The sequence below is a fragment of the Pseudomonas sp. p99-361 genome, assembly GCF_003935475.1.
Lineage (GTDB): Bacteria > Pseudomonadota > Gammaproteobacteria > Pseudomonadales > Pseudomonadaceae > Aquipseudomonas > Aquipseudomonas juntendi.
The window spans coordinates 1-41,227 of the sequence record NZ_RHQO01000046.1 but is presented as its reverse complement, the minus strand read 5'-3'; the positions used below and the strand labels follow the sequence as shown (position 1 = coordinate 41,227).

The following is a 41,227-nucleotide window of genomic DNA, read 5'->3' as shown; positions in this document are numbered from 1 at the left end:
GGGCGGCGCTCGATCTCACAGGCGCTGAAGATGCTCCGGCTACCCTTGCCAGGAACCATAGAATCTCCCACAGGGATATCACAGGCCTCGAAGGCTGTGCTTTACCTGTAGGAGCGGCTTCAGCCGCGAAGAGGCCGGCACAGGCCACCACCTCTGTTTGCCCCCATACCTTCCAACGACAAACCTGCCGCTAAATGGCATCTCCCTGTCGCTCCCAGTCAGTGCACCCGGCCCCATCCGGCCCACAATTCCCCTCATCCAGAAACACATGCCGCCCAAGGATGGCGGCGCGTTCAACCACCGCTGCATAAATAAAAATCAAGCGAGGTAAGAGCATGTCTGGCAATCGTGGAGTGGTATATCTCGGCGCCGGCAAGGTCGAGGTGCAGAAGATCGACTACCCGAAAATGCAGGACCCACGCGGCAAGAAAATCGAGCATGGCGTGATCCTGAAGGTGGTCTCCACCAACATCTGCGGCTCCGACCAACACATGGTCCGCGGCCGCACCACTGCCCAGGTCGGCCTGGTTCTGGGCCATGAAATCACCGGTGAAATCGTCGAGAAAGGCAGCGACGTCGAGCGCATGCAGATCGGCGACCTGGTTTCGGTACCGTTTAACGTTGCCTGCGGCCGTTGCCGCTCGTGCAAAGAGATGCACACCGGTGTGTGCCTGACCGTCAACCCGGCCCGCGCCGGCGGTGCCTACGGCTACGTCGACATGGGCGACTGGACCGGCGGCCAGGCCGAATACGTGCTGGTGCCCTATGCCGACTTCAACCTGCTGAAACTGCCCGAACGCGACAAGGCCATGGAGAAGATCCGTGACCTGACTTGCCTGTCCGACATCCTGCCAACCGGCTACCACGGCGCCGTCACTGCCGGCGTAGGCCCAGGCAGCACCGTATATGTCGCTGGCGCCGGCCCGGTCGGCCTGGCCGCCGCTGCCTCGGCGCGCCTGCTGGGCGCCGCTTGCGTCATCGTCGGCGACCTCAACCCGGCCCGCCTGGCTCACGCCAAGTCGCAGGGTTTTGAGGTGGTCGACCTGTCCAAGGACACCCCGCTGCACGAGCAGATCGTCGATATCCTCGGCGAGCCGGAAGTGGACTGCGCCGTTGACGCCGTTGGCTTCGAGGCCCGCGGCCATGGCCATGAAGGTGCCAAGCACGAAGCCCCGGCCACCGTGCTGAACTCGCTGATGCAGGTTACCCGCGTAGCCGGCAACATCGGTATCCCGGGCCTGTACGTGACCGAAGACCCGGGCGCGGTGGACGCTGCCGCCAAGATCGGCGCGCTGAGCATCCGCTTCGGCCTGGGCTGGGCCAAGTCGCACAGCTTCCACACCGGCCAGACCCCGACCATGAAGTACAACCGCCAGTTGATGCAGGCGATCATGTGGGACCGCATCAACATTGCTGAAGTGGTGGGCGTGCAGGTGATCAACCTGGACCAGGCGCCGGAAGGGTACGGCGAGTTTGATGCCGGGGTGCCGAAGAAGTTTGTGATCGACCCGCACAAGATGTGGGGCGCGGCGTGATACCGTGATGTAGTGAAGAGCCCCTCACCACGAGGGGCTTTTTCATGGGTGATTGGCTGAGCCTTGCACGGCAAGCACCGAGCCCATCTGATCGGTTGCCAGCGGCCCGCCGGCTTTGGTGTCGTCTGTACTCAGCTCTGCCAGCGGTTGTTCCGCATTACGTAAGATTGCGCGATGGTGAGCGCCTTCTTTCACTGTGACGAGCTTGTTGTCTTGGTAGAAGAAGAGCATCATGCTCGGTTCTTTGTTCATGATTGAAGTCCCTGCTGCAGTGGATGAATGGGAGCTGCTTGGCGCCTATTCTGGGCCGTTGCAGGGATTTTGATACTGGCAAAAATAACGGTTTGATAAGGTGGCACGGTTGTTGGGGCGGACTTGCCCGCGGAGAGGCCAGCCCAGGCAACGCCAAAGTGACAGGGCGTACTCCGCGGCCTGGATGAGTGTGTCTTCTAGGGAATGGTAAGTGTGGGGTGGATCGGGGACGATCTTAAGCATGATGGAACACCTTAAATGGAGGCCATCACCATCTGCTGTCAAACAATTGGTGGCAGCGGTACATGGGTTGACAGACCGGTAGGTAAACCAAAACCTGGCGCACACAAAGTGCCCCATGCGCAGCTACCATGACAGCGAAGCCACGTGATTCATACCAAGGCGGCCTGTCAAAGCCGGTCGCTGATTTCGCAGTGACCGCCCAATACTAGAGCCCAGCCCAGATCATCCCGTTCCAGCCCTGGGAAGCCACTACTCAGTTGAATAAGGCCTCCTGACGGCGGAAGCTTGATCGGATAAGCTCTCAAACAACTGTCCAACCCACTCCGGCTCTGCGGTTCCATTCTTCCTAGCCTGCTGCCGTGCGTCGAGAGCCGCGCGTAAGCCCTCCTTTAACTGAGACCTCTGTTTTAGCTCAAAAAGTTTGTCTGCGTAGCTGAAAAGTTTTTCTTGATACTTTCTATTGAGCTTATCGCGACTTTCTTGGGCACGTACTAACTTTGCTGTGTATTTGTTGAGGCTCTTTACGTATTTATCGGGCTTGTGTATCATGTTCGAGGTGTCTTTGAGTTGTCTATAAGTATAAGGCTTGTGTCGGTATTCATTTTTAATATCGTCTACTTTTCTCTGTCCCTTATTAGGCTTATTTTCCAAATTTTTAATTTTTGAATTGTAGTATTTGGATTCTGACTCAGTATTCCTGAACATGGGCAAGAGACGCCTAAATATTCTGTATGCTATATGGCCCGAATTATCTGTATGATTTGTGGGGTCGCCAAAGCAGTAGCTATAAGCGTTCAAACCACCACTGCCAAAGGGACTAAAAGAGTCTGGGCTACAAAACCGCTGTAGTTGCGGACTGAACAGCCGATAGCTACCTAATAGGTAGCATAAGATCCGCGGGTCACGCCATTGACCGTTGAAGGCCAATAGCACGGCGTCTTCCGAGGTTTCCAGATGGCCGTAAGGTGAGTACGTCATGACCCTGTCGAGCAGGCCCAAGACAGAATTGGCGCGATCGCTCGTCAATATTTTTGTCGCCTGCGCTCTTTCGAGTTGCGCCAAAACTGTATCTTGCACGCGAACAATATGACGGCACCCGTGCGGAGATACTGTAGTGTTTAAATGACCATTTTGATAGAAGTGTAGAGAATTTTCATTTGACAATTTTTTAAAGCGTAGGCCGGTCGCTTCGCAAGCTGGTTCGGTTCTTCCGTTTGTTTTGTTCGGCATAACATTCACCCAACAGTTGTCGGAGTGCTTGATGCTGCGCGAAGCATTGCATAACCACAACTGGTAGTTTTGCTAGTTGTTAGACGGTGGGAACAAGCCCAATGAGCGCCAGTCAGATCTCTCGTTTTCCAGGCCATTCTGGCCAACGAGGCCCCTCTCGGAAAATCAGCAACAGCAAGGCCAGGTACAGGCGCCCCAGGCGCAGGCCGATTTGCTCAACACCCTGGGCAGCCAGTTGAACATCACCCCCGAGCAGGCCGTGGGCGGGGCGGGGGCGATGTTGGGTTTGGCACGCAACAGCCTGAGCAGCGAGGACTATGGCCAGCTGACCAAGGCGGTACCGGGCCTGGACCTGTTGTCGGGCGCCAATGCCCTGGGCGGGCTAAGTGGCTTGGGGGATTTGCTGGGCAGCAACAAGGGTAGCCAGTCGGCCTTGGACAAGGCATTGGGTAACGACGTGCAGAACCGTAGCGACCTGGACAATGCCTTCAAGGCCCTGGGCATGGATACCGGGATGATCGGGCAGTTCGCGCCGTTGTTGCTGCAGTACCTTGGGCAGCAAGGGATTGCTGGTTCGCTGCTGCAGAACCTGGGGAGTTTGTGGACCACGCCAGCGCCGTTGGCTCAGCCTTCGGTCTGATGGTTCTTTAGCGCCAGGGCTGGCATCACAGCCGTTGAAGGCTGGCGCTGTACTTGGGAGCGGCCTTGTGTCTTGAGAGAGGATTAGAATCTGGAGTGAGAGCGGTGATGACAAGCTGAATGCCGCAGGTGCCTAGAGCACGAGTAGGAGCAGAAGCTGTCATTCACCGTTCCACTACAATCGGGGGTAATCTTAAGCATGATAGATGACCTTAAATTATGCCACCACCCGCTTGCTGCCAAACAAGAAGGTGGCAGCTGGCATGGTTGACAGACCGGTAGGGCAAACAATGGCCGGCGCTAGCAGGAGTAAAAACTCATAAATGAAGGGCACTATTTTTAATGGTTAGGAGTGTCTTTTCGTACTGAGTTGTTTTGTTGAGTTAGTTCTGGTGGTTCGATTTCAATTCTGTTGTTATTTAAAAGGCGCTCGAATATTCTCTGGTTTTTGGCGGTGGTGTACCTGGTTTTTCCGTCTATAACAATCTGATGCTTCATTACATTCCTTTCTGCTTCTAGCTGTGATTGTAGCAATTGTGCACGGCCTAATTTTTCACGATCGCTCGGCGAGGCAGGGACCTCTGATTTCCATGCGTAGTTTGGGCGAGTCCGCGCCTCATATTTGGATAGGTTGCTATTATTTTGATCTATTAAATCATTATAATGCGATTTCCAGGCCCTTCTTTCGTTGCTTGAGAAGGAGTATTTCTTGGCGTCTTCCTCTGTGGTGATGGTACCCGCGGCTCGCTTATATAAATGCTCGTAGCCATACTTTTGCCTGACCCACTTTAATAGGCTGAAGCTTCGGCCGGATGGGTCCACCTTATTTATCGGGTCGCCAGCGCAATAAACGTATGAATTGTTTCCGCCTCTGTCAAAAGGGCTGAGTGCATCCGGGCTAGTAAATCGGCTCAAGCCAGTTTTTACTAGGCGATGGCCGTTGCCAAGCATATATCCATCGATTGCTGGGTCTAACCATTGCCCATTGAATGCGATTAACCCTAGCGTTTCTCTAAGTTCCAGATGGCCGTAGGGTGAATATGTCAGCACTTCAGGCGGCATGCCTATAACTGAATTGGCTTGGTCGATCTGCAGCAAGCGTACCCCTTGGGGCTGGCCTAGCTGAGCGATTGGTGTGCCTTGGCCCCATAGTGTATGACGATTGCCCCGCGTGGAATGGTGGGTCGCCATATGTTCATTCTGATAGAAATGCCTGGACCTCGGTTCTTTGTTGGTATCTACATTGTTCGTCATTGCTTGCGACCCCAGAGAAATCTGATGACCTATTGACTCTGCTCCCTCTTGCAGGTGACAGCAACTAGCAATTTTGACAGGTAATCAAAGATCGGAGCTGCCCTTCAATTTGCCCCTGATCTCTAGTACCTTGGGGCGCCAGAGCTATATAGGGTAGACGTCACGGATCTTCTGCATCTATCGTGATAGCCGGCCGGAACGAACCTCCAAACAACCAGTCAAATCCCTCGTTTCCCAGGCCATCCCGGCCAACGAGGTCCCTCCCGATGAAAGCATTCACCCTGGCAACCCTGATGACCCTGGCCGCAAGCCCGGTGTTCGCCTTCAACCTCAGCGACGCCGCCAACGCCGTATCCGCCATGCAAAACCAGCAACAGCAAGGCCAGGTACAGGCGCCCCAGGCGCAGGCCGATTTGCTCAACACCCTGGGCAGCCAGTTGAACATCACCCCCGAGCAGGCCGTGGGCGGGGCGGGGGCGATGTTGGGTTTGGCACGCAACAGCCTGAGCAGCGAGGACTATGGCCAGCTGACCAAGGCGGTACCGGGCCTGGACCTGTTGTCGGGCGCCAATGCCCTGGGCGGGCTAAGTGGCTTGGGGGATTTGCTGGGCAGCAACAAGGGTAGCCAGTCGGCCTTGGACAAGGCATTGGGTAACGACGTGCAGAACCGTAGCGACCTGGACAATGCCTTCAAGGCCCTGGGCATGGATACCGGGATGATCGGGCAGTTCGCGCCGTTGTTGCTGCAGTACCTTGGGCAGCAGGGTATAGCCGGTTCGTTATTGCAGAACTTGGGGGCCTTGTGGGCGACTCCGGCGCCCGCAGCCACGCCGTCTGTATAAGCTTCGTACTACCAGCGGATCTCTTGCAGGCGTTTTTGAATTCGTTCTTTTTCATTCTGCACTTGTTTAACGGTGTTATTGAGCGAACTAAGTCGGCGTAGATATGCATAGATGAGGTTGTGGTTTTTATAGTTCAGCCGGGTGGTAGTAGCCCAAAGATGCTGGATGTCACTGGTCACTATTTCGTAGAGGCTGTGCAGGCGCTCCAGTCTGCTGGTAAGCATTGTCCGCTCGTGGTATCGCCCGTGGCGTTCATTCCTAAAGATGGTGTCAGTGGCAAAACTGACGTTTTTTTTCTTCTGACTGGTTTTGACCGCATTGGCTACGCGTTGCTGAGGGGGCTGGTTGGCGTTACTGACCTTCTGGTACCGGGTCTGTGAAACGGCCTTAAGCTGTGCTTTGCCTTTCCGCAGTAGCGCTGCACTCGGCGACTGCCCAGTGTCGTCCAGGTAGTTTATGGGATCATTAACGCAATACGCATAGGCATTGAGCCCCCCCTCGGAAAATGGGCTGCGGTCATCGGGCGCCTGAAAGCGCTGGAGTGCCGGGCTGTAGCAGCGGTATCCCTGGCCTAATACATACGTGCGGGAGCGCGCCTCATACTGCTCTCCATTGAAGCCAAGCATGGATGCCGGCCTTGCTTGATTTTGATAATGACCGTAGGGGCAATAGGCACGTAGAGCTACTGACACAGGCTTGGCCTCGCAAGACGGTAAGCTTGAGTCTTTAGTTTCCCGACGTCAGGTACAACTAGCAGAATTACTAGTACACGCAGTGAGCACCGACCCGGTCTGGACGGGCGGTGCGGCCCTTCGCGACTCAGGCCGCACCTACAAAACGCAAGGTTGCATTGCGGCAGGTCAGGCGGCTTCGCTGAAGTCCACCAGGCGCACCGGGCGGCGGAAGCCCGCGGTCAGTACCGCCAGGTAAGCCAGGCCCAAGGCAAACCAGCACAGCCCGATCACCAACGTCAGTGCCGACAGGCTGGTCCACAGCCACAGGGTCAGCGCCAGGCCCACCAGCGGCACCAGACCGTAGCACAGCAGCCCCTTGAAGTTGCGCTGCGCCCCGTCATCCATCAGGTGGGTCTTCACCACCGCCAGGTTCACCGCCGAAAACGCCACCAGTGCCCCAAAGCTGATCAGCGAGGCCAGGGTAGCCAGGTCGATCACCAACGCCAGCAGCGAAAACGCCGACACCAGCAAAATGGCGAACACCGGGGTGCCGAACCGTGGCGACAGGTAACCGAAGCTGCGCCGCGGCAACACGTTGTCACGGCCCATGGTGAACAGGATGCGCGACACTGCCGCCTGCGAGGCCAGCGCCGAGCCCAGGCTGCCGGCAACAAAAGCTGCGGTGAAGAAGTTGGCCAGGAACTGCCCACCCGCCTTGAACATCACCTCGTTGGCCGCCGCATCGGCATTGGCGAAGGTGGTGCCCGGCATGACCAGCTGGCTGACATAGGCCAGTACGGTGAACAGTACACCAGCGAACAGGGTGGTGAGGATGATCGCCCGTGGCACGTCGCGGCGGGCATCGCGGCATTCTTCAGCCAGGGTCGAAACGGCATCGAAGCCGAGGAACGACAGGCACAACACCGCCGCACCGGCCATCAGCGCGCCAAAGCCTGGTTGTGAGCCGTCACCCAGCAGCGGCGACAGCAGGTCGAGCGGCTGGCCGGCCAGCGTTTGGCATGACAGCGCCACGAATACCACGATGAAGACGATCTGCGCGCCGACGATCAGGTTGCTGGTTTTGGCCACCGAATGGATGCCGACCACGTTGAGCACGGTAACCAGGGCGATCGAGGCCAGCGCAATGGACCACGCCGGGATGGTCGGGAAGGCGATATTGAGGAACAAGCCGATCAACAGGTAGTTGATCATCGGCAGGAACAGATAGTCGAGCAGCAACGACCAGCCCGCGAGGAAGCCGATGTTGGGGCCGAAAGCCATGTTGGTGTAGGAGTACGCCGAGCCTGCCACTGGGAAACGCTTGACCATGAAGCTGTAGGACGCGGCGGTGAACAGCATGGCCACCAGGGTAACCATGTAGGCGCTGGCGGTGCGGCCGCCGGTCAGCTCTGTCACGATGCCATAGGTGGTGAAGATGGTCAGCGGGACCATGTACACCAGGCCGAAGAACACCAGGGCCGGAAGGCCGAGAACACGGCGAAGCTGAGCGGAGTTGAAGCTGGGTGGGTTGGCCATCGATCGATCCAGAGCGTTTTTTTAGTTGTGCTTTGGTCGATTTTTATCCACCTGGGTGGGGGATGACAAAAAAGTAATCCTTATGTTGATTATTAGCCTGGGTTTTAATCGGATTGTTGGGCTGCCTGAGCGGGCCGCGGGTGGCAGCGCAAGCCCGAAGGTAGCACCACCCTGCGTAGGAGCGGGTTCGCCCGCGAAGAGGCCCCATCAGGCGGTAAAGACCTCAGCCCATCTCCCCCCGCAGTTGCTCGATCCGCTGGTCCTTGTCCAACCACAACTGGTTCACCCAGGCCTGCACGGTCTGGCGGAATTCAGGATCGTTCTCGTAATCCCCCGCCCACAATCCAGGGTCCAGCTCACGCACCTGAATGTCGATAATCACCCGGCTAATGCTGCCATTGAGCAAATCCCAGAACCCAGGCGCCTTGTTGCCTGGGTACACGATGGTCACGTCCAGCAGCGCATCGAGCTGATCACCCAGCGCCGCCAGCACGAACGCCACGCCACCGGCCTTGGGCTTGAGCAGGTAACGGTATGGCGACTGTTGCGCCTGGCGCTTGGCGTCGCTGAAGCGCGTGCCTTCGAGGTAGTTGACCACGGTCACCGGCTGGCGCTTGAACAGCTCGCAGGCGGCCTTGGTGATCTCCAGGTCCTTGCCCTTCAGCTCGGGGTGCTTGGCCAGAAAGGCCTTGCTGTAGCGCTTCATGAACGGGTAATCCAGCCCCCACCAGGCCAGCCCCAGCAGCGGTACCCAGATCAGCTCTTTTTTCAGGAAGAACTTGAAGAACGGCGTGCGCCGGTTGAGGCTTTCGATCAGGGCCGGAATGTCCACCCAGGACTGGTGGTTGCTCACCGCCAGATAGGAAGTGTCCTTGCGCAGGTTCTCGACGCCGCGGATGTCCCACTGGGTGGGGATGCACAGGGCAAAGATGGCCTTGTCGATTTCCGACCAGGTTTCGGCCACCCACATCACCGCCCACGAGGCATAGTCACGGCCACGGCCCGGCAACACCAGTTTGAGCAGGGCGAAGACCAGCAGCGGGCAGATCAGCACCAAGGTGTTGAGCAGCAGCAGGCTGGTCGTAAGAATGCCGGTAAGCAGGCGACGCATAAGGAAACTCTTGTTGTATGAAGTTGGCAGGGCGCAATGATAAGCAGCGCCGGGGCCTACGCCAAATGTCCAATGCCCGGCGGCAGGAACAAATGTTTCACAACATGTTGGATAACCTTGTGACAACGAACCTATCCTGCCAGTGCAGTCTAAGCACTGATCTCTTTGAAGGAAGCCTGCCTGTGAAACCTTTGCTTGCCCTGTTGTCGTTGTTGTCACTGCCGGTAATGGCCGCCGACCCTACCCTCTACGGCCGCTACGAGAACATCGCCCTGCCCGAGCTGGGCGAAACGTTGAAAGCCAAGATGGATACCGGCGCCTTTACCGCCTCGCTGTCGGCCAAGGATATCGAGTTGTTCACCCGCGATGGCGATGAGTGGGTGCGCTTTCGCCTGGCGACCAAGGACGCCGATGGCAAAGTTTACGAGCACAAGGTCTCGCGTATCAGCAAGATCAAAGGGCGGGCCGATGAGGAAGACGAAGGGGATACGCCGGAAGTTTCCAAGCGCCCGGTGGTCGACCTGCAGTTGTGCCTGGGTGACGTGAAACGCACTGTTGAAGTGAACCTGGTGGACCGCAGCAACTTCAACTACCCGCTGTTGATTGGCTCCAAGGCGCTGCGCGAGTTCAAGGCGGCGGTCAACCCGGCGAAGAAATTTACTGCTGGCAAGCCAGACTGCTGATACGTAGCTTGAGGAAGGGCAAACAGCTCGGGCGCTGATTGGGTCAGGATTGGGCAGTTGTTTCCTGTGGCACCCCGGTGAGGCCTTCGCGGGCATGCCCGCTCCTATAGGTACTGCACAGCTCTCGAATACTGTGATGTCACTCTGGGAGCGGGCGTGCCCGCGAAGAGGCCCTTCAGGCCTGCGGAGAAGTGGCGACCATCGACGGCCGCTTGCTCACCTCGGCATACCACGCGGCCAGCCCGGGCTGGTGCTCGCGCCAGCCGAACTCGGGCTGACGTAGGTCCAGATACCCCAGCGCACAGGCCACGCCAATCGCCACCAGGTCGAACCCGGACATCAGCTCAGGCAAATGCTCCTGCTCCAGGTTGGCCAGGCTACGGCGAATCTTGTCGCCCTGCGCCTGCAGCCAACCGTCCCAGCGCTTGTCTTCAGGCCGCAGGAAGCTTTCATAACGGCACGATACCGCTGCATCCAGGATCGCATCGGCCTGCGACACCAGCGTCAGGCGCCGCCAGCGTGCTGAGCCTTCGCGTGGCAGCAGCGGCAAGCCGACGTGCTGCTGGTCCAGGTACTCGCAGATCACCCGGCTGTCGTGCAGCACGGTGCCGTCCTCCAGGCGCAGCGCCGGGATCTTGCCGATCGGGTTGCCCTGGTTCAGCTGCGGGTCGCCGCTCACCGGGCTGATGTTGACCGGCTGCAGCTGCACCCGCTGCAACTGGCCGGTTTCGTGCAGCACAACCATCACCTTGCGCACGAACGGCGACAAGGGCGAGTGGAACAGCGTCATCGTGCTCATGCTTCAGTTACCTTGCAGGCTGGGTGGCAGGCACACGCCGGTGCCGCCGATGCCGCAGTAGCCGTCCGGGTTCTTGGCCAGGTACTGCTGGTGGTAGGCCTCGGCGAAGTACACCGTCGGTGCCTGGTCGATTTCGGTGGTGATTTCGCCGAACCCGGCCTTGTTCAGCTCGGCCTGGAAGGCGTCACGGCTGGCCTTGGCCTGTTCCAGCTGTTCCGGGCTGGTGCAGTAGATGGCCGAGCGGTATTGGGTGCCGACATCGTTACCCTGGCGCATGCCCTGGGTCGGGTTGTGCAGCTCCCAGAACATCGCCAGCAGTTCGCGGTAGCTGACCTTGTCCTTGTCGAACACCACCAGCACCACTTCGGTGTGGCCGGTCAGGCCCGAGCAGACCTCTTCGTAGGTTGGGTTCGGGGTAAAGCCGCCGGCGTAGCCCACCACGGTGCTGACCACCCCTTCGCGCTGCCAGAAACGGCGCTCGGCACCCCAGAAGCAGCCCAGGCCGAAGATGGCGAAGTCGATGCTGCCTTCGAAGAACGGGCCGAGCAATGGGGTGTCCTTGAAGACGTAGTGAAACTCGGGCAGGCTCATTGGCGTTTCGCGGCCAGGCAGGGCCTGTTCCGCGGTAGGCATGACGTTTTTGTTCACCAGGATTTCCGAACGCAGGACCATAGCCGTTCCTCTGTGTTTAATCAGTTGGATAGGTGTTGGGGCTTTCGCGGGCATGCCCGTTCCCACAGGATCTGAACGTTGTGGGGAGCCTGTGGGAGCGGGCGTGCCCGCGAAGGGGCCCGAATGGCTTCTATAGTGCCCGAGGTTTACGCCGCTGTCAGGCCACCGGTCCACGCGGATAGCGCTTCAACCGCTCGGCCAGCTCGCGGCCCGGGATCGGCCGGTCGAACAGGTAGCCCTGGCCCACATCACACCGGTGCCTGCGCAAGAATGCCAGCTGCTCCGGGGTTTCGATGCCCTCGGCCACCACCTTCAGCTTCAGGTTGTGGGCCATGGCGATCACTGCCGAGGTGATTTCCATGTCGTCCTGGTTGTCGGGGATTTCGTTGATGAAGCTACGGTCGATCTTGAGGATGTCGATCGGAAACTTCTTGAGGTAGCTCAGCGACGAGTAGCCGGTGCCAAAGTCGTCCATGGCCAGGGTCAGCCCCAGGGCCTTGAGTTCCTCCAGCTGGCGGTGGGTGTCTTCGCTGGCTTCCAGCAGCAAGCCTTCGGTCAGCTCCAGCTCCAGCAGGTGCGGCGGCAGGGCTTCTTCCTTGAGGATGCTGCTGATCGACGCCACCAGGTCCGGGTCGGAAAACTGCTTGGGCGACAGGTTGATGGCCACATGCAGGTTACCCATGCCAGCGGCGCGCAATTCCTGGCTCATGTGGCAGGACTGGCGCACGACCCACTTGCCAATGGGGATGATCAGGCCGGTTTCCTCGGCCACGCTGATGAACTGGTCCGGGCGGATCATGCCGCGCTCGGGGTGGTTCCAGCGCAGCAGCGCCTCCAGGCCCAGCAGGCGCCCGCTGCGCAGGCACAGCTTGGGCTGGTAGAACACCTCCAGCTCGTTCTGGGTCAGTGCGCGCCGCAGGTTGTTCTCGACGAACAGCTTGTAGCTGGCCTCGGCATTGAGCACTTCGGTGAACACCTGCACCTGGTGCTTGCCGTTGGCCTTGGCCTTGTGCAGCGCCAGGCCGGCGTTTTTCATCAGGCTGGCCGGGTCGCTGCCGTGCAAGGGTGCATAGGCCAGGCCGACCGAGGCGGTAACGTTGATCAACTGGTTGTCGACGAACATCGGCTTGTCGAGGGTGCGCAGCAACTGCAACGCCACGCCCTGGCCATCTTCCAGGATGGTGTTGTCCAGCAGCACGGCGAACTCGTTGCTGGCAAAGCGTGCCAGGATACCGCCGCTGTGCAGGCTGTTGCGCAGGCGCCGGGCCAGGCTGATGAGCAGCTTGTCGCCGGTCTGATGGCCAAGGCTGTCGTTGATGCGCTTGAAGTTGTCGATGTCTACCAGCAGCAGGCACATCGAGTGTTCGCCGTCGCGGGCAAAGCGCTCATCCAGGCTGCGAATGAACGCCGGGCGGTTGCCCAGGTTAGTCAGGTTGTCGGTGTACGCCAGGCGTTCGATGCGCTGCTGCGCCAGTTTGGTCTGAGTGATGTCTTCATAGATGCCGATGTAGTGGGTCAGCTCACGATTGTCGCCGTACACCTTGGAAATCGACAGCTGCCCCCAGTAGGGCTCGAGGTTCTTGCGCCGGCTCTTGAATTCGCCTTGCCAGCTGTTGCCCATGGCCAGGCTCGACGGTGAGTCGAACAACAACTCATTGAGGTTTTCCAGCGCCGGCAGCTCGCCGAGGTGGCGGCCTTGTACTTCGTCGGTGCTGTACTGGGTAATGGCGGTAAAGCTTGGGTTGACGTACTCCACCCGGCCATCGCGGTTGACCAGCAGGAACGCGCTGGCGCTTTGTTCGACCGCACGCTGGAACAGGTGCAGGGCGTTGGCTGCAGCGCGGCGGTTGTGGTTGGTGATGACCTGGGCGAACTGGTCGGCCAGTTCGCCAGCGAAGGCGATTTCATCCGACTGCCAGGCCCGCGGCTGACCGGTCTGTTCCAGGCACAGCACACCCACCACCTGGCCGTCGACACGAATGCTGGCGTCGAGCATGGCCTTGTTTTCCGGGCACAGACTTCGTGCCAGCTCACGGGTGCGCGGATCATGGCCGGCGTTATGGGCATCGATGGCGCGGCTGGCGTGCAGCGCGTCGAGGTAGTCCGGGAAACGGCTGGCGTCGATGGCTTCGGGGCGGCGGTGTTCCTGGGTGTCGCGTTTCCACGCGGTGATCGGTTCCAGGCGCTGGTCTTCCAGGTGCCAGATGCTGGCGCTGTCGACGTTGTAGATTTCGCAAGCGCTCTGGGTGATTAGCTGGGCGGCTTCCAGCAGCGAGTTTTCGGCACTGTAACGTTGGCGGGCCAAACGCAGGATCAGGTCCTGCTGGCCGCGCACGCGTTCCAGGTGCTCAAGTTGCTCCTGCTGGGCGCGCTGGTTCAGTTGCAGGGCCAACTGCAGGCGGTTGTTGCGCGACTCCAGGTCGTTGGCATCCTGCTCGGCGGCGTCGTGCGGCTGCTCGTCGAGCACGCTCAGGTAGCCACGCAGCAGCAGGCGGTTGTGCTGCTTGTAGGCTTCACCCGCCTCCAGCAGGCGCAGTGCGGTATTGGGCGTATGCAGGGTATAGCGCACCCGGTAGTAACCGCGCTGGGCCAGTTGCTGCTGGATCTCGTCGTGCAGGCGGTAGCGTGCCTCGGGTTCCATCAGGCTGGCGTAGGGCGCCTCGAACTGTGCGCACAAGGTGCCGGCATGCAGGCCGAACTGCCGCTCGCAGGCTGGGTCCAGGTAAAGCATGGCCCAGCTGGCTTCGTTAAGCCTTTCGAAACGCAGCATGCCCAGCCGCGAGGGCACGGGTAACTGCGTGACGACCTCGGCCGCCACACGGCTGGCGGCATCGGGTTGGCTTTTCATCGAAGACTCGCTTGAAGAGGGAATGCTGCGTAGGGCCGCTGCGGGTCTGGCAAGGTTGCATCATGTGCCGAGGGCTGGCAAGCAGCCATGTGTGATGCCGTGTAGGGGTTATCGGCGGTCTGGACGGAATCTGTAGTTTGGCGTACTTATTCAGCGGGCAAAAAAAGCCCCGCCAATCGACGGGGTTGAGGTACGAGCGTGGCAGCTCGAAAAAGGAACTGCCCCTGCATGCAGGGGCAGTGGGCCGCCTTACAGCAGCATGGTGCGGATGTCGCCCAGCACGTCGCCCAGGCGCTTGGTGAAGCGCGCGGCGGCAGCGCCGTTGATCACACGGTGATCGTAGGACAGCGACAGTGGCAGCATCAGCTTGGGCTGGAAGGCCTTGCCATCCCAGACCGGCTGCATGGTGGCCTTGGACACGCCAAGGATCGCCACTTCCGGCGCGTTGACGATCGGCGTGAAGCCGGTGCCGCCAATGTGGCCGAGGCTGGAGATGGTGAAGCAGGCACCCTGCATCTCGTCCGCCGAGAGCTTCTTGGTACGGGCTTTTTCAGCCAGTGCCGCAGCTTCGGCAGCCAGTTGCAGCAGGCTCTTCTGGTCGACGTTCTTGATCACAGGGACCAGCAGGCCGTCCGGGGTGTCCACGGCGAAGCCGATGTGCACGTACTTCTTGCGGATGATGGCCTTGCCGCTTGGCGCCAGCGAGCTGTTGAAGTCTGGCAGTTCCTTGAGCAGGAATGCGCAGGCCTTGAGCAGCAGTGGCAGCACGGTCAGCTTCACGCCAGCCTTTTCGGCCACGGCCTTCTGCGCCACGCGGAAGGCTTCCAGCTCGGTAATGTCGGCGGAGTCGAACTGGGTCACGTGCGGCACGTTCAGCCAGCTGCGGTGCAGGTTGGCGGCACCGACCTGCATCAGGCGGGTCAGGGCCACTTCTTCCACTTCACCGAACTTGCTGAAGTCCACGGCAGGGATCGGCGGGATGCCGGCGCCACCGGTCGCGCCGGCTGCTGCCGGGGCGCTCGATGCCTTTTGCATCATCGCTTTGACGTAGACCTGCACGTCTTCCTTCAGGATGCGGCCGTGCGGGCCGGTAGCCGCGACTGCGCCCAGGTCGACACCGAATTCACGGGCCAGTTGGCGCACCGCCGGGCCTGCGTGGACCTTGGCGTTGCTACCGGCAGCCGGCGCGGTGGTAGCCGGCGCAGGGGCTGCCGCCGGGGCGGCAGCAGGTGCGGCAGCCGGGGCAGCCTCAGCCTTGGCCGGGGCAGCGGCGGCAGGTGCTGGGGCAGCAGCAGGTGCTGCGCCAGCGACCTTCAGCTTGAAGATCAGGTCGCCAGTGCCGACTTCGTCTTCCAGCTTGCACAGGACTTCTTCGACCACGCCGGCAGCCGGCGACGGGATTTCCATGGAGGCCTTGTCGGACTCCAGGGTAATCAGCGACTGGTCGGCTTCGACGGTGTCGCCGACCTTGACCAGTACTTCGATGATCTTGGCTTTGCCCGACGAACCGATGTCTGGCACGTGGATGTCCTGCACGGCGGCGGCAGCCGGTGCAGCCGCTGCCGCTGGGGCGGCTTCAGCGGCCGGGGCCGGGGCCGGGGCTGCAGCCTCGGCCGGTGCACCGGCTGGCGCCTCAGGGGCCGCAGCAGCGGCGCCCTCGGCTTCCAGCACCAGCAGTTCGTCGCCTTCTTTCAGGCGGTCGCCCAGCTTGACCTTCAGCTCCTTGATGACACCGGCCTTGGGCGCCGGGATCTCCATGGAGGCCTTGTCAGACTCCAGGGTCAGCAGGCTCTGGTCAGCCTCGATACGGTCACCGACCTTGACGAACAGCTCGATGATTTCACCTTCACCGCTGCCGATGTCAGGTACGCGAATGAGTTCGCTCACTTAAAAATACTCCTCAGCAGTCCAGTGGGTTGCGCTTGTCCGGGTCGATGCCGAACTTGACGATAGCGTCTGCAACAACCTTGGGTTCGATCTCGCCACGGTCAGCCAGGGCTTCCAGGGCAGCCAGCACCACGAAGTGGCGGTCAACTTCGAAGAAGTGACGCAGCTTCTTGCGGCTGTCGCTGCGACCGTAACCGTCGGTACCCAGGACCTTGAACTCTTTGCTCGGTACCCACTGGCGAATCTGCTCGGCGAACAGCTTCATGTAGTCGGTAGAGGCAATGACCGGGCCTTTGCGACCGGCCAGGCACTGCTCGACGTAGGTCGCTTGTGGCTTCTGGCCAGGCTTCAGGCGGTTGGCGCGCTCTACGGCCAGGCCGTCGCGACGCAGTTCGTTGAAGCTGGTGACGCTCCACACGTCGGCACCGACGTTGAACTCTTCACGCAGGATCTTCGCCGCCTCGCGCACTTCGCGCAGGATGGTACCGGAGCCCATCAGCTGTACGTGGTGTGCCGCTTCGCGGGTGTCTTCTTCGAGCAGGTACATGCCCTTGATGATGCCTTCCTCGACACCGGCCGGCATGGCTGGCTGCTGGTAGGATTCGTTCATCACGGTGATGTAGTAGAAGATATCCTGTTGCTCTTCGGTCATCTTCTTCATGCCGTCCTGGATGATCACCGCCAGCTCGTAGCCGTAGGTTGGATCGTAGGTGCGGCAGTTCGGGATGGTGCCCGCCATCATGTGGCTGTGACCGTCTTCGTGCTGCAGGCCTTCACCGTTGAGGGTGGTACGGCCGGCAGTACCGCCGATCAGGAAGCCACGGGTGCGGCTGTCGCCAGCGGCCCAGGCCAGGTCGCCGATACGCTGGAAGCCGAACATCGAGTAGAAGATGTAGAACGGCAGCATCGGCTGGTTGTGGCAGCTGTACGAGGTACCGGCAGCGATGAACGACGACATGGCGCCGGCTTCGTTGATGCCTTCTTCCAGGATCTGGCCCTTCTTGTCCTCGCGGTAGAACATCACCTGGTCTTTGTCGACTGGCTCGTAGAGCTGGCCGACCGACGAGTAGATACCCAGCTGGCGGAACATGCCTTCCATACCGAAGGTACGGGCTTCGTCCGGGATGATCGGCACGATGCGCTGGCCGATGTCCTTGTCCTTGACCAGCTGCGCCAGAATACGCACGAAGGCCATGGTGGTGGAGATTTCGCGGTCGCCCGAGCCGTCCAGGATCGCTTTCAGCGTTTCCAGTGGCGGGGTTGGCACGCTGAAGCTCTTGGCCCGGCGCTGAGGCACGAAACCGCCCAGGGCAGCACGGCGCTCGGCCAGGTACTTGGCTTCGGCAGAACCTTCTTCGGGCTTGTAGAACGGCAGGTTCTCGAGGTCGGCATCCTTGACCGGGATGTCGAAGCGGTCACGGAAGTGACGCAGGCTGTCGACGTCGACCTTCTTGGTGTTGTGCGCGGTGTTCTTGGCTTCGCCGGCACCGGTACCGTAACCCTTGATGGTCTTGGCCAGGATGACGGTCGGCTGCTCTTTGTGGTTCACCGCCTGGTGGTAAGCCGCGTAGACCTTGTACGGGTCGTGGCCGCCACGGTTGAGCTTCCAGATCTCGTCGTCGGACAGGTCTTCGACCATGGCCTTGAGTTCCGGTGTGTTGAAGAAGTTCTCACGAACGTACGCGCCGTCTTTGGCTTTGTAGTTCTGGTACTCGCCATCGATGACTTCGTCCATGCGGCGTTGCAGGGCACCGTTGGTGTCCTTGGCCAGCAGTGGGTCCCAGAAGCGGCCCCAGACGACTTTGTTGACGTTCCAGCCACCGCCACGGAACACGCCTTCGAGTTCCTGGATGATCTTGCCGTTGCCGCGAACCGGGCCGTCGAGGCGCTGCAGGTTGCAGTTGATGACGAAGATCAGGTTGTCCAGCTTCTCGCGGCCAGCCAGGGCGATTGCACCCAGCGATTCCGGCTCGTCGCACTCGCCGTCGCCCATGAAGCACCAGACTTTCTGCTTGCCGGCAGGGATGAAGCCGCGCGCTTCCAGGTACTTCATGAAGCGGGCCTGGTAGATGGCCTGGATCGGGCCCAGACCCATCGAAACGGTCGGGAACTGCCAGAAGTCAGGCATCAGCCATGGGTGCGGGTACGAAGACAGGCCGTTGCCGTCCACTTCCTGGCGGAAGTTGTTCATCTGTTCTTCGCTGATGCGGCCTTCCATGAAGGCGCGGGCATAGATGCCTGGGGAGGCGTGGCCCTGGAAGAAGATCAGGTCGCCGCCATGTTCTTCGGTCGGGGCCTGGAAGAAGTAGTTGAAGCCGATGTCGTACAGGGTGGCGCTGGAGGCGAAGCTGGAGATGTGTCCGCCCAGGTCCGAGTCTTTCAGGTTGGTACGCATGACCATGGCCAGGGCGTTCCAACGCACCATCGAGCGAATGCGGCGTTCCATGAACAGGTCGCCAGGCATGCGTGCTTCGTGGGTGACAGGGATGGTGTTGCGGTATGGCGTGGTGATCGCATACGGCAGCTGGGAACCACTACGGGTGGCCAGCTCGCCCATACGGGTCATCAGGTAATGAGCACGGTCTTCGCCTTCTTTGTCGAGGACCGACTCCAGGGCATCCAGCCATTCCTGGGTTTCGATTGGATCGAGGTCTTGCATGGCTTGCTCCAGGGCGGAAAGGCAACCAGAATCGATTGCCTGAGATTGCGACTGGCCTTATGGGCAGACGTCGTGAATTCTTGGATTACCGGGGTGTCGTCCGGCGCGTTGTAGTTTTACTACATTTGCTTGCGCATTTCATGCTTTTACACGACACGAGTAGTAGTAAAACTACAATTGTGCGACGTTTGGTCGCACGTTGGCTTGTGAGGAAAAACGTTCATGTTGGTTGGCATTGTGTCGCGAACGGGTGTTTCTTGATGTTTGTTGCCAATTTTGCTTTTTTTTCAGCTATTTCCAACTTTTGTACGACAGTCCAACCGTGGTCCGGCTTCCCCTTGGCCGCTTTTTTCCCTCTATTTCACGCCGATCAAGGATAGACCATGCGCCTACCTTTGCCCTCCGATCTGCCTGCCAGCTTGCAGCCGCTGGTTTCTCGCAACCAGCAGTTCCTGCGCGATGCCGTGGCGGCTCACCCCGAACTGGACCTGAACGATTGCAGTGCGGCCCAGCGGCACCAGTTCGACCAGGTGGCCGCGGCCAGCGACTTCGTGCTGGGCGTGGCCCAGCGCGACCCGGCCATGCTGTTTGCCCTGCTGGCCAGCGGTGAGCTGGAACGGCGCTATGCCCCGGGGGAGCTGCGCGGGCAAATTGCCGCGGCGGCGCAGGCGGCGCAAAGCGAAGAGGAACTGGCGCGCAACCTGCGCCGCGCGCGCAACCGGCAGCAAGTGCGCATCATCTGGCGTGACATTACCCGCCAGGCGGAACTTGGCGAAACCTGCCGCGACCTGTCGGACCTGGCCGATGCCTGCATCGACGAAGCCTACCAATGGCTTTACCCGCGCCACTGTCAGCAATTCGGGACGCCCATCGGCAACCGCAGTGGCCAGCCGCAGCACATGGTTGTGCTGGGCATGGGCAAGCTGGGCGCGGTCGAACTCAACCTGTCCTCGGACATCGACCTGATCTTCGGTTTCCCCGAGGGCGGTGAAACCGAAGGGGTCAAGCGCTCGCTGGACAACCAGGAGTTCTTTACCCGCCTGGGCCAGCGCCTGATCAAGGCATTGGACCCGGTGACCGTCGACGGCTTCGTGTTCCGCGTCGACATGCGGTTGCGCCCTTACGGCTCTGCCGGGGCCCTGGTACTCAGCTTCAATGCCCTGGAGCAGTATTACCAGGACCAGGGGCGCGACTGGGAACGCTACGCCATGATCAAGGCTCGGGTGGTGGCCGGCGATCAGGCTGCTGGCGCGCAGTTGCAGGAAATGCTGCGCCCGTTCGTGTACCGCCGCTACCTGGACTTTTCCGCCATCGAAGCGCTGCGCACCATGAAGCAGTTGATCCAGCAGGAAGTCCGGCGCAAGGGCATGGCCGACAACATCAAGCTCGGTGCTGGCGGCATTCGTGAGGTCGAGTTCATCGCCCAGGCGTTCCAGCTGATCCACGGTGGGCGTGACCTCAGCCTGCAGCAGCGGCCGTTGCTCAAGGTGCTGGCCACCCTCGAAGGCCAGGGCTACCTGCCGCCGGCTGTGGTGGCTGAGCTGCGCGAAGGCTATGAGTTCCTGCGTTATACCGAGCACGCCATCCAGGCCATCGCCGACCGCCAGACACAGATGCTGCCCGAGGGCGAGACCGATCAGGCGCGGGTCGCCTTCATGCTTGGCTTTGCCGACTGGCAGAGCTTCCATGACCAGCTGACGTACTGGCGTGGCCGCATCGACTGGCATTTCCGCCAGGTCATTGCCGACCCGGACGATGAAGACGGTGAAGGCGAGTTGGTGGTGGGCGGTGAGTGGTCGCCGCTGTGGGAGCAGGCCCAGGACGAGGAAGCGGCTGGTCGCCAACTGGAGGAGGCCGGTTTCAAGGCGCCTGTGGACGCTTTGCGGCGCCTGGCCGCGTTGCGCTCAAGCCCGCAGCTGCGCTCCATGCAACGCATCGGGCGTGAGCGCCTGGATGCCTTTATTCCACGCTTGCTGGCGCAAGCGGTGGAGCACGACAACCCCGACCTGGTACTCGAGCGGGTATTGCCGCTGGTGGAGGCGGTGGCGCGGCGTTCGGCCTACCTGGTGCTGCTGACGGAAAACCCGGGTGCACTGCGCCAACTGTTGACCCTGTGCGCCGCCAGCCCCTGGATCGCCGAGCAGATGGCCCGCTACCCGCTGCTGCTCGATGAGTTGCTCAATGAGGGCCGCCTGTTCAGCCCCCCACTGGCGCCAGAGCTGGCCAGCGAACTGCGCGAGCGCCTGACGCGCATCCCCGAAGACGACCTTGAGCAGCAGATGGAGGCGCTGCGCCATTTCAAGCTGGCCCACAGCCTGCGCGTGGCGGCCTCGGAAATCAGCGGCAACCTGCCCTTGATGAAGGTCAGCGACTACCTGACCTGGCTGGCCGAGGCCATCCTCGACCAGGTGCTGGCGCTGGCCTGGCGCCAGACCGTGGCCCGCCACGGTCAGCCCAAGCGCAGTGACGGCAGCCTGTGCGATCCGGGGTTCATCATCATCGGCTACGGCAAGATGGGTGGGCTGGAACTGGGCCACGGCTCGGACCTGGACCTGGTGTTCATCCACGATGGCGACCCGCAGGCGGAAACCGACGGGGCCAAGCCGATCGACAGTGCGCAGTTCTTTACCCGCCTTGGCCAACGCATCATTCACCTGCTGACCACCCAGACCAACTCGGGCCAGCTGTATGACGTGGACATGCGCTTGCGCCCGTCAGGGGCTTCGGGCCTGCTGGTCAGTTCGCTGGGGGCCTTCGAGCGCTACCAGCAGAACGAAGCCTGGACCTGGGAGCACCAGGCCCTGGTGCGGGCCCGTGTGCTGGTCGGTTGCAAGCAGGTGGGAGCTGCGTTCGAGGGCGTTCGCGCCAAGGTGCTGGGCCAGGCCCGTGACCTTGAGAAGCTGCGCAGCGAAGTGAGCGAAATGCGCGCCAAGATGCGTGACAACCTGGGCACCAAGGCCACCGCCGCCGGGACTGCAGGCAATGCCTTCGAGGCCGGCATGCCGTTCGATATCAAGCAGGATGCCGGCGGTATCGTCGATATTGAATTTATGGTGCAATACGCCGCTTTGGCCTGGGGCCACGAGCACCCGGCCATACTCCGATGGACCGATAACATCCGCATTCTGGAAGAGCTGGAGCAGGCAGGTTTGCTGCCGGCCAGTGACGCGGTGCTGTTGCGTGAAGTGTACAAGGCGTTCCGCTCGGCCTCGCACCGCCAGGCCCTGCAGAAACAGGCCGGGGTGATCGATGCGGCGCAGTTTGCCGATGAACGCCGTGAGGTGCGGCGGATCTGGGGTGAGCTGGGTTTGACTTGAGAATGTTGGGGCCGCGTTGCGGCCCATCGCGACACAAGGCCGCTCCTACAGGAGAACGCATTCCCTTGTAGGAGCGGCCTTGTGTCGCGATGGGCTGCAAAGCAGCCCCAAAGGCTCATGCTTCACCACCGGTGGTACACTGTCCGCCACATAGCCTGAATATAAAGAGGGGAGGCCAGGCTGAACCGCAGCCTGTAGCCTCCCCGAGCGTTTCTGGACTAAGCATGAGAATACTGATCATTGGCCCCAGCTGGGTCGGCGACATGGTGATGGCGCAGACCCTGTTCCAGTGCCTGAAACAGCAGCACCCCGACTGCGTGATCGACGTGCTGGCCCCCGAGTGGAGCCGGCCGATCCTCGAACGCATGCCCGAAGTGCGCCAGGCCTTGAGCTTTCCGCTCGGCCACGGCGCACTGGAGCTGGCCACGCGGCGGCGTATCGGCAAGTCCCTGGCCGGCCAGTACGACCAGGCCATCCTGCTGCCCAACTCGTTGAAGTCGGCGCTGGTCCCCTTCTTCGCCGGCATTCCCAAACGCACCGGCTGGCGCGGCGAAATGCGTTTCGGCCTGCTCAATGACGTGCGCAAGCTGGACAAGGCCCGCTACCCGCTGATGATCGAGCGTTTCATGGCCCTGGCCTACGCCCCTGGTGCCGAATTGCCGCAACCGTACCCGCGCCCGCACCTGCAAATCGAAGCCCAGAGCCGCGAGGCTGCCCTGGCCAAGTTCGGCCTGGAGCTCGACCGTCCGGTACTGGCGCTGTGCCCCGGTGCCGAGTTTGGCGAGGCCAAGCGCTGGCCGGCCGAACACTATGCCGCTGTGGCGGATGCGGTGATCCGCCAGGGCTGGCAGGTATGGCTGTTCGGCTCGAAAAACGACCACCCGGTGGGCGAGCAGATCCGCGACCGGCTGATCCCGGGGTTGCGCGAAGAGTCCGCCAACCTGGCTGGCGAAACCTCGCTGGCCGAGGCTATCGACCTGATGTCGTGCGCGCAGGCCGTGGTGTCCAACGACTCGGGGCTGATGCACGTGGCGGCTGCGCTCAACCGCCCGCTGGTGGCCGTGTATGGCTCCACCTCGCCCGGCTTCACCCCACCGCTGGCCGAACAGGTGGAGGTGGTGCGCACCGGTATCGAGTGCAGCCCGTGCTTTGACCGCACTTGCCGCTTCGGCCACTACAACTGCCTGCGCCTGCTGGAGCCCGGTAAAGTCATCGCCGCCCTGCACAGCCTGAGCGGGCCGGACCTGATCGATGCCGCGGCCGAGGTCGACTAAGTGCGGGTACTGATCATCAAGACCTCATCCCTGGGTGACGTGATCCATACCCTGCCGGCACTGACCGATGCCGCCCATGCGCTCCCGGGCATCCGGTTCGACTGGGTGGTGGAAGAAGGCTTCGCCGAAATCCCCAGCTGGCACCCGGCGGTCGACCAGGTCATCCCGGTGGCCATCCGCCGCTGGCGCAAGAACCTTTGGCAAACCCTCAAGAGCGGTGAGTGGAAGGCCTTCAAGCAGCGTTTACGCGCGCGCAAGTACGACCTGGTGATCGACGCCCAAGGCCTGGTCAAGTCGGCCTGGCTCACCCGCTACGTGAAGGCCCCGGTGGCTGGCCTGGACCGCTATTCGGCCCGTGAGGGGTGGGCCAGCCGCTTTTATGACCGGCGCCTGTCGGTTGCTACCGGCCAGCATGCGGTCGAGCGGGTGCGCCAGCTGTTCGCCATGGCCCTGGCCTACGACCTGCCCGAAGGCATCGGCAACTACGGCCTGGACCTCGAGCGCCTGCAACTGCCGCCAGCGGCGCCCTATGTCGTGTTCCTGCATGGCACCACCTGGGCGACCAAGCACTGGCCGGAAGCCTACTGGCGCGAACTGGCCGAGCGCATGGGCCGGCGCAAGCTGGAGGTGCGCCTGCCGTGGGGCAACCCGGCGGAGAAGGCGCGGGCCGAGCGCATTGCCCAGGGCTTGAACAATTGCCAGGTGCTCCCCAAATTGAACCTTGCCGGTGTTGCCCGCGTGCTGGCAGCGGCAAAGGCCTGCGTGGCGGTCGATACCGGCCTGGGCCACCTGGCCGCGGCACTCGATGTGCCGACCATTTCGTTATTCGGCCCGACCAACCCGGGCCTGACCGGCGCCTACGGACGGACCCAGATTCACCAGGCCAGTGACTGGCCCTGCGCGCCCTGCCTGCAGAAGAAGTGCACCTACAAACCGAGCGCCGATGACCTGGCCCGGTTCGATCTCAAACGCGAGTGGCCACTGTGCTTCACTCGCCTGAATCCCGAGCATGTGGCGAGCCGCTTGAGCGCGTTGCTGCTGGCTGAGGATGTCCGTTGATGCAACTGGCTTTCGTACTTTACAAATATTTCCCCTTTGGCGGGCTGCAACGCGACTTCATGCGCATTGCCCTGGAGTGCCAGAAGCGTGGCCACCAGATCCGTGTGTACACGTTGATCTGGGAGGGCGACATTCCCCCAGGCTTCGAGGTGCTGGTGGCGCCGGTCAAGGCGGTCTTCAACCACCGGCGCAACGAGAAGCTCAGTGCCTGGATGGCCGCCGACCTGGCCAAGCGCCCGGTCGACCGCCTGATCGGCTTCAACAAGATGCCGGGGCTGGACGTGTACTACGCCGCCGACGGCTGCTTCGAGGACAAGGCGCAAACCCTGCGTGGCGGCCTGTACCGCCGTTGGGGCCGCTACCGGCACTTTGCCGAGTACGAGCGTGCGGTGTTCGCCAAGGACGCGCATACCGAAGTGCTGATGATTTCCGAAGTGCAGCAGCCGCTGTTCATCAAGCATTACGGCACCCCGCTGGAGCGCTTCCACCTGTTGCCGCCGGGCATTTCCCAGGACCGCCGCGCGCCGGCCAATGCCGCCGAGATTCGCGCCGAGTTCCGCAAGGAGTTCAACCTGGGCGAGGGTGACCTGCTGCTGGTGCAGATCGGCTCGGGCTTCAAGACCAAGGGCGTGGACCGCAGCCTCAAGGCGCTGGCGGCACTGCCGTCGGCGCTGCTCAAGCGCACCCGGTTGATGGTCATCGGCCAGGACGACCCCAAGGTATTCCAGCTGCAAAGCGCTACCCTGGGCCTGGGCGATCAGGTGCAGTTCCTCAAGGGCCGTAGCGACATCCCGCGCTTTCTGCTGGGTGCCGACGTGCTGATTCACCCGGCGTACAACGAAAACACCGGTACAGTGCTGCTCGAAGCGCTGGTGGCCGGTTTGCCGGTGCTGGTGTCCAGGGTGTGCGGCTATGCCCACTACATTGCCGAGGCCGACAGTGGCCTGGTGCTGGACGAGCCGTTCGAGCAGGACCAGCTCAACAGCTACCTGCAGCGCATGCTGGAAGACCCGCAGGCCCGCGCCAGCTGGTCGCGCAACGGCCTGGCATTCGCCGAAACCGCCGATCTGTACAGCATGCCGCAGCATGCTGCCGACGTGATCCTGGGGCAGAAAACCGCATGAAGCTGATACTGGCCGAACCCTTCAAGCACCTGTGGGCCGGGCGCGATGCCTTCGACGCCGTGGAGGCGCTGCAAGGCGAGGTCTATCGCGAACTCGAAGGCCGCCGCACGCTGCGTACCGAGGTGGCTGGCGAGGGCTTTTTCGTCAAGATCCACCGCGGTATCGGCTGGGGCGAGATCTTCAAGAACCTGCTGACCGCCAAGCTGCCGGTGCTCGGTGCCGGCCAGGAGTGGCAGGCGATCCAGCGTTTGCATGAAGTGGGCGTGCCGACCATGACCGCGGTCGCCTACGGTGAGCGCGGCAGCAACCCAGCCGCGCAGCATTCGTTCATCATCACCGAAGAGCTGGCGCCGACCATCAGCCTGGAAGACTTCAGCATCGACTGGGCCAGGCAGCCGCCCGAGCCGCGCCTGAAGCATGCGCTGATCGCCGAGGTGGCGAAAATGACCGGCGGCATGCACCGCGCCGGGGTCAACCACCGCGATTGCTACATCTGCCACTTCCTGCTGCACACCGACCGCCCGGTGACGGCGGATGATTTCAAACTGTCGGTGATCGACCTGCACCGCGCGCAAACCCGGGCGACAATCAGCCGGCGTTGGCGTGACAAGGACCTGGCGGCGCTGTACTTCTCGGCGCTGGACATCGGCCTTACCCAACGCGACAAATTGCGCTTCCTGCGCGCGTACTTCCAGCGCCCGCTGCGGCAAGTCCTCAAGGACGAAGCCGCGCTGCTGGCCTGGCTGGAGCGCAAGGCGCAGAAACTCTACGATCGCAAGCAACGCTATGGGGATGCACTCTAATGGCGAGTTGGACACTGGCGCCGGGTTACCAACACCTGGCGGCGGACTTCGGCAGCCTCGATGCGGTATTTGCCATTCAGGGCGAACGCCTGACCCGCGACCCGCTCAGCGAGGTGGTGCGCATCGAGCGTGATGGGGTCAACTATTACGTCAAGCGGTACACCGGTGCCGGCAAGCACATGCGCCGCTACCTGGGCCGGCCGCGCATCAAGGCCGAATGGCAGAACCTCAAGCAGTTCGCCAAGTGGGGCATTCCCACCGCCGAAGTGGTGGCCTGGGGCCTTGAGCGCAATGGCCTGGCTTTTGGCCGCGGGGCGATGATCACCCGCGAGCTGCCCAACACCGAAGACCTCTCGGCCCTGGCCGAGCGCAACGATGCGCGGCTGGCCGATCGCACCTGGGTCGACCATATCAGCCGCCAGTTGGCCCGCCATACCCGGGTGATGCACGAACACCGTTTCGCCCACAACGACCTGAAGTGGCGCAACCTGCTGGTCGATGACCAAGGCACGCTGTTCTTCATCGATTGCCCCACTGGCGATTTCTGGCGCGGGTTCATGTGGCGGCACCGGCTGATCAAAGACCTGGCCTGCCTCGACAAGGTGGCCAAGTACCACCTCTCGGCTACCCAGCGCCTGCGTTTCTACCTGCAGTACCGTGACCGTAACCGGCTTGATGCGCGCGACAAGAAACGCATCCGCCAGGTACTGGGCTTTTTCGAGGGAAGGGAATGACCGACTACCTGGCCAGCGCAGAACTCGCGCTGCTCAAACGCCATGGGCTGGATGACTTCGAGGCGCTGTGGGCGCTGCAACTGGACGCCGTGGACGAGCCCAACACCGGCCGTGGCGGCTGGAGCAGCGTGTTCCGCCTGGAGCTCGAAGGCAAGGGGTACTACCTCAAGCGCCAGTGCGACTACCTGACCCGCACCCTGCACCGGCCGTTTGGCGAGCCAACCTTCGCCCGCGAATTCCGCAATATCAGCCGTTATCAGAAGTTGCACATTCCGGCCTTGCAGGCGGTGTTCTACGGTGAGCGCAAGCAGGGCGGCCAGCACCGGGCGATTCTGATGACCCGTGCCCTGGACACGTGGGCCGACCTCGACAGCCTGCTGGGCCAATGGCCGCAGTTGGGCGAGGCCGAGCGCAACGGCATCCTGCAGGCGTGCGGCCAGCTGGCGCGTACCCTGCACGGCGCCGGCCAGGTGCACGGCTGCTTCTACCCCAAGCACATCTTTCTGCGCCAGCGCCGCGAGGGGTGGGACGCCCAACTGATCGACCTGGAAAAGACCCGGCCGTTGCTGTTCGGCATGCGTGACCGCCTCAAAGACCTGGAGCCGCTGCTACGCCGCGCCCGGGCCTGGAGCGAGGCCGATGTCCGCACCTTGCTGGCCAGCTACCTGGCGCAGCCCGCCGAAGGCACGCTGGTCGACACCTGGCTGCAACGCCTGACGCAACGCCGTCGTGAAAAAGAGGCCCGCTGATGCGTTTGTCTGAACTCAAGGCTGCCGGGCGTAGCCCGTCACTGCCGCTGACCCTGACCTTGGCCGATGCCGCCGGCAGCGCCGACCTGCAGCTGCTCAGCCTGTTGCGTGTGCTACCGGGCCAGCGCTATGTCGGCGCCGGTGTATGGCGCGGGACGCCGGTACTGGCCAAGTTGTTGGTGGGTGCTAACGCGGCGCGGCATTTCCAGCGCGAATTGCAGGGCGTGAAACTGTTGGCCGGGCAGGGGCTGACCACGCCCAGGCTGCTGGCCGACGGGCTCAGGGAAGGCGAAGGTGGCTGGCTGCTGTTCGAATTCCTCGACGGTGCCCAGAGCCTGGCCGATGCCTGGGGCGCGGTGGAAAACCTGCCGGTGCTGGCCGACGCGCAGCATCAGGTGCTGGGTGAGGCGCTGACGGCCGTGGCGCACATGCACGCCAAAGGCCTGTGGCAGGAAGACCTGCACCTGGACAACCTGCTGCGCCACGCCGGCAAGCTGTACCTGATCGATGGCGCCGGCATCAAGGCCGAAACCCCTGGCCAGCAACTGTCGCGCCCGCGGGTGCTGGAAAACCTCGGGGTATTCTTCGCCCAGTTGCCCAAGCGCCTGGAGCCGTTCATCGAAGAGTTGCTGGTGCATTACCTGCTGGCCAATGCCGAGCACGCGCTGCCACTGGAAGCCTTGCAGAAGCAGGTGGACAAGGTGCGCAGCTGGCGGCAGAAGGACTACCTGGAAAAGGCCGGGCGCGAATGCAGCCTGTTCAGCGTACAGCGCAGCTTTTCGGGCTTGCGTGCGGTTCGCCGCAGCGAGGTGGGCGCCATGCTGCCAGTGCTGGAACAGGCCGATGCCTTGATCGACCAAGGCCACCTGTACAAGACCGGTGGCGCCGCCAGTGTGGCGCGTATCGAGGTGAATGGCCGGCAGTTGGTGCTCAAACGCTACAACATCAAGAACACCGCGCACTGGCTCAAGCGCTTCTGGCGCCCGAGCCGGGCCTGGCATTCGTGGATCGAAGGGCACCGCCTGGAGTTTCTCGACATCGCCACGCCACGCCCCTTGGCGGTGCTGGAGCAGCGGGTGCTGGGCCTGCGCAGCCGTGCCTACCTGGTCACCGAGTATGTCGATGGCCCAGACCTGACCGCGTGCTTTGCGCCCTACGTGGAAAGTGGCGAGGCACCGCAAGAACAGCTCGATGCGTTGGTGCAGGTGATGCAGCAACTGATCCGCGAACGCATCAGCCACGGCGACTTCAAGGGGCACAACCTGTTCTGGGACAACGGGCGCTGGTCGCTGATCGACCTGGACGCCATGTGCCAGCATGCCACCCAGCTCAGCTTCGCCCCCGCCTATGCCCGCGACCGGGCACGGCTGCTGCGCAACTGGCCAAGTGGCAGTGCCTTGCATCAGCGGTTGGACGGACTGTTGCCGCGGCTTACCGAATAACAGTCTGGAAACGCCAGCCAGTCACTGCTTCGGCCGGGCTGGCGAACCCGGATGCGCCACTGGTCCCCCTGCCAACGGACAATGGCCCAGGCGATGGGCCTGCGGTCCGGTTGCCCGGGCATCAGCAAATGGTAATGGTTGTCCAGCAAGTGCGCGCGCAGCGGCAACGCCTGGCTGCCTGCGACCAGAAAGTACTCCCGGCCCAGGCGGTACAGTCCAGCGGTGTCGGTTGGCTCGGCGCCAGCCGGGTACGTGGGCAGTTGGCACGCTTCGAACAGCGCCTGCAAGTCGGGTAGCCCGTCATGCCACAGCACTACCGAGTCCACTACCCATTCGCCGTCTTCGCGGCGTTTGACCGGTACCTTGGTATAGGCGTCCGGCATCCGCGGGTCTACTACACGCCAGCGGTAGCCGTCGAAAGCGACCTGGTACGTAGCCCCGCTGGCATCCCTGATGTAGTAGAAGCTCAGGCCAGGGTACGGCGAGGGTTGCTCGTAGATACCTTCTTTGTGAATGCCATCGACGCGGTAACGCAGTTTTTCACGGTTGATGTTCACGCTTGCCGAAGGCGGCAACTTCAGCGGTGGAGGCGAGGGTATTCCACGCAACGCGCGGCGCATCACGGTTGTTCCACCCAGGTTGTTGACGGCGTCGTTGGCGTAGGTGAAGGCGTCGACGATGTGTTTCAACACGTCAACGCGTTGCCCTTGTTTGAAGGCCTTGTGCGCATCGATCACCGACAGGATCGAACGCCCCAACGATACCGCCACCAGTGCCCGGTTGGGCAACACGAAGCTGATCAAGTCCAGAATGAGCGTCAGCCCGCGCAGGCCGAGCTCGCCCAGCAGTTCCCGCCGGGTATTGGTGCTGGCATCGACCGCGGCCAGCATGGCATTGACTTCAGCGAGGTAGCGGGCCTGGTGGAAATCGCCGGTGATCGTCGGGCGTAGTACATGGGGCCCCATGCCGCCTTTGGTCAGCCATAGCTCGATTTGCTCACGGTCGGCCAGCGGCAGGCGGTCTTTCAGGTAATCGCGCAGGGCAGGTTGTTTGCGCAGGGTCTTGAGCATGTGCCGGGTATTGCGAAACTCACGCCAGGCACGGCGGTCGGGGGCGTCCGGGGTGTAGACGATGAAGCGGGCGAAGCCTGGGCTGTCTGGGGTGACCAGCATGATGCCTTGCAGCGTATGCCCACCGATCAGCAACTGGCGCACGCTCAGTTGCGCTACGTCTGCCTGTTGGCGGGCATGGCTTTGCGGGTATTCGAGCAAGGTGGTGATCCAGGTGAACCCGCGCTCGAACGGGTCTTCGAGAAGGTGGCCGGCATAGTGCGCCTTGGCCGCTTCGGCGCGCATGCGCGCATGGCTGATGGCGACATAACTGTCCTGCCGCCACTGTGCCTGCGGCGATGTCAGCAAATGGGTGCGCAGGTATTGGCTGTAGCTTTCACCCACATCCAGCTCACGGACCAGCTGCTTGACCTGGCTTGGGCTTACGCCAGCGACGGTCACGCCTTGCTTGTCGTGCACCCTCGCCGTCAACCAGTAGTCGATATCGAGCAAGCTGACGTTGACCAGCGCCAGCTCGTCGATGCGGTAGGTCTGCTGGACCAGCTCGATGCTGTCGCCAACCTGCGGGCGGCTGGCGACGGGTATCCAGGGGCCGGTAATGCTGGGCGGCAACACAGGGCCTATGGGCCTGGCCAGGGTAACGCTGACATACACGTCGAGCGGGTCGATATCCAGCAGGTGACGTTGGCGCAGTTGCGTGCGCAGGCGTTCACGCGTCCAGGCGAGCAGGCCATTGCGGTCGACGAATTGCTCAAGGCTCAGGATACCGGGTGCCGCCGCCTTGTCGATGGCGATCACCAGCTCTTGCAGGGTTTGCATGATGTGCGTGAGGCCCTGTGCCGAGGCGTTTTTCAGCCAGGCTGGCGAGTTGCGCTCCAGCAGCAGGCCGTAGCGTGTCTGTAGCGCAGAGCGGCTGTCGGCCCATGGCAACAGATCGGCGGCCTCGGCCAGGTCCGCTGTCAGCTTGGGCCAGTCCACCGCCGCCTGCTGCGCAGCTTCCTGCCAGGCCTGGGTCAGCGAGGCGTGCTGGCCGTCGATCAAGGCCTGAGCCTGTGCCTGAATCATGTCCTCGTTGAACCATTCATAGCGCAGGCGCTCGGCGTTGCGGGCGTTGTCGCGATCGTGTTCGTTGCTCATGTGCCGCAGCAGTGGCCGGCTTTGCTGCACGTCGTCCAGGCGTTCGCAAAGCTCGGTGTGCAGCTCGGCAAGGCTATCGAATGCTTCGATGCCATGGGACAGGCTGCACAGCAGCGCGTAGTCGGTGGTGTTGCGGGTGTCTGGCATGCGGCCCTCGGGCCCGCCTTCGACGATCACGAAGGTGCCGGGCAGGTAGCTACGCCAATTGGGTGTGGTGATGTCCAGTACGGGGCGGTAGATCTGCGGCCGTTGCGCGGCTGGTAAATGCTGGCGCTGCGAGGGCAGCGGCCTGTTGGCGCAGCAGGTGACCAGCTCGGCATGGCTCGAACCCAGCGTGTGGTCATCGCTGCGCAACGCGATTTGCGCCAGCAGTTGCTGGCGCAGCAGCGTAGCCAGGCGTGCCCGCCGGTTTTCGCCGCTCGCGGTGCCAAGCCAGTATTGCGCAAGGTCGGCGAAGTAGCGCTGCCGTGCGTTCAGCAGCGGCAGCGACGGGTCGGGCGCGGGGGGTGGGGTGAGCAGGGCGCTCAGTTGCGCATCGAAGGACTTGAAGTGTGTCAGGCTCATGGCGGGCTCCACGGTGAACAGGCCGTGCAGCTTGGTCCCAACTGTTGATACAGGCGTGTTAGCTGTTTACCTCATTTGCCGCTCAGCCCACGGAACCCGAGCCATGCCGGAATGCCCAGCCCCAGCCAGGCCAGGGCGTCCCAGGCGCCGTCCCCGAGCAGCGCGGCGAACAGGCCGGCTGCGCCCAGTGCGGCGATGAGCCCAGGCCAGGCGAAGATCTGCCTGGTGCTGCGTGACGTGTGGCTCACGGGCGCGCCCCCCTGCTGCTGCGCAGCTTGGTCCACCACAGGTAGAGGCCGCTGCCGAGTACGATGATCGTCAGCACGTCCAGTGCTGCCCACAGCACCTGCATGGGCCGCCCGCCGTAGTCGCCAAAATGCAGGGGTTGCGACAGGCCCATGGCATCCATGTACCAGGGGCGTTCGCCGACGGCGGTCACTTGCAGCGTGCGTGCATCGATCAGGACCGGGGTCAGCAGGTGCGAAGTGAGGTGCGTGGCACCTTTCATGAACACCGCGTAGTGGTGCTCACTGGAGAAGCGTGTACCGGGGAAGGCGATGAAGTCTGGGCGCATGCCGGGGGCGGCCTGTTTGGCGATGGCCAGCAGGTCGCTGGCCGCAGCGCGTTCGCCCAGCGGTGGGGCGTTGCGGTAGGGCGCCACCATGGCCGCCAGGCTGTCGTTGCGCCAGGCAGCGATCACCAGGTCGGACAGGGCGCTGATCACGCCAGTTACACCGACAGTCAGTGCCCAGGCCAACGTGACGATGCCGATCAGGTTGTGCAGGTCGAGCCAGCGCAGGCGCCGGGATTTGTCGTGGCGCACGCTGGCGAAGCCCAGCCGGCGCATGAACGGGGCATACAGCACGGTGCCGGACACGATCGCGACGACGAACAGCACGCCCATGAAGGCCAGCAGCAACTTGCCCGGCAGGCCGGCGAACATGTCCACGTGCAGGCGCAGCATCAGCATCATGAAGCCACCGTTGGCGGCGGGCATGGCTACCGCTTCGCCTGTGCGGGCGTCGAGCATGAAGGTGTGCGACAGGTTGGGCTCGGTACCGGCGGTGGCGGCGGTGATGGCCACCACGCCGTCGGGTTGGTCTTCTTCATAGCCAAAGTACTGCATGACCTCGCCGGGGCGGTGCTGCTCGGCCTTGAGTACCAGCTGTTGCAGGTCTAGGTGCGGGGTGCCGGGGGGCATTTCGCGCAGTTCGGCGGCTTCGCCCAGCAGGTGTTCGAGTTCGTGGTGGAAGATCAGCGGCAGGCCGGTGAGGGCGAGCAACAGCAGGAACAGGGTACAAACCAGGCTGCTCCAGGTGTGGACCGCTGACCAGCGGCGGATGGTTGGGCTTTTCATCACGGTACCGTTTTTTGCCTGAGGAATTGGAGGGGGCCGCAACGCGGCCCCGGCTCACTCAGAACTTGTAGGTGGCGCTGGCCACGACACTCCGCTCGTCGCCGTAGTAGCAGTAGTACGAGTCACAGGTGGAGAGGTAGTGCTTGTCCAGCAGGTTGTTCGCATTGAGCGCGACCGACGCCCCTTTCAGGCTGTTGTCCAGGCGGCCCAGGTCGTAATGCACCGCTGCATCGAACACCGTGTAGGCATTGGCCTTGCCCAGCCAGGTGTTGCCTTGGTCACCATAGGTATTGCCGGTGTAGCGTGCCCCCAGGCCGATGCCGAAGCCGTCCAGTACGCCCGAGTGGAAGGTGTAGTCGCCCCACACCGAGGCTTGCTGGTTAGGCATCAGTTGCAGGCGGTTGCCCTTGAACTGACCATCCTGCACTTCGGATTTGGCCAGGGTATAGGCGGCAATTACCTTCAGGTTGTCGGTAACGTCGGAAACCGCTTCAAGCTCCAGGCCGCGGACTTTCACTTCGCCGGTCTGGCTGGTGACACTGGTATTGCCGTCGTTGCTGGTGACCAGCACATTCTTTTGAGTCAGGTCATACACCGCGGCCGAGAGCAGCGTATTTGAACCGGGGGGCTGGTATTTGACACCCAGTTCCCACTGCTTGCCTTCGGTTGGTTTGAACGACTTCAGTGGGTCCGCATCGGCCTTGCTGGCGGGCTGGAAAGATTCTGCATAGGACAGGTAAGGCACAAACCCCGAATCGAAGACGTAACTGATCGCCGCGTTGCCGCTGAAGTTACTGTCGCGCTGGGTGTTGGTAGCGTCGCCTTTGTTGAAGAACGTTGTACCGGTGTGTACCCAGTCCTCCCGACCACCCAAGGTCAGCCGCCAGTTGCCCAGCGCCATCTGGTCCTGCACGTACAGGCCGGTCTGAATGGTTTTCTGGTCGTAGTCGTAGTAGGCAGTGGAACGGTCCGGTCTGCTGATCGGCAAACCGTAGACCGGGTCGTTGACATTGATGGGCGGCGCAGCGCCATAGATCGTCAGGAAATTGTTGTTGGTACGTTGGTGGTCCAGGCCGACCAGCAAGGTGTGGCTGATGGCGCCTGTGCTGAAATCACCCTGAAAGTTGTTGTCGACGGCGAACTGGCTGATGTCCTCGTCAACGTTGGTGGTACTACGCCCCACGTTGCCTTGGTCGTCCACGACCATGCCGAACTCTGGCAAGTAGCTGTTGACGGTGATCGTCTGGAACGACAGCTCGGACTTGGTATAGCGCAAGTTTTGCCGGAACTGCCACACGTCGTTGAAACGGTGCTCGAACGCGTAGCCCAGCGCGTAGTAGGTACGGTCGTAGAATTCGTAATTAGGGTCACCCAGGTTCTTGTGGTGCGAGATCTTGCCGAACGGCATGTCGATCTTGGTGCCCTGGATCGGTCGGAACTGGCTGGTTACCCCGGTGTCGTCGCGGGTGAACTGGGAGAGGAAGGTCAGCGAGGTATCTTCGTCCACGTTCCAGGTCAGGCTCGGGGCGATGTTGTAGCGCTTGTTGTCGATGTGATCGACCTGCGTACCGCTGTCACGGATCACACCGCTCACGCTATACAGCAAGCGGCCGTCGTCATCGATCTTGCCGGTGCTGGCGAAGTTGATCTGGCGGTGGTTGTCACTGCCATATTGCAGTTCGACTTCATGCGCGCTTTCGGCTTGCGGGCGGCGGCTGACCATGTCCAGCAGGCCGCCGGGCGGGGTCTGGCCATAGACCGAAGAAGCCGGGCCACGCAGCAGCGCCAGGCGGTCGAGGTTCCAGGTTTCGGCTTTCGGGTTGGCGTACACGCCACGTGGCAACGGCAGGCCATCCAGGAACTGGGTGGGCTCGAAGCCGCGCACACGCATCCAGTCATAGCGGGTGTCGCTGCCGAAGCTGGCAGAGACGATGCCTGGCATATAGCGCACGGCATCGTCGAGGCTGTGCACGCCGCGGTCTTTCATCTGCTCGCGGGTCGCCACGGAAATGGACCGTGGGACTTCGACCAGGGCGGTGTCGGTCTTGGTGCCGGCGGCCGTGCGCTGGGCCAAGTAGCCGTCGACCGGGCCCCACGCGCTTTCACTGGCGCTGTTGGCGTTCACGGTGATTTCCGGCAAGGCCAGGCTGCCCTCCGGCACCGCGACCAGGCTGTAGCTGCCCGCGCTGCTCTGCTGCAATTGCAGGCCGCTGCCCAGCAGCGCTGCCTGCAAGGCGCCGAGGCCGTCATAGCGGCCGTTGACCGGTGCCGAGGTGCGCCCACTGACCAGCGCCGGGTCAAGGGCCAGGGCGATACCGGCCTGGCTGGCGATCTGGTTCAGGGCAGTGGCCAGCGGTGCGCTGGGCAGGTTGTAGGCGCGCAGCGCGGATTGCTCGGCGGCGAACAAGGCAGGGCTGACCAGCGGCGCGGCCATGCCGATGGCCAGGGCCATCAGGCTGGGGCGCAGGATACGATCTACGGCACGGGACATGCGGCGGTTCCTCGACGGGTAAGTGCTTGCTGCATCCTTGCCGAGCGAGAATCGAAAAGTGACAGGGCGAATCTGAAAAAAAGTGAGAATTGTTTATAAAAGCAGGGGCGCCTGCGATCAGGCTGCTACAGCGCTACTTGGGCGTGACCTTCACCCACCACTGGGTATGCCGCTCGACCTTCACCGGCAGCACCGGCTCCAGTGAGGCCAGTGCCAGGTCGGTATCGGTCAGCGGGAAGCTGCCGCTTACCCGCAGGTCGGCGACCGCTGCATCCACGCCCAGGTAGCCGCTGCGGTACTTGCCCAGCACCGCCAGCAAGTCGCCAAGGCGTACGTCGTCGACCACCAGCATGCCGCGCGTCCAGGCATCGGCACCGGCCGGCACTGCGCTGACCTGGCCCAGGCCATCGGCATGCATCAGCACCTGCTGGCCTTCGCGCAACACCTGCTCGTCACCGCTGTTATGCGGCATGGCCGCGACCGACGCTTGCAACACTTCAAGGCGCGTGCCTGCGGCTTCACGACGTACCAGGAAGCGCGTGCCCAGTGGGCGCAAGCGGCCATCGTCGGTGCGCACCAGCAGCGGGCGTGGGTCCTGGTGGCCGGTATCGACCGAGATTTCACCCTGGTGCAGCACGATCACCCGTTGCGCACCGGCGTAGTCGATGTCTACCGCGGTGTGGGTATTGAGGCTCAACAGGGTGCCGTCGGCCAGGCGCAAGGTGCGCAACTCGCCGGTGGCGGTACGCTGGTCGGCAAGCCAGTAGCTGGGCGCCAGTGACGGTGCGCCAACCCAGGCCAGCAGCGAGCCGAGCAGGAACATGCCGGCCAGGCCGCCGCCGACCTTGCCGATGCGCCGGCGCAGGCTGGCGCGCGACTGCAGCAACGCCTGGCGCGCCGGGCCGGCGGCTGCGCTGAGCCGCTGGTCCATGGCGCCGAGCTGTCGCCAGGCGCGCGCGTGTTCTTCGCTGGCGGCATGCCAGCGCATGAACTCGCCACGTTCGGTAGGGCTGTCGCTGCCGCCGTCGAGGTTGAGTTTCCAGGCAATGGCAGCTTCCAGTACACGCGACGAGACCGGTGCGTTGCTCACGTCGGCTCCCCGTACAGGGCCACGTAGCACTGGCGCATACCCTGGGCGAGGTACTGGCGCACCCGCGACACCGAAACGCCCAGGCGCTCGGCGATTTCGGCATGGCCCATGCCATCCAGGCGGTTGTGCAGGAACGCCGCGCGGGCTTTGCTCGACAGCTTGCCAAGCAGGCGGTCGATGGCTTTGAGGTCTTCCAGAATCAGGTGCTGTACTTCGGGGGAGGGGTGTTCGGCTTCCGGCACCAGTGCCAGTTCCGCGAGGTAGGCCTGTTCCAGTGCGGCGCGCCGGAAGTGGTCGAACATCAGCCCCTTGGCCACGGCCGCAAGAAAGGCACGCGGTTCGCGGGGCGAGGCCAGTTGCTCGCGGCCTAGCAGGCGCACGAAGGTGTCCTGGCTCAGGTCTTCGGCACGTTGGCGGCAGGCCATGTTGCGTTGCAACCAGGCGAGCAGCCAGCCGCGGTGATCGCGGTACAGCGTACCGACCAGATCGGCGTGTGGGCTCTGTGCAGAAGGCAAGCAGCGTCCCCCCGGAACGTATGCATTAACTAACGATAATTATTCGCGATTGTTGCAGAGGGGAGGGGGTGGGTGCAATGGACGCTTATCGGTTCGCCTGCATGGGGTTGGCCAAAGGCCTGCGGTTTCACCGGCGCTGCGTAGCCCTGGCCTTACATGCCATGGCTCTGCACCTTGCGTCGCTGCCAGCTGCGCAGGCGCTGTTCCAGTTGCAGCGGGCTGTCCAGTTGTTGGCGCCGGGCCTGGCTGAACAGGATCAGCACAAGTTCTGCGGTGACCTGGGCATCAGCGCTGGCGTGGTGGCGTTCTTCCACCTGTAGCCCAAAGCGCGCCACCCAGTCATCCAGGCCCGCCTCGCGCAGAACCGTGTCGGGGTTGAGCATCGGCGCCAGCTCGGCCACATCCAGAAACGGCGACTGCAAGCGGTAACCCAGGCTTTCTTTCAGTGCCCGCGCCAGCATGCGCTGGTCGAACGGAGCATGGAATGCCAGCACCGGGCTGTCGCCAATGAAGTCGAGCAGGTCCAGCAAGGCTTCGGCGGGCTCGCAACCGGCCGCCAGGGCGCTTGGCCCTAGCCCGTGAATCAGCACGCTGGCGTTGGTTTTCAGCAGTGGCCGCTGCAGGGTGCGTTCAAATTGCTGGGCAAAGTCGATGGCCCCGTCCTCGATGGCCACTGCGCCGATCGACAGTACCTGGTCACGGTTGGGGTTGAGCCCGCTGGTTTCCAGGTCCAGCACCACCCAGCGCTGCTCACGCAACGTGCACACACCCAGGGGCGCGGGTTTAGGTTGCCGGGCCAGGCGCTGGCGCGTGGCAGGGTCCAGCTCGGGTGTGCCGGGGCGCAGCCAGGCGAACAGGTTCATAACTGGTACCGCAGGGCCAGGCTGCTTTGCAGGCGCTGGGCCTGGCGCAGGGACTCGCGCAGGATACGCCGGTCCAGGTGGTTGAGGCTGTCCGGGTCAAGCCGGTTGGAATACGGCAGGTTGGCGCGGGCCTGGCGTTGATGCTGTTGCATGCGGGTCTGCTGAATGAAGTGATACGCCTCTTCATAGGCCGCGCCGTCCAGTGCTTCGATTACCCCTTTGGCGACCAGCTGGCGCAAGCGCTCCAGGGTATTGCAGGCGCCGATGCCATTGGCCAGCGCCAGCAGCCGGGCACCATCGACGAAGGGCGTCAGGCCCTGGACCTTCAGGTCGAGTGTGGCCGCCTTGTCATTGCCTTGGCGGGTCAGCACGAACTCGCGCAGGCGGCCCACTGGCGGGCGCTGGCGCAGGGCGTTTTCCGCCATCATGCGCTGGAATATACGGTTGTCGGCCACCTGCGCCAGCACGCCTTGGCGCAGTTGCTCGCAGCCCTGATCGTCGCCCCACACCACCCGCAGGTCGAAGTAGATGCTTGAGCCCAGCAGGTTTTCCGGGCTGGCTTCGCGGACAAAACCGGCAAAGCGCCGCGCCCACTCGGCACGCGACAGGCACAGCGCAGGGTTGCCGGCCATGATGTTGCCCGTACACAAGGTGAAGCCACACTGGGCCAGGCATTGGTTGATGTACTGTGCCAGCGGCAGGAGGCGGGCACGGATGGCGTCGGCCTCGGCACTGTCCAGCGCCTCGAAAAGGATGCCGTTGTCCTGGTCGGTGTGCAGGGTCTGTTCGCGACGCCCTTCGCTGCCAAAGCACAGCCAGCTGAAAGGCACCCCAGGGTCGCCCCGTTCAGCCAGGGCCAGTTCGATGACCCGGCATACCGTGTGATCGTTGAGCAGGGTGATGATCTGGGTGATCTGGGTGGACGAGGCGCCGTGGGCGAGCATCCGTTCGACCAGTTGGCTGATCTCGCCGCGCAGCGAGACCAGGCTGTCCAGCCGCGGTGCATGGCGAATGGTGCGTGCCAGGTGCACCAGGTCGACCCGTTGCAGCGAGAACAGGTCGCGCTCTGAAACCACGCCACACAGCCGGCCGTTTTCCACCAGGCACACGTGGGCAATGTGCCGCTCGGTCATTGCCATGGCTGCGTCGAAAGCACTGGCCTGTGGGCTGAGGTAGAACGGCTTGGCAGTCATGTGCCGGGCAATCGGCGCACCCAGCTCGGCGTCCGCCGCGGCCACCACCTGGCGCAGGTCGCGCAGGGTGAAGATGCCGGTGGGGTAGCGCTGCGCGTCAACCACAACGATACTGCCCACCTGCTGCTCGTGCATCAGCCGCACGGCTTCGCGCAGCGGCGTATCCGCGCTGCACACCACCGGGTGCCGCATGGCCAGTTCGCCCAGCGGCGTGTTCAGCGAGTACTGGGTACCCAGGGTTTCCACCGCACGCTGGCGAACCTGCTGGTTGACCTGGTCGAGCAGGCTGCTGACCCCGCGCAGGGCAAAATCCCGAAACACTTCAGACATCGAGAACACGCGGATGAACGCTGCCTTGTTCAGTTGCAGGCAGAAGGTGTCTTCGCCGGCCAGATGCTCGGTGCGGGTGGCCCGTTCGCCGAGCAGGGCGGCCAGCGGGAAGCACTCGCCGCTGGTGATTTCGAAGGTGGTTTCGACCCCCGGTTTCACCAGGTGCTGACGCTCGCCCACCACCCGCCCCTGCTTGACGATGTAGAAATGCTCGACCGGCCCGTCTGCCGGCTTGACGATGCTTTCGCCGCTGGCATAGAAGCGCAGCTGGCACTGCTCGACCAGGTAGGCAAGGTGGCTGTGCTCCATCTGGTTGAATGGCGGAAAGCGCTGCAGAAACTGCAGCGTGCCCTGAATGTTCTGCAGCACTGCGGTCCTGCCCGCCTGGCTGTAGGCGTCCTTTTTGCTCATGAAACCGACCGTATCGCTATGCCGAACTATATATATCTATATATAGGTGCCGGCCATGTTGTTCTCTGCCTCCATGGTCGGCTTGCGGCGGGGTGGTGCCCATTGGACGTAAGTCTATGAGCCCCTGTCAAAGACCCGACGAAAGGTGAATCGGGTCACGCAAGTTCTGCGGTCCTATGGCTGAAGCGGAATTTTCTTGACGAGATGGCCATGCCTGAGCAAATCGATATTCTAAGCGACGAAGAGCGCGAGGCATTGGGTATGGCCAGTGCGCCGGTGGTCGTAAAGCCGTTGGTGCTGGTGGTGGACGACAACGCGGTGAACCGTGAAGCGTTGATCCTGTACCTGAAAAGCCGGGGCATTGAGTGTGTGGGCGCGGACGGGGCCGAGGAGGCCAGGTTGTACCTGCATTTCGAGCCGCGCATCGGCTTGATGATTACCGATTTGCGCATGCAGCCAGAGGATGGGCTGGAGCTGATCCGCAAGATTCGCGAGTCGGAGCGGGCAGCGTTGTCGATCATCGTAGTGTCGGGCGACACCGATGTGGCAGAGGCGGTGGACGTGATGCACCTGGGGGTGGTGGACTTCCTGCTCAAGCCGGTGGACCTGGGCAAGTTGCTGGAGCTGGTGAAGAAAGAGCTGAAGCTCGATTGAAGAGTCGCCCGTCTCTCACAGAGGCCGCACAGATTCCGAAACCTGTGCAGCCCCTGTGGGAGATTCTATGGTTCCTGGCAAGGGTAGCCGGAGCATCTTCAGCGCCTGGGAGATCGAGCGCCGCCCGCGCGGCGCAATCGCGAGCTGCGCTCGCTCCTACGTTTGTTTCGGGCCAGTAACGCCTGT

General features: G+C 62.5%; 31 protein-coding genes and 1 pseudogene. 13 read left to right on the top strand and 19 right to left on the bottom strand.

Features of this window, described 5'->3' with window-relative positions; all coding sequences use genetic code 11:
* The first annotated feature begins 335 nt into the window (after nucleotides 1-335).
* The gene (gene fdhA / locus EGJ22_RS18655; protein WP_009683378.1) at nucleotides 336-1,535 is read left to right on the top strand and encodes a formaldehyde dehydrogenase, glutathione-independent; all 1,200 of its coding nucleotides are present in this window, start codon (nucleotides 336-338) and stop codon (nucleotides 1,533-1,535) included.
* 42 nt (nucleotides 1,536-1,577) lie between these two features.
* Here fdhA and EGJ22_RS18650 read toward each other — a convergent pair whose 3' ends face one another.
* Together EGJ22_RS18650 and EGJ22_RS26580 are read right to left on the bottom strand one after the other, a co-directional pair.
* Nucleotides 1,578-1,787, bottom strand: coding sequence for a hypothetical protein (locus tag EGJ22_RS18650; protein WP_029887810.1), 210 nt, complete (start codon nucleotides 1,785-1,787; stop codon nucleotides 1,578-1,580).
* Between the two features lie 492 nt (nucleotides 1,788-2,279).
* The gene (locus EGJ22_RS26580) at nucleotides 2,280-3,260 is read right to left on the bottom strand and encodes an RHS repeat-associated core domain-containing protein (RefSeq protein WP_080709276.1); all 981 of its coding nucleotides are present in this window, start codon (nucleotides 3,258-3,260) and stop codon (nucleotides 2,280-2,282) included.
* 160 nt (nucleotides 3,261-3,420) lie between these two features.
* Here EGJ22_RS26580 and EGJ22_RS18635 point away from each other — a divergent pair.
* A pseudogene (locus tag EGJ22_RS18635) lies at nucleotides 3,421-3,900 on the top strand (DUF2780 domain-containing protein); the annotation flags it as partial.
* Nucleotides 3,901-4,238: 338 nt separating this feature from the next.
* Here the strand turns inward: EGJ22_RS18635 and EGJ22_RS18630 are convergent.
* Entirely contained in the window at nucleotides 4,239-4,997 is a 759-nt protein-coding gene (locus tag EGJ22_RS18630; protein WP_223809633.1) for an RHS repeat-associated core domain-containing protein, read from the bottom strand.
* A 422-nt stretch (nucleotides 4,998-5,419) separates the two neighbouring features.
* Here EGJ22_RS18630 and EGJ22_RS18625 point away from each other — a divergent pair, with 422 nt between their 5' ends.
* Nucleotides 5,420-5,995: a DUF2780 domain-containing protein gene (locus tag EGJ22_RS18625; RefSeq protein ID WP_104148293.1), complete on the top strand. Its 576-nt coding sequence runs from the start codon at nucleotides 5,420-5,422 to the stop codon at nucleotides 5,993-5,995.
* An 8-nt stretch (nucleotides 5,996-6,003) separates the two neighbouring features.
* Here the strand turns inward: EGJ22_RS18625 and EGJ22_RS18620 are convergent, their stop codons facing one another.
* From EGJ22_RS18620 to EGJ22_RS18610, 3 genes are all read right to left on the bottom strand, one after another.
* On the bottom strand, nucleotides 6,004-6,687 hold the full coding sequence (locus EGJ22_RS18620) for an RHS repeat-associated core domain-containing protein (RefSeq protein WP_223809634.1): 684 nt from the start codon (nucleotides 6,685-6,687) through the stop codon (nucleotides 6,004-6,006).
* A gap of 168 nt (nucleotides 6,688-6,855) precedes the next feature.
* Nucleotides 6,856-8,205 carry an APC family permease gene (locus EGJ22_RS18615; protein ID WP_064314697.1) on the bottom strand — a complete coding sequence of 450 codons (1,350 nt, stop codon included), beginning with the start codon at nucleotides 8,203-8,205 and terminating at the stop codon, nucleotides 6,856-6,858.
* A gap of 223 nt (nucleotides 8,206-8,428) precedes the next feature.
* Nucleotides 8,429-9,316, bottom strand: coding sequence for an acyltransferase (locus tag EGJ22_RS18610; RefSeq protein ID WP_029885043.1), 888 nt, complete (start codon nucleotides 9,314-9,316; stop codon nucleotides 8,429-8,431).
* 182 nt (nucleotides 9,317-9,498) lie between these two features.
* On the opposite strand from EGJ22_RS18610, the gene EGJ22_RS18605 reads away from it, so the two are divergent.
* The gene (locus EGJ22_RS18605) at nucleotides 9,499-9,999 is read left to right on the top strand and encodes an ATP-dependent zinc protease (RefSeq protein ID WP_009682544.1); all 501 of its coding nucleotides are present in this window, start codon (nucleotides 9,499-9,501) and stop codon (nucleotides 9,997-9,999) included.
* Nucleotides 10,000-10,174: 175 nt separating this feature from the next.
* On the opposite strand, the gene EGJ22_RS18600 is transcribed toward EGJ22_RS18605, so the two are convergent.
* The 5 genes from EGJ22_RS18600 to aceE all read right to left on the bottom strand — a co-directional run bounded on the left by EGJ22_RS18600 (nucleotide 10,175) and on the right by aceE (nucleotide 18,864).
* Nucleotides 10,175-10,798, bottom strand: a complete 624-nt coding sequence (locus tag EGJ22_RS18600; protein ID WP_029885042.1) for a glutathione S-transferase — start codon at nucleotides 10,796-10,798, stop codon at nucleotides 10,175-10,177.
* Nucleotides 10,799-10,801: 3 nt separating this feature from the next.
* Nucleotides 10,802-11,470, bottom strand: coding sequence for a peptide-methionine (S)-S-oxide reductase MsrA (msrA, locus tag EGJ22_RS18595; RefSeq protein ID WP_029885041.1), 669 nt, complete (start codon nucleotides 11,468-11,470; stop codon nucleotides 10,802-10,804).
* Between the two features lie 157 nt (nucleotides 11,471-11,627).
* Nucleotides 11,628-14,318 carry a bifunctional diguanylate cyclase/phosphodiesterase gene (locus EGJ22_RS18590; RefSeq protein ID WP_029885040.1) on the bottom strand — a complete coding sequence of 897 codons (2,691 nt, stop codon included), beginning with the start codon at nucleotides 14,316-14,318 and terminating at the stop codon, nucleotides 11,628-11,630.
* 249 nt (nucleotides 14,319-14,567) lie between these two features.
* A complete protein-coding gene (aceF, locus tag EGJ22_RS18585) occupies nucleotides 14,568-16,205 on the bottom strand; it encodes a dihydrolipoyllysine-residue acetyltransferase (RefSeq protein ID WP_104148294.1) in 1,638 nt (545 codons plus the stop codon).
* A 13-nt stretch (nucleotides 16,206-16,218) separates the two neighbouring features.
* Nucleotides 16,219-18,864 carry a pyruvate dehydrogenase (acetyl-transferring), homodimeric type gene (gene aceE / locus EGJ22_RS18580; RefSeq protein WP_029885038.1) on the bottom strand — a complete coding sequence of 882 codons (2,646 nt, stop codon included), beginning with the start codon at nucleotides 18,862-18,864 and terminating at the stop codon, nucleotides 16,219-16,221.
* Between the two features lie 383 nt (nucleotides 18,865-19,247).
* Between aceE and glnE the strand changes: the two genes are divergently transcribed.
* From glnE to EGJ22_RS18540, 8 genes are all read left to right on the top strand, one after another.
* The gene (glnE, locus tag EGJ22_RS18575) at nucleotides 19,248-22,181 is read left to right on the top strand and encodes a bifunctional [glutamate--ammonia ligase]-adenylyl-L-tyrosine phosphorylase/[glutamate--ammonia-ligase] adenylyltransferase (RefSeq protein WP_029885037.1); all 2,934 of its coding nucleotides are present in this window, start codon (nucleotides 19,248-19,250) and stop codon (nucleotides 22,179-22,181) included.
* A 224-nt stretch (nucleotides 22,182-22,405) separates the two neighbouring features.
* Entirely contained in the window at nucleotides 22,406-23,455 is a 1,050-nt protein-coding gene (waaF, locus tag EGJ22_RS18570; protein WP_029885036.1) for a lipopolysaccharide heptosyltransferase II, read from the top strand.
* Entirely contained in the window at nucleotides 23,456-24,514 is a 1,059-nt protein-coding gene (gene waaC / locus EGJ22_RS18565; protein ID WP_029885035.1) for a lipopolysaccharide heptosyltransferase I, read from the top strand.
* Nucleotides 24,514-25,638, top strand: a complete 1,125-nt coding sequence (locus tag EGJ22_RS18560; protein WP_029885034.1) for a glycosyltransferase family 4 protein — start codon at nucleotides 24,514-24,516, stop codon at nucleotides 25,636-25,638. The genes waaC and EGJ22_RS18560 overlap by 1 nt, the downstream gene beginning before the upstream one ends.
* The gene (rfaP, locus tag EGJ22_RS18555) at nucleotides 25,635-26,441 is read left to right on the top strand and encodes a lipopolysaccharide core heptose(I) kinase RfaP (protein WP_029885033.1); all 807 of its coding nucleotides are present in this window, start codon (nucleotides 25,635-25,637) and stop codon (nucleotides 26,439-26,441) included. The genes EGJ22_RS18560 and rfaP overlap by 4 nt, the downstream gene beginning before the upstream one ends.
* Nucleotides 26,441-27,175, top strand: a complete 735-nt coding sequence (locus EGJ22_RS18550) for a lipopolysaccharide kinase InaA family protein (protein ID WP_029885032.1) — start codon at nucleotides 26,441-26,443, stop codon at nucleotides 27,173-27,175. Before rfaP ends, EGJ22_RS18550 begins: the two co-directional genes overlap by 1 nt.
* Nucleotides 27,172-27,924 carry a lipopolysaccharide kinase InaA family protein gene (locus EGJ22_RS18545; protein WP_029885031.1) on the top strand — a complete coding sequence of 251 codons (753 nt, stop codon included), beginning with the start codon at nucleotides 27,172-27,174 and terminating at the stop codon, nucleotides 27,922-27,924. Before EGJ22_RS18550 ends, EGJ22_RS18545 begins: the two co-directional genes overlap by 4 nt.
* The gene (locus EGJ22_RS18540) at nucleotides 27,924-29,366 is read left to right on the top strand and encodes a lipopolysaccharide kinase InaA family protein (RefSeq protein ID WP_029885030.1); all 1,443 of its coding nucleotides are present in this window, start codon (nucleotides 27,924-27,926) and stop codon (nucleotides 29,364-29,366) included. Before EGJ22_RS18545 ends, EGJ22_RS18540 begins: the two co-directional genes overlap by 1 nt.
* On the opposite strand, the gene EGJ22_RS18535 is transcribed toward EGJ22_RS18540, so the two are convergent.
* The 8 genes from EGJ22_RS18535 to EGJ22_RS18505 form a co-directional block, all read right to left on the bottom strand.
* Complete coding sequence (locus EGJ22_RS18535; protein WP_029885029.1) at nucleotides 29,327-32,137, bottom strand: dermonecrotic toxin domain-containing protein; 2,811 nt, start codon at nucleotides 32,135-32,137, stop codon at nucleotides 29,327-29,329. The two genes, EGJ22_RS18540 and EGJ22_RS18535, sit on opposite strands and share 40 nt — an antisense overlap.
* A 71-nt stretch (nucleotides 32,138-32,208) precedes the next feature.
* The gene (locus EGJ22_RS26185) at nucleotides 32,209-32,385 is read right to left on the bottom strand and encodes a hypothetical protein (RefSeq protein WP_009683340.1); all 177 of its coding nucleotides are present in this window, start codon (nucleotides 32,383-32,385) and stop codon (nucleotides 32,209-32,211) included.
* Nucleotides 32,382-33,494: a PepSY domain-containing protein gene (locus tag EGJ22_RS18530; RefSeq protein ID WP_029885028.1), complete on the bottom strand. Its 1,113-nt coding sequence runs from the start codon at nucleotides 33,492-33,494 to the stop codon at nucleotides 32,382-32,384. The genes EGJ22_RS26185 and EGJ22_RS18530 overlap by 4 nt, the downstream gene beginning before the upstream one ends.
* Before the next feature lie 58 nt (nucleotides 33,495-33,552).
* Nucleotides 33,553-35,985, bottom strand: a complete 2,433-nt coding sequence (locus tag EGJ22_RS18525; RefSeq protein WP_064314695.1) for a TonB-dependent siderophore receptor — start codon at nucleotides 35,983-35,985, stop codon at nucleotides 33,553-33,555.
* A gap of 133 nt (nucleotides 35,986-36,118) precedes the next feature.
* The gene (locus EGJ22_RS18520) at nucleotides 36,119-37,075 is read right to left on the bottom strand and encodes a FecR domain-containing protein (RefSeq protein ID WP_029885026.1); all 957 of its coding nucleotides are present in this window, start codon (nucleotides 37,073-37,075) and stop codon (nucleotides 36,119-36,121) included.
* Nucleotides 37,072-37,590: an RNA polymerase sigma factor gene (locus EGJ22_RS18515; RefSeq protein WP_029885025.1), complete on the bottom strand. Its 519-nt coding sequence runs from the start codon at nucleotides 37,588-37,590 to the stop codon at nucleotides 37,072-37,074. The genes EGJ22_RS18520 and EGJ22_RS18515 overlap by 4 nt, the downstream gene beginning before the upstream one ends.
* 152 nt (nucleotides 37,591-37,742) lie before the next feature.
* Nucleotides 37,743-38,453 carry a PolC-type DNA polymerase III gene (locus EGJ22_RS18510; RefSeq protein ID WP_029885024.1) on the bottom strand — a complete coding sequence of 237 codons (711 nt, stop codon included), beginning with the start codon at nucleotides 38,451-38,453 and terminating at the stop codon, nucleotides 37,743-37,745.
* Nucleotides 38,450-40,387: a DUF294 nucleotidyltransferase-like domain-containing protein gene (locus tag EGJ22_RS18505; RefSeq protein ID WP_054904272.1), complete on the bottom strand. Its 1,938-nt coding sequence runs from the start codon at nucleotides 40,385-40,387 to the stop codon at nucleotides 38,450-38,452. The genes EGJ22_RS18510 and EGJ22_RS18505 overlap by 4 nt, the downstream gene beginning before the upstream one ends.
* Nucleotides 40,388-40,597: 210 nt before the next feature.
* On the opposite strand from EGJ22_RS18505, the gene EGJ22_RS18500 reads away from it, so the two are divergent.
* The gene (locus tag EGJ22_RS18500) at nucleotides 40,598-41,041 is read left to right on the top strand and encodes a response regulator (protein ID WP_029885022.1); all 444 of its coding nucleotides are present in this window, start codon (nucleotides 40,598-40,600) and stop codon (nucleotides 41,039-41,041) included.
* Nucleotides 41,042-41,227 lie beyond the last annotated feature (186 nt).

Bases quoted from the DNA above. Each gene is read 5' to 3' on its own strand.
- fdhA (WP_009683378.1), top strand. From the start codon at position 336: ATGTCTGGCAATCGTGGAGTGGTATATCTCGGCGCCGGCAAGGTCGAG.
- EGJ22_RS18650 (WP_029887810.1), bottom strand. From the start codon at position 1,787: ATGAACAAAGAACCGAGCATGATGCTCTTCTTCTACCAAGACAACAAG.
- EGJ22_RS26580 (WP_080709276.1), bottom strand. From the start codon at position 3,260: ATGCCGAACAAAACAAACGGAAGAACCGAACCAGCTTGCGAAGCGACC.
- EGJ22_RS18625 (WP_104148293.1), top strand. From the start codon at position 5,420: ATGAAAGCATTCACCCTGGCAACCCTGATGACCCTGGCCGCAAGCCCG.
- EGJ22_RS18615 (WP_064314697.1), bottom strand. From the start codon at position 8,205: ATGGCCAACCCACCCAGCTTCAACTCCGCTCAGCTTCGCCGTGTTCTC.
- EGJ22_RS18610 (WP_029885043.1), bottom strand. From the start codon at position 9,316: ATGCGTCGCCTGCTTACCGGCATTCTTACGACCAGCCTGCTGCTGCTC.
- EGJ22_RS18600 (WP_029885042.1), bottom strand. From the start codon at position 10,798: ATGAGCACGATGACGCTGTTCCACTCGCCCTTGTCGCCGTTCGTGCGC.
- msrA (WP_029885041.1), bottom strand. From the start codon at position 11,470: ATGGTCCTGCGTTCGGAAATCCTGGTGAACAAAAACGTCATGCCTACC.
- EGJ22_RS18590 (WP_029885040.1), bottom strand. From the start codon at position 14,318: ATGAAAAGCCAACCCGATGCCGCCAGCCGTGTGGCGGCCGAGGTCGTC.
- aceE (WP_029885038.1), bottom strand. From the start codon at position 18,864: ATGCAAGACCTCGATCCAATCGAAACCCAGGAATGGCTGGATGCCCTG.
- glnE (WP_029885037.1), top strand. From the start codon at position 19,248: ATGCGCCTACCTTTGCCCTCCGATCTGCCTGCCAGCTTGCAGCCGCTG.
- waaF (WP_029885036.1), top strand. From the start codon at position 22,406: ATGAGAATACTGATCATTGGCCCCAGCTGGGTCGGCGACATGGTGATG.
- EGJ22_RS18560 (WP_029885034.1), top strand. From the start codon at position 24,514: ATGCAACTGGCTTTCGTACTTTACAAATATTTCCCCTTTGGCGGGCTG.
- rfaP (WP_029885033.1), top strand. From the start codon at position 25,635: ATGAAGCTGATACTGGCCGAACCCTTCAAGCACCTGTGGGCCGGGCGC.
- EGJ22_RS18550 (WP_029885032.1), top strand. From the start codon at position 26,441: ATGGCGAGTTGGACACTGGCGCCGGGTTACCAACACCTGGCGGCGGAC.
- EGJ22_RS18545 (WP_029885031.1), top strand. From the start codon at position 27,172: ATGACCGACTACCTGGCCAGCGCAGAACTCGCGCTGCTCAAACGCCAT.
- EGJ22_RS18540 (WP_029885030.1), top strand. From the start codon at position 27,924: ATGCGTTTGTCTGAACTCAAGGCTGCCGGGCGTAGCCCGTCACTGCCG.
- EGJ22_RS18535 (WP_029885029.1), bottom strand. From the start codon at position 32,137: ATGAGCCTGACACACTTCAAGTCCTTCGATGCGCAACTGAGCGCCCTG.
- EGJ22_RS18530 (WP_029885028.1), bottom strand. From the start codon at position 33,494: ATGAAAAGCCCAACCATCCGCCGCTGGTCAGCGGTCCACACCTGGAGC.
- EGJ22_RS18525 (WP_064314695.1), bottom strand. From the start codon at position 35,985: ATGTCCCGTGCCGTAGATCGTATCCTGCGCCCCAGCCTGATGGCCCTG.
- EGJ22_RS18510 (WP_029885024.1), bottom strand. From the start codon at position 38,453: ATGAACCTGTTCGCCTGGCTGCGCCCCGGCACACCCGAGCTGGACCCT.
- EGJ22_RS18505 (WP_054904272.1), bottom strand. From the start codon at position 40,387: ATGAGCAAAAAGGACGCCTACAGCCAGGCGGGCAGGACCGCAGTGCTG.
- EGJ22_RS18500 (WP_029885022.1), top strand. From the start codon at position 40,598: ATGCCTGAGCAAATCGATATTCTAAGCGACGAAGAGCGCGAGGCATTG.